This is a genomic window from Brevibacillus sp. FSL K6-0770 (genome assembly GCF_038000275.1).
Taxonomy (GTDB): Bacteria; Bacillota; Bacilli; order Brevibacillales; family Brevibacillaceae; genus Brevibacillus; species Brevibacillus parabrevis.
The window spans coordinates 795686-853356 of record NZ_JBBOBQ010000001.1; the positions used below are offsets into that span (position 1 = coordinate 795686).

53 protein-coding genes and 1 pseudogene (2 of these 54 running past the window's edge) are annotated in these 57671 nt (G+C 51.0%); 42 read left to right on the forward strand and 12 right to left on the reverse strand.

The features are described 5' to 3' along the window. From NST23_RS04060 to NST23_RS04145, 18 genes are all read left to right on the forward strand, one after another. Positions 1-1195, forward strand: the 3' portion of a protein-coding gene (locus tag NST23_RS04060; RefSeq protein WP_445662485.1) for a helix-turn-helix domain-containing protein. Its footprint begins 452 nt before the window's first position; 1195 of the gene's 1647 nt are visible here — the last part of the coding sequence; the start codon falls outside the window, past its left edge; it ends in the stop codon at positions 1193-1195. A gap of 104 nt (positions 1196-1299) precedes the next feature. Then, positions 1300-2334, forward strand: coding sequence for an ABC transporter substrate-binding protein (locus tag NST23_RS04065; RefSeq protein ID WP_340963166.1), 1035 nt, complete (start codon positions 1300-1302; stop codon positions 2332-2334). A gap of 183 nt (positions 2335-2517) precedes the next feature. Next, the gene (locus NST23_RS04070; RefSeq protein ID WP_340963169.1) at positions 2518-3342 is read left to right on the forward strand and encodes a hypothetical protein; all 825 of its coding nucleotides are present in this window, start codon (positions 2518-2520) and stop codon (positions 3340-3342) included. 42 nt (positions 3343-3384) lie between these two features. Continuing rightward, the gene (locus tag NST23_RS04075; protein WP_173598691.1) at positions 3385-4119 is read left to right on the forward strand and encodes a hypothetical protein; all 735 of its coding nucleotides are present in this window, start codon (positions 3385-3387) and stop codon (positions 4117-4119) included. A gap of 171 nt (positions 4120-4290) precedes the next feature. Beyond that, on the forward strand, positions 4291-5346 hold the full coding sequence (locus NST23_RS04080) for a fatty acid desaturase (RefSeq protein WP_122966318.1): 1056 nt from the start codon (positions 4291-4293) through the stop codon (positions 5344-5346). Positions 5347-5411: 65 nt separating this feature from the next. Further along, complete coding sequence (locus NST23_RS04085) at positions 5412-6542, forward strand: sensor histidine kinase (protein ID WP_122966317.1); 1131 nt, start codon at positions 5412-5414, stop codon at positions 6540-6542. 2 nt (positions 6543-6544) lie between these two features. Continuing rightward, a complete protein-coding gene (locus tag NST23_RS04090; protein WP_063230618.1) occupies positions 6545-7144 on the forward strand; it encodes a response regulator transcription factor in 600 nt (199 codons plus the stop codon). A gap of 207 nt (positions 7145-7351) precedes the next feature. Continuing rightward, positions 7352-8341 (forward strand): ROK family protein, encoded by a 990-nt coding sequence (locus tag NST23_RS04095; protein ID WP_173597149.1) that lies wholly within the window; start codon positions 7352-7354, stop codon positions 8339-8341. 105 nt (positions 8342-8446) lie between these two features. After that, positions 8447-9511 carry a Gfo/Idh/MocA family protein gene (locus tag NST23_RS04100; RefSeq protein WP_340963171.1) on the forward strand — a complete coding sequence of 355 codons (1065 nt, stop codon included), beginning with the start codon at positions 8447-8449 and terminating at the stop codon, positions 9509-9511. A gap of 85 nt (positions 9512-9596) precedes the next feature. Then, positions 9597-11183, forward strand: a complete 1587-nt coding sequence (locus NST23_RS04105) for a glutathione ABC transporter substrate-binding protein (protein WP_281869602.1) — start codon at positions 9597-9599, stop codon at positions 11181-11183. Positions 11184-11328: 145 nt separating this feature from the next. Further along, the gene (gene nikB / locus NST23_RS04110) at positions 11329-12252 is read left to right on the forward strand and encodes a nickel ABC transporter permease (protein ID WP_281869601.1); all 924 of its coding nucleotides are present in this window, start codon (positions 11329-11331) and stop codon (positions 12250-12252) included. An 18-nt stretch (positions 12253-12270) separates the two neighbouring features. Beyond that, positions 12271-13164: an ABC transporter permease subunit gene (locus NST23_RS04115; protein WP_063230612.1), complete on the forward strand. Its 894-nt coding sequence runs from the start codon at positions 12271-12273 to the stop codon at positions 13162-13164. 18 nt (positions 13165-13182) lie between these two features. Next, entirely contained in the window at positions 13183-14175 is a 993-nt protein-coding gene (locus NST23_RS04120) for an ABC transporter ATP-binding protein (RefSeq protein WP_281869600.1), read from the forward strand. Continuing rightward, positions 14168-15130 (forward strand): ABC transporter ATP-binding protein, encoded by a 963-nt coding sequence (locus NST23_RS04125; protein WP_340963174.1) that lies wholly within the window; start codon positions 14168-14170, stop codon positions 15128-15130. The genes NST23_RS04120 and NST23_RS04125 overlap by 8 nt, the downstream gene beginning before the upstream one ends. A gap of 27 nt (positions 15131-15157) precedes the next feature. Next, entirely contained in the window at positions 15158-16381 is a 1224-nt protein-coding gene (locus NST23_RS04130) for an ROK family transcriptional regulator (RefSeq protein ID WP_340963176.1), read from the forward strand. Between the two features lie 29 nt (positions 16382-16410). Further along, the gene (locus NST23_RS04135) at positions 16411-17337 is read left to right on the forward strand and encodes a Gfo/Idh/MocA family protein (protein ID WP_340963179.1); all 927 of its coding nucleotides are present in this window, start codon (positions 16411-16413) and stop codon (positions 17335-17337) included. Further along, complete coding sequence (locus NST23_RS04140; RefSeq protein ID WP_340963181.1) at positions 17334-18326, forward strand: Gfo/Idh/MocA family protein; 993 nt, start codon at positions 17334-17336, stop codon at positions 18324-18326. Before NST23_RS04135 ends, NST23_RS04140 begins: the two co-directional genes overlap by 4 nt. Before the next feature lie 52 nt (positions 18327-18378). Further along, a complete protein-coding gene (locus tag NST23_RS04145) occupies positions 18379-19251 on the forward strand; it encodes a sugar phosphate isomerase/epimerase family protein (RefSeq protein ID WP_340963183.1) in 873 nt (290 codons plus the stop codon). A 55-nt stretch (positions 19252-19306) separates the two neighbouring features. Here NST23_RS04145 and NST23_RS04150 read toward each other — a convergent pair whose 3' ends face one another. Next, positions 19307-19666, reverse strand: coding sequence for a DUF805 domain-containing protein (locus NST23_RS04150; protein WP_122966369.1), 360 nt, complete (start codon positions 19664-19666; stop codon positions 19307-19309). Between the two features lie 218 nt (positions 19667-19884). Between NST23_RS04150 and speD the strand changes: the two genes are divergently transcribed. The 4 genes from speD (at position 19885) to NST23_RS04170 (ending at position 24378) form a co-directional block, all read left to right on the forward strand. After that, a complete protein-coding gene (gene speD, locus NST23_RS04155; RefSeq protein ID WP_370641094.1) occupies positions 19885-20736 on the forward strand; it encodes an adenosylmethionine decarboxylase in 852 nt (283 codons plus the stop codon). A gap of 132 nt (positions 20737-20868) precedes the next feature. Next, positions 20869-22518 (forward strand): AraC family transcriptional regulator, encoded by a 1650-nt coding sequence (locus tag NST23_RS04160; RefSeq protein ID WP_340963186.1) that lies wholly within the window; start codon positions 20869-20871, stop codon positions 22516-22518. Between the two features lie 94 nt (positions 22519-22612). Beyond that, entirely contained in the window at positions 22613-23560 is a 948-nt protein-coding gene (locus NST23_RS04165; RefSeq protein WP_122966304.1) for an ABC transporter substrate-binding protein, read from the forward strand. Beyond that, positions 23557-24378 (forward strand): alpha/beta hydrolase, encoded by an 822-nt coding sequence (locus NST23_RS04170; protein WP_122966303.1) that lies wholly within the window; start codon positions 23557-23559, stop codon positions 24376-24378. Before NST23_RS04165 ends, NST23_RS04170 begins: the two co-directional genes overlap by 4 nt. A gap of 93 nt (positions 24379-24471) precedes the next feature. Here the strand turns inward: NST23_RS04170 and NST23_RS04175 are convergent, their stop codons facing one another. The 5 genes from NST23_RS04175 to NST23_RS04195 form a co-directional block, all read right to left on the reverse strand. After that, the gene (locus NST23_RS04175; RefSeq protein ID WP_122966302.1) at positions 24472-26220 is read right to left on the reverse strand and encodes a hypothetical protein; all 1749 of its coding nucleotides are present in this window, start codon (positions 26218-26220) and stop codon (positions 24472-24474) included. Positions 26221-26444: 224 nt separating this feature from the next. Then, positions 26445-27161, reverse strand: a complete 717-nt coding sequence (locus NST23_RS04180) for an ankyrin repeat domain-containing protein (protein WP_370641102.1) — start codon at positions 27159-27161, stop codon at positions 26445-26447. Positions 27162-27210: 49 nt separating this feature from the next. After that, a complete protein-coding gene (locus tag NST23_RS04185; RefSeq protein WP_173597145.1) occupies positions 27211-28692 on the reverse strand; it encodes an S-layer homology domain-containing protein in 1482 nt (493 codons plus the stop codon). Between the two features lie 147 nt (positions 28693-28839). Continuing rightward, complete coding sequence (locus tag NST23_RS04190; protein WP_122966300.1) at positions 28840-29535, reverse strand: response regulator transcription factor; 696 nt, start codon at positions 29533-29535, stop codon at positions 28840-28842. Next, entirely contained in the window at positions 29510-31012 is a 1503-nt protein-coding gene (locus NST23_RS04195; RefSeq protein WP_173597143.1) for a sensor histidine kinase, read from the reverse strand. Before NST23_RS04195 ends, NST23_RS04190 begins: the two co-directional genes overlap by 26 nt. Positions 31013-31167: 155 nt before the next feature. Here NST23_RS04195 and NST23_RS04200 point away from each other — a divergent pair, with 155 nt between their 5' ends. The 3 genes from NST23_RS04200 (at position 31168) to NST23_RS04210 (ending at position 33999) form a co-directional block, all read left to right on the forward strand. Continuing rightward, a complete protein-coding gene (locus NST23_RS04200) occupies positions 31168-31965 on the forward strand; it encodes a carbon-nitrogen hydrolase family protein (RefSeq protein ID WP_122966298.1) in 798 nt (265 codons plus the stop codon). A gap of 192 nt (positions 31966-32157) precedes the next feature. After that, positions 32158-32406: a hypothetical protein gene (locus tag NST23_RS04205; protein WP_122966297.1), complete on the forward strand. Its 249-nt coding sequence runs from the start codon at positions 32158-32160 to the stop codon at positions 32404-32406. Positions 32407-32607: 201 nt separating this feature from the next. Beyond that, positions 32608-33999 carry an L-cystine transporter gene (locus tag NST23_RS04210; protein WP_122966296.1) on the forward strand — a complete coding sequence of 464 codons (1392 nt, stop codon included), beginning with the start codon at positions 32608-32610 and terminating at the stop codon, positions 33997-33999. Positions 34000-34071: 72 nt separating this feature from the next. Here NST23_RS04210 and NST23_RS04215 read toward each other — a convergent pair whose 3' ends face one another. Further along, a complete protein-coding gene (locus NST23_RS04215) occupies positions 34072-35718 on the reverse strand; it encodes a peptide ABC transporter substrate-binding protein (protein WP_340963187.1) in 1647 nt (548 codons plus the stop codon). A 289-nt stretch (positions 35719-36007) separates the two neighbouring features. On the opposite strand from NST23_RS04215, the gene NST23_RS04220 reads away from it, so the two are divergent. The 11 genes from NST23_RS04220 to NST23_RS04270 all read left to right on the forward strand — a co-directional run bounded on the left by NST23_RS04220 (position 36008) and on the right by NST23_RS04270 (position 48586). Further along, a complete protein-coding gene (locus NST23_RS04220; protein ID WP_122966293.1) occupies positions 36008-37312 on the forward strand; it encodes a hypothetical protein in 1305 nt (434 codons plus the stop codon). 237 nt (positions 37313-37549) lie between these two features. Further along, positions 37550-39136, forward strand: a complete 1587-nt coding sequence (locus tag NST23_RS04225) for a M4 family metallopeptidase (RefSeq protein WP_122966292.1) — start codon at positions 37550-37552, stop codon at positions 39134-39136. Between the two features lie 503 nt (positions 39137-39639). After that, on the forward strand, positions 39640-41187 hold the full coding sequence (locus tag NST23_RS04230; RefSeq protein ID WP_173597139.1) for an AbgT family transporter: 1548 nt from the start codon (positions 39640-39642) through the stop codon (positions 41185-41187). A gap of 32 nt (positions 41188-41219) precedes the next feature. Continuing rightward, entirely contained in the window at positions 41220-42479 is a 1260-nt protein-coding gene (locus NST23_RS04235) for an amidohydrolase (RefSeq protein WP_122966290.1), read from the forward strand. 60 nt (positions 42480-42539) lie between these two features. Continuing rightward, positions 42540-43943 (forward strand): M20 family metallopeptidase, encoded by a 1404-nt coding sequence (locus NST23_RS04240; RefSeq protein WP_122966289.1) that lies wholly within the window; start codon positions 42540-42542, stop codon positions 43941-43943. A gap of 290 nt (positions 43944-44233) precedes the next feature. Next, positions 44234-44620: a hypothetical protein gene (locus NST23_RS04245; protein WP_026558213.1), complete on the forward strand. Its 387-nt coding sequence runs from the start codon at positions 44234-44236 to the stop codon at positions 44618-44620. A 122-nt stretch (positions 44621-44742) separates the two neighbouring features. Further along, a complete protein-coding gene (locus tag NST23_RS04250; RefSeq protein ID WP_173597137.1) occupies positions 44743-45861 on the forward strand; it encodes an ABC transporter permease in 1119 nt (372 codons plus the stop codon). Positions 45862-45872: 11 nt separating this feature from the next. Then, positions 45873-47156: an ABC transporter permease gene (locus NST23_RS04255; RefSeq protein WP_340963191.1), complete on the forward strand. Its 1284-nt coding sequence runs from the start codon at positions 45873-45875 to the stop codon at positions 47154-47156. After that, on the forward strand, positions 47157-47843 hold the full coding sequence (locus NST23_RS04260) for an ABC transporter ATP-binding protein (protein ID WP_122966286.1): 687 nt from the start codon (positions 47157-47159) through the stop codon (positions 47841-47843). 4 nt (positions 47844-47847) lie between these two features. Then, positions 47848-48258 (forward strand): hypothetical protein, encoded by a 411-nt coding sequence (locus NST23_RS04265; RefSeq protein ID WP_173597134.1) that lies wholly within the window; start codon positions 47848-47850, stop codon positions 48256-48258. Between the two features lie 46 nt (positions 48259-48304). Further along, positions 48305-48586, forward strand: coding sequence for a hypothetical protein (locus NST23_RS04270; RefSeq protein ID WP_340963193.1), 282 nt, complete (start codon positions 48305-48307; stop codon positions 48584-48586). Between the two features lie 379 nt (positions 48587-48965). On the opposite strand, the pseudogene NST23_RS04275 reads toward NST23_RS04270, so the two are convergent. Further along, a pseudogene (locus NST23_RS04275) lies at positions 48966-50026 on the reverse strand (IS256 family transposase). 31 nt (positions 50027-50057) lie between these two features. Here NST23_RS04275 and NST23_RS28400 point away from each other — a divergent pair. After that, positions 50058-50306 (forward strand): IS3 family transposase, encoded by a 249-nt coding sequence (locus NST23_RS28400; RefSeq protein ID WP_445662499.1) that lies wholly within the window; start codon positions 50058-50060, stop codon positions 50304-50306. A 78-nt stretch (positions 50307-50384) separates the two neighbouring features. On the opposite strand, the gene NST23_RS04280 is transcribed toward NST23_RS28400, so the two are convergent. Together NST23_RS04280 and NST23_RS04285 are read right to left on the reverse strand one after the other, a co-directional pair. Continuing rightward, positions 50385-50894: an SMI1/KNR4 family protein gene (locus NST23_RS04280; RefSeq protein ID WP_280649180.1), complete on the reverse strand. Its 510-nt coding sequence runs from the start codon at positions 50892-50894 to the stop codon at positions 50385-50387. Between the two features lie 18 nt (positions 50895-50912). Beyond that, positions 50913-51926: an HNH endonuclease signature motif containing protein gene (locus NST23_RS04285; protein WP_340963195.1), complete on the reverse strand. Its 1014-nt coding sequence runs from the start codon at positions 51924-51926 to the stop codon at positions 50913-50915. A gap of 796 nt (positions 51927-52722) precedes the next feature. Here NST23_RS04285 and NST23_RS04290 point away from each other — a divergent pair. Further along, on the forward strand, positions 52723-53136 hold the full coding sequence (locus NST23_RS04290; protein WP_340963198.1) for a hypothetical protein: 414 nt from the start codon (positions 52723-52725) through the stop codon (positions 53134-53136). Between the two features lie 41 nt (positions 53137-53177). Here the strand turns inward: NST23_RS04290 and NST23_RS04295 are convergent, their stop codons facing one another. After that, complete coding sequence (locus NST23_RS04295; RefSeq protein ID WP_122966283.1) at positions 53178-53822, reverse strand: YczE/YyaS/YitT family protein; 645 nt, start codon at positions 53820-53822, stop codon at positions 53178-53180. Positions 53823-54018: 196 nt separating this feature from the next. Between NST23_RS04295 and NST23_RS04300 the strand changes: the two genes are divergently transcribed. The 4 genes from NST23_RS04300 to NST23_RS04315 all read left to right on the forward strand — a co-directional run bounded on the left by NST23_RS04300 (position 54019) and on the right by NST23_RS04315 (position 56599). Then, the gene (locus NST23_RS04300) at positions 54019-54996 is read left to right on the forward strand and encodes a LacI family DNA-binding transcriptional regulator (RefSeq protein WP_122966282.1); all 978 of its coding nucleotides are present in this window, start codon (positions 54019-54021) and stop codon (positions 54994-54996) included. Positions 54997-55136: 140 nt separating this feature from the next. Then, positions 55137-55643 carry a GNAT family N-acetyltransferase gene (locus tag NST23_RS04305; RefSeq protein WP_122966281.1) on the forward strand — a complete coding sequence of 169 codons (507 nt, stop codon included), beginning with the start codon at positions 55137-55139 and terminating at the stop codon, positions 55641-55643. Between the two features lie 169 nt (positions 55644-55812). Further along, complete coding sequence (locus NST23_RS04310) at positions 55813-56271, forward strand: DUF6884 domain-containing protein (RefSeq protein WP_173597132.1); 459 nt, start codon at positions 55813-55815, stop codon at positions 56269-56271. A 4-nt stretch (positions 56272-56275) separates the two neighbouring features. Next, entirely contained in the window at positions 56276-56599 is a 324-nt protein-coding gene (locus tag NST23_RS04315) for a YciI family protein (protein WP_122966279.1), read from the forward strand. A gap of 66 nt (positions 56600-56665) precedes the next feature. Here NST23_RS04315 and NST23_RS04320 read toward each other — a convergent pair whose 3' ends face one another. Beyond that, positions 56666-57671, reverse strand: the 3' portion of a protein-coding gene (locus tag NST23_RS04320; RefSeq protein WP_122966278.1) for a TrkH family potassium uptake protein. 353 nt of this gene lie beyond the right edge of the window; 1006 of the gene's 1359 nt are visible here — the last part of the coding sequence; its start codon lies beyond the right edge, outside the window; it ends in the stop codon at positions 56666-56668.

Below are 57671 nucleotides of genomic sequence, written 5' to 3' on the forward strand. Positions count from 1 at the left end.
TTTGCGTGCGCAGGCGCTGTTCTGCGATTTGCTTGCAACCGCCTGCGAGGAGCAAAAAGCTCGCCAGCAGGGAGGCGACACCTCTGTTGCCGCGACGATTGACTATATGAAAAAGCATTTTCGCGAAGCACTGGATCTTGGCGCTTTGCCAAAGCTGGCTGGTCTTACGCCAAGCTCGTACTGCCGCGCGTTCAAGCGGGCGGTGGGAATGACGCCGGGAGAGTATTTGACGCAGCTGAGAATGGACGAGGCGAAAGCGATGCTCTGCGAATCTTCCTCCGCCAATCGGGTCAAAGATGTAGCGCGCAGCGTCGGCTTCTCGGATGAGCTGTATTTCAGCCGCCTGTTCAAAAAGCGCGAAGGCTTGTCGCCGCAAATCTACATGAAGCAGGCAGGACAGCGAGTCGCTGTGGCGAGCAAGCTGTTTTTGCAGGATCATTTTCTCGCGATTGGCATCCAGCCGATTGCGGCTCCTTCTTTTCCAAATTATTTTTCGACGAGAACCGGATTCCCGATTTATTTGCAGCAGCGTCTGCGCGGCACGAAGGCGCTCAATGCGGAGCAGAACATTACGCCGCAAGATATTTTGTCCTTGTCGCCGGATGTGATCGTGCAGATTGACACGGGCGCGGAGAAGGAGCAGCGGCAGTGGGCGAAGCTGGGCGAGGCAGTCATTTTCAACGGCTATTTGAAATGGTACGAGTACCAGCTTCAGCTTGCGACCGTCTTCAACAAGGAGAGCCAGGCCGAACGGGTGATCCACCATGTAGACAAAGTGGAAAAACAGGCAAAAGACGCGCTGCTCCCGGTTACGCGAAAAGGTCATTGGACGATCGTGAGAGTGCTGGAAGACGAGGTGCGGCTGTACGGAACGGAAGGCCATGCGTTGACTGACCTGTTTTACTACAAGCTCGGCTTCCAGCCCGATCCTCGCGTGACGCACGCTTCGTACAAACCCGATGCCCTGCTGACGCTGCTTGAGCTGGACCCGGAGAGAATCATCCTGTTCTGGAGCGAAAAAGAACACGTGGAGCGTCTCTGGCACAATCCGTTGTGGAGAAGCTTGCGCGCCGTGCGCGAGAAACAGGTCTACTATCCGGAAACAAGAGATTGGGACCCGTGGGGACCGCTCGGCAGGGAGTACATGATCCACAATTGCATGTCGTATTTTTTGAAGGCAATCCCGTCCATATAAAACGGACAATGGCGTGCATGGAAAAGCGCGAGCAGTCTCTATATACTATCAATTGATAATTGTTATCAATCAAGTGAACGATAGAAGTGGGGGCATATCTCGTTATGAAAAGACAGACTAGCGCACGTTCCATGCGCCATATTATGACCAGCTTGTTCGCGTTTTGCATGTTGGTTGTTCTGGCAGGTTGCGGAGGCGGAGCCAACCAGGCGCAACAAACGCAAACCCAGCCAGCGGCGGCGACAGAAACAAGCACAGCGCCAGCTCAAACCGCTCCGGCAGCAGATGTCAACGCTGAACGCGAAGTCAAGCACGCCATGGGTACTACCAAAATCAAAGGGACACCGCAACGCGTTGTCATCCTGACCAACGAAGGTACAGAAGCTTTGCTGGCGCTGGGAGTGAAACCAGTTGCTGCTGTGCAATCGTGGGATGGCGAGCCTTGGTACGATCACATCAAGGATGAGATGGCAGGAGTAGAGGCTTTGGGCTTTGAAAATGAACCGAACCTCGAAGCCATCGTCGGACTGAACCCTGATCTGATCATCGGTAACAAAGTTCGTCACGAGAAAGTGTACGATCAACTGTCCAAAATTGCGCCAACCGTGTTCTCCGAAGAGCTGTCCGGCAGATGGAAAACCAACTTCAAGCTGTACGCAGAAGCGTTGAACAAGCAAGCAGAAGGCGAGAAAGTGCTCAAAGAGTTCGACGATCGCGTAGCAGCTGCGAAAGAGAAGCTCGGTTCCAAGATCGGAACGAAAGTATCTGTAGTGAAATACTCGAAAAAAGGCGTGCAAATTTATCAAAAAGATACGTTCAGCGGCGTTTTGCTCGACCAGTTGGGTGTAGCGCGTCCAGACTCGCAAAATGTAGACAACTTCGCGGAATTTGTTTCCGAAGAAGGCATGTCTGTAATGGACGGGGATGTCCTGTTCTACTGGGTATCGGAAGCGAAAGGCGACACAGCGATCACCGAAATGTCGAAAAAATGGATGGACAGCCCGGTATTCAAATCGTTGAACGTGGCGAAAAACAATCAAGTATTCCAAGTAAGCGAAACGATCTGGAACACAGCAGGCGGCGTCAAAGCAGCCAACTTGTTGCTCGACGACATCATGAAGCGCCTCGACGTAAAATAATAGCGGCTTAAAGCCAAAACAAAAACACAAGACCTCATCCGTCAGTTGGATGGGGTCTTGTGTTTTTTTGGGGATGGCAGTTCCAGACGATAAATTTTGGAAAATGAGGCTTATAGTCTGATAGTCAGGAACAAATTATGCGCTAAAATATGGAAGGGAAAAAGAAATCGGAGGAAACCTTCTATGGATAAAAAAGCGAAGCAAATTTTGCTGAAGACATTCTGGAGCAGCCAAGGCTGGAAAGACCGTCCTTATGTATACGAGGGGGAAGATTTTGTTTATGCAAAAAGCAAAGGGATGATGTTCGATCCGCTCACGATTCATCACGATGAGGCGGTGCGGCAAATCGTGGAATTGCACGAACAAGTGACGAAGGAGAAGGTGGCGAAAGCCTTTTTGCACAGCTTGTACACCCGAAAAATTCACTTGCGCAGCGCACTCGCAAGCTGGGTATTGACCCGTCAGTTTGTGCAGCATTCGTTTGAAAGCAATGCAGGCCGCTACACCGCTCCAGCAAACGGGGTTGCCTACGCCATGTACGGAGATTGCTATGTATGCGACAGCTATCATATCGCAGGTCTGGAATCGTACACGGACGAAGATATGAACGTGCTGAATTTTGAAAGACACAAGTGGGGCGGCGTTCGTTTGAATTACCTTCCGTATGTGTTGCAAGATTTGCAGCTCATGAGCAAGGAGCCGGAGTTGGAGCTGGAAGTCACAGTGGCAGACGTGGCGATCTGGCGCCAGATGCTTGCCGCGATTGAAAGCTGCGAGCCTACAGATGCTGCACGTCAACTGGAGAAGCGGCTTGCCGGGCTTTTTCCGTCCAGCAAAAATGAGCGGGACGCATTCATGGAAATTCTCGCGTCGGCAGGCATTTTGGCGACGACCAAAGACAGGCCGGGCCGCGGCGGAAAAAACGACTTTTTCGCGGTAGTCAACTGGCGGGGCGAGGATGGCTATTCCAGGCAGGCAGTACAAGACCTTTTCGGTACGTGGATGTAGATAGAGACAAAAATGCCAAAGAGAGAAGTGGAGGAGAGAAACATGGAGAAAAATCAGCAGGAACAAAAAGTGATCATGTATCCGAAAGCGAGCGAGGTTTTTGTGGATGAGCGGCTCGCTTGCTATTTCCGGCCGTTGCTCACGTTTTCTCATCTGCACGAGGGAAGTGTCTACCAGCTTCATCTGCTCGGCACAGATGGCCTTTACTGCGAGAAAGAGTACAAACACGCCGAGAACAACTTTTTCGGCTTCCGTTACGTGGCGGGCAAGTACGAATTTCTCGGCGACCTGGACGTCTTCGGCGGAGGAAATGTGGAGGAAGTCCACGCCTATTTGCAGGCTGATTTTGCCCAAAACAAGCAGGAATATTTGAAGGATAAAGTAACGCTCAAGGCGTATAAGGAACGAATCATGGACGGGCTGGCCGAGCTGGCTGATTTTGACGTGGACTATTATGTCGAAGGCTTCTACAGCTATGAGTTTACGAAGTACCATTACGAGCTGACTGGCGAGTTTCGGCACATCACGGAGCTGACGGAGGACTGGGGGCACGACGATTCCGACGTCCTGATCGATCAGGAGACAGCCCGGGAGATGAGCGGAGAGTTTTTCATGAACTTGCAGTGGAATGTCACCCACGATTACGGGATCGAGGAGAGCATGGTATGCGGCGCGACAGAGCGCTTCCGCTTCATGTCGGTCATCGGCGGCGGAACGGTGTTTGCTTTGCTCAAGCCGGAAGAGCAGACGGTTTATTTGTTGGAGTATTTTTCGTGAGTGTTCACATATCCTAAAATTTCCAGTTGATTTGTTCAACCATGACATTTGTCATACCCTCGACTTGACGTTTATGACTACAGCGAACCGAGCGCATTTTCTACAATAAAGATAGAAAATTGCGTCTGGTCATCCAGTCATACGCGCTTCATATCGAGGAGGAACCAATTGATGCATCAATCGAACATCGCCCAGTTGAAAAAGAATGTGGCTCCCTTTGAAAAAACGGATACGAAATCGAGTATTCGCCAAATGATCAACACGATTGTTCCCTTGCTTTTTCTTTGGTACGGTGCCTATCTCAGCCTGTCAGTCTCGTACTGGCTGACGTTGCCGCTGGTCATCATCACAGCTGGTTTTGTCATTCGCACCTTCATCATTTTTCACGATTGCTGCCATCAGTCTTTTTTTAAAAGCCGGCGGGCCAATGACATTCTCGGCACGATTACGGGCGTGATTACTTGCGTGCCGTACGAACAGTGGAAGCAAAGCCATTCGATTCACCACGCCACGAGCAGCAACCTCGACAAGCGCGGTGTCGGCGACATCTGGATTTTGACCGTGGACGAATACCTCGCGGCTCCGCTCTGGCGCAAAATCGCGTACCGCATCTACCGCAATCCGCTCGTCATGTTCGGGATCGGCCCGTTCTTTGTCTTCGCGCTGCAATATCGCTTCAATCGCAAAGGGGCACGCCGCAAAGAGCGGCTGAACACGTACTTGACCAACGTGCTCTTGGTCGGCTTGTATGCGCTTCTCGCTTGGGCGATCGGTTGGCAAGCGTTTTTGCTCATACAGGTTCCTGTCTTTTTTATCTCGGGGTTGCTCGGAATCTGGCTGTTCTATGTGCAGCACCAGTTCGAGGATTCGTATTTTGAAAACGAAGAAGAGTGGAGCTACGTCAAAGCTGCTGTGGAAGGCAGCTCGTACTACAAACTGCCGCGCGTCTTGCAGTGGATTACGGGGAACATCGGCTTTCACCATGTGCATCACTTGAGTCCAAAGGTGCCAAACTACAATTTGGAAAAGGCACATAACGGGACGCCGCCGCTGCAAATGGCGACGACGATTACATTGTCTTCCAGCCTGAAATCGTTGAGCTTCCGCCTGTGGGACGAAGAGAGAAAGCAGTTTGTGAGCTTCAAGGAAATCAAGCAGATTCAAGCTTCGACCGGGGCGATTATGGACGCGTTGCACAGCCAAAAAACGAGTCTGGAAGGAAAATAAGCCTGCCCGAAACTCCTTCATTCCGATACACTGATAAGTAGTGGCGAAGAAAAAGGTGGGCATACATGCAAAAGTGGTATCACATTCTGCAAAAAAACACGGGCCTTAGCCCTTATGTGTGGGTTGTCTTCTACATCCTGCCGTTTTACTTCATTTTCCGCTCGTCGTCTACGTACGAGGTCGCAAGCGGAATCGTGATGATTCTTTTGTTTTTCGTCTGCTACGTCCTGTCGTTTCTCTCCAAAGGGTGGCTGATCTACTTTTGGACCAGTTTGCAGATCGTGATCTCGATCGCGATGACCGTCATGTTCGGCTACGTCTACTTCGCGCTGTTCCTGGCCTTTTTCATCGGGAACATCCAGAACAAGATCGGGTTCATCACGCTGTATACGATCCATCTGATCAGCACCTTTGCGACGATCAACATGGGCTTCCTTTCGAAAAATGCGCAGCTTTTCAACCAGCTTCCGTTTGTGCTCGTCAGCCTGATCGCTGTCATTTTGCTGCCAGTGACCACGTACAACTGGAACAAGCGGGAGAAGCTGCAAGGCGAGCTGAATCACGCCAACAAGCGGATTTCCGAACTGGTCAAGCTGGAGGAACGCCAGCGGATTGCCCGCGACTTGCACGATACGCTGGGACAAAAGCTGTCTTTGATCGGGCTGAAAAGCGATCTCGCCAGCAAGCTGATCTACAAAAATCCGGCTCGGGCACAGACTGAGCTGGAGGAAATCAGGCAGACGGCGCGAATTGCGTTGAAAGAAGTGCGGGAAATGGTTACGCAAATGCGCGGGACGCGGCTGACCGAGGAAATGTTTCGGATCAGGCAAATTCTCAAGGCAGCTGAAATCGAGTTTGCGCTGGAAGGCGACCCGGATTTGAACAATACGTCCTTGATGACGGAAACGGTGCTCAGTATGTGTTTGAAGGAAGCTGTGACAAATGTTATCAAGCACAGCAACGCCAGCCGGTGTTCCATCACCATCGAGCCGTCTCGTACGGATCTGATTGTGCGTGTGGCGGACAACGGCAGCGGGATGGTGGAGCAAGCGGCTTGCCGCGGAAACGGACTGCGCGGGATGCGTGAGCGGCTGGAATTTGTGAACGGCAGCATGGACATTTTATCATCGGAGGCCGGGACACAAGTCGTACTGCGGGTGCCCAACAGCTTCAAACAACCGGAAAAGGAGGCGTGAGCATGATTCGCATCGTCATTGCAGAGGATCAGCGCATGCTGCTTGGTGCTCTGGCTTCTCTGCTCGATCTGGAAGAGGATATGCAGGTCGTCGGCAGGGCGAGCAACGGTGAGGATGCCGTCAAGCTCGTCCACCTGCATAAGCCGGATATTTGCATCATGGATATCGAAATGCCTGTGAAAAGCGGTTTGGACGCTGCTGAGGAGCTGAAGGGCAGCGGCTGCAAAGTGATGATTTTGACGACCTTTGCCCGTCCGGGATACTTCGAGCGCGCCTTGAAGGCGGGAGCGAACGGCTATTTGCTCAAGGACAGCCCCAGCGAAGAGCTGGCAAGCTCGATCCGCAGCGTCATGGCGGGCAGACGAATTTATGCCCCGGAACTGGTCGATGAAGCGTATGGGCAGGAAAACCCGCTGACAGAGCGGGAAAAGGAAGTGCTTTTGCTGATTGCGGACGGCAAAAACACGAAGGAAATCGCCAGCCAGCTGTTCATTACGACGGGAACGGTGCGCAACTACATTTCCGTGATTCTCGACAAGCTCGGCGTGAGCAACCGGATTGAAGCGATCATGCACTTCAAGGAAAAAGGCTGGTTCAAGTAAACAGCAACGAAGGAAGCCCTTTCTGCGGTCTGGCAGGAAGGGTTTTTTTGCGCACAAAAAAATATTTTAAAAAGTGCGAATCCTTTATTTTCTTTTTCGCTTGTGATACAACTAGAGGTGAGTAACTTTATAAAGCCAATGGAGAAAATAATAAAGTGCCAGCAATCATCTTGCAACAGACGCAGCAACAAAAAGGAGTGGACTCGCGTGGAACAGGACGAGTATGCGGTTGGGCTTGATTTGGGCGGGACGAAAATATTGGCGGGCTTGGTGCACAAGAGCGGGCAAATGATCAACAGCACAGTGCTGCCCACTTCCTCGCAAGACGGCGAGCGGGCCGTGATCGACAGAGTGTTGGCGGCGATCGACGGCGTGCTTGGAACAGCGAATGTCGAGAGGCAAAAGGTGCGCGGAGTCGGCGTAGCTTCCGCGGGAGTCATCGACAGCAAGGCTGCGGAGGTCATTTTCGCCGGCAATCTCGGTTGGGAGCACGTTCCGATCGGCAAGCTGATCGAAGACAAATTCGCTCTTCCGGCGCAGCTTATCAATGACGCCAACGCCGCGGCAGTAGCGGAGTGGATGTGGGGAGCGGGCCGGGGCGCGCAAAACATGATTTACGTCACAGTCAGCACAGGCGTTGGTGCAGGGATCATCAGTGACGGCCAACTGGTGCAGGGGAAAGACGGCAGCGCCGGGGAGTTCGGACACATCTCGATCGATTGGAACGGTCCGTTGTGCAGCTGCGGCAATCGGGGCTGTCTCGAACTGTATGCCTCCGGTACGGCGCTCGAACATCTGGTCAAACACCAACTGGAGCAGGAGCAACGCGAGTGGACAGGCGGTTCACTTGCGGCGGGCGCTTTTCCGACGGCAAAAGAAATCGGGGAAGCGGCGCTGGCGGGAGATCGCTACAGCGTGGAGATTATCGAGCGTGCCGGGTATTGTCTGGGGATCGGCACGACCAGTCTGATTCATTTGTTCAATCCGGAAGTGGTTGTTTTTGGCGGCGGCGTGATGAACGCTTCGGATATTTTGCTCCGGGAGGTCAAGCGCAGCGTCAGGGAGCGGAGCATCCAGTCCATGGCGCGGCAGGTGCGAATCGAGCGGCAGCAAGTCGGGATTCAGGCTGGAGCAATCGGGGCAGCAGGTCTGTTGTTTGCAGAGAAACAGTCCGCGGGAAAACTTCCTGCTTACTAGCAGAATATGTATTGCCAAAATTAAGATTATTTCGTATCATTCAATTAATAACTCCACTGAAAAAATAAATTAGCAATTTGCTAACGCAAGGAGGCATACATCCGCATGGAAAAAGTAAAGGTTGCGGTGATCGGGGCAGGCTCCATTTCGGACATGCATTTGCAATCGTATCAGCAAAATGAACGCGTGCAGCTTCACGCGGTTGTCGACTTCAACGAAGCGCGCGCCAAGGAAAAAGCGGAAAAGTACCAGGCAGCGACTTACTACAGCAACATCGAGGCAGCGCTCGCCGATCCGCAAATCGACGCAGTAAGCATCTGCACCTGGAACAACACACACGCAGACCTCGCCATCTCTGCGCTGGACGCTGGCAAGCACGTACTGCTGGAAAAGCCGCTCAGCACCTCGGTTGAATCTGCTTTGCGAATTGAAGAAGCGGTCAAACGAAGCGGCAAGCTGCTCCAGGTGGGCTTCGTCAGAAGATACGATACGAACGCTCAACTGCTCAAACAGTTCATCGATGCAGGAGATTTGGGCGAGATTTATTACGCCAAAGCGTCTTGCCTGCGCCGATTGGGCAATCCCGGCGGCTGGTTCGCGGACAAGGAAAGATCGGGCGGCGGGCCGCTGATTGACCTCGGTGTCCACGTAATTGATCTGTGCTGGTACATGATGGGCTGCCCAAAAGTTGCGACCGTGAGCGGCAATACATACAACAAGCTCGGCAACCGGGCCAACGTCAAGCATTTGTCTTTTTACAAGGCGGCCGACTACGATCCCGGCAAAAACACGGTGGAAGACATGGCGAACGCCTTGATCCGCTTTGAAAACGGCGCGTCCCTGTTCGTCGATGTGAGCTACACGCTGCACGCCAAAAAAGAAGAGCTGTCCGTCAAGCTGTACGGCGACAAGGGCGGAGCAGAGGTAGAGCCGGAGCTGTCCATCATTGCGGAAAAACACAACACCATCCTCAATGTCACTCCGCAAATGGATAAGCTGTCTTTTGACTTCAAGCAAGGCTTTCAAAATGAAATCGATCATTTTATCGCATACATTTTGGGCGAAAAAGAGACGCTCAGCCCAGTTGCGCACGGCGTAGAGATGATGAAAATTCTCTGCGGCATTTACGAGTCGGCACAGACCGGCCGCGAAGTCGTTTTCACGCCGTAAATCGTGAAACCGCATCCATGCTGTACCCAATGACGGACATCCAGATTGCTACCATAAGGAGAACCTTGTAAGGGGGAAAAGGGAAATGAAAAAAGCAGCGTATTTGCGAGCAGCATCTGTCTTACTTTTTTCAGTGGCATTACTTTTTGGATGTTCCAGTTCAGGAGGGGGAGGGACTCCGGCAGCATCGTCGCCCGACTCAGGGGCGAGTACGGGAGCACCGCAGAAAGATCAGATGGTGATCGCCGTAAACGAAAACTTCATCACGATGGACCCGCAAAACACCGGAGACGCCTTGTCCAGCGGTGTGCAGTCGGCCATGTTTGAAGGACTCCTGATTTACGACAAAGACTTGAAGCTTATACCGGGTTTGTCGACTGAATATTCGGTGAACGAAGATTCCACCGAGTATACGTTCAAGCTTCGTCAAAACGTCAAGTTCCATGACGGGACGCCGTTCAATGCGCAAGCTGTCAAAATCAACTTTGACCGCATGAGCAACCAAGACAACAACCTGCGGGCTTACCGCAACTACAAATACATCAAGAGCACAGAAGTGGTGGACGACTACACGGTAAAAGTGACGCTGAACCAGCCATTTTCCGCGATGATCAACAAGTTCACGACAGGGATCATCAGCCCGGCAGCGTTGGAGAAGTACGGCAAGGAAATTTCCAAAAATCCGGTCGGGACCGGCCCTTACAAATTTGTGGAATGGGTGCAGGGCGACCATCTGACCGTCGAACTGAACCAGGATCACTGGAACAAAGGTGCAGCCAAAGTAGGAAAAATCGTCTACAAGCCCGTACCGGAAAACGGCTCGCGCGTAGCGATGCTGAAAACGGGCGAAGCAGACGTCATCTATCCGTTGCCTGAACAGCAAGCGGAGACGCTGGGCGGAGCAGAGGGCGTCAAGGTAGAGCGCACGCCTTCCACGATCACCCGTTACGTTTCGATCAACATGCTGAAAAAGCCGTTCGATGATTTGCGTGTACGTCAAGCCATCAACTACGCCGTCGACAAGGACGCGTTCATCAAAGTCGTCAAAGCCGGGTACGGCACGCAGCTCGAATCGATCATGTCGCCGACGATTGCGCATTACGCCAAGCAGAATGTTTATGAGTACAACATCGAAAAGGCGAAGCAACTGCTCAAGGAAGCAGGCTACGAAAATGGCTTCACCACGGAAATCTGGGGCAACACGAACTCCGATACGATGAAAGGCATGCAATTCATTCAGCAACAGCTGCAAAAAATCGGCGTAACCGTCGAGGTGAAGTCGATGGAGGAAGCGACGCTCTCGGATGAAATCTACGGCATCAAGTCTCCGGAAGAAGCGAAGATGAACATGTGGTACGTAAGCTGGTCTTCCGCTGATCCGGACAACGCGATGCGCTCTCTGTTCAGCAGCGAAAACTTCCCGCCAGCAGGAGCGAACACCGCTTTTTACAAGAGTGACATCGTAGACAAGAGCATCAAGGAAGCGACCCAATCGTCTGACCAGAACAAGCAAAAAGAGCTGTACGGAGCCGTTCAGGAAAATGTATTCAAAGATGCGCCATGGATCTTCCTGGCTGTCGACGAGATTTTGTACGGCAAACGCGCCAACGTAAACGGCGTCTACATCACGCCAAGCGGCGGCATCTATGTGAGGGAAGCGGCATTCCAATAAGGTTTTTCTGGCAGCGTTGGGTCGCTGCTCACAGCCCAACGCTGCTTTCCTATTACGTCCTGGTTGCAAGAAAAGTCTTGGGGAGAAGGAATGCCATGACGCTGCATGCCGCGTGGCTTTCCCATCCATTAGGAGGAACCGCTCAATGTTCCGTTACATCGTAAAAAGGCTCATGGAGATCATCCCGATCATTTTCGTCGTGTCTCTCTTGATTTTCTTCTTCATCCATCTCGTGCCGGGCGACCCTGTGCGTCTGGCGGCTGGAAAAGACGCTACGCTGGAAGAGATCACCCGCGTCCGTCAGGAGCTTGGGCTGGACAAGCCGCTCCTTTCCCAGTACGCCACCTATATGCAGAACTTGCTCACGGGCAACCTGGGCCATTCCTTGAAAACAGGTCTGCCGATCAGCGACATGTTCGCCAACCGCTTTTCCATCACGATGAATTTGACATTTATGAGCCTGGGCTGGGCGCTCGTTCTGGGGCTGCTCATCGGAACCGTCTCCGCAGTCTTTCGCAACAAATGGCCGGACTACGTCGGAATGCTGACCGCGATTTCCGGCATTTCCTTGCCCGGCTTCTGGCTGGGGCTCATTCTCATACAAATTTTTTCCGTCACGCTCGGCTGGTTTCCGACCGGGGGAGTGGATGGCTGGAAAAGCTACGTTCTCCCTTCGCTTACGCTGGGGGCGGGAATCATGTCGATGCTGGCCCGGTTTACCCGCTCGTCTCTCCTTGAAACATTGAAAGAAGATTTTATCCGTACAGGTCGGGCGAAAGGCTTGAAGGAGTCGGTCGTCGTTCGCAAGCATGCGCTGAAAAACTCGATGATTCCCGTCGTGACGATTGCTGGCTTGCAATTCGGATTTTTGTTGGGCGGTTCGGTCGTGGTCGAGACGGTGTTCAGCATTCCGGGCATGGGGCGGCTACTGGTCGATTCCATCGCTTTTCGCGACTATCCGGTTGTGCAGGCTGTCATCTTGCTGTTCTCGCTGGAGTTTATCCTCGTGAACTTGCTGGTAGACATCCTGTACAAGGCGCTCAATCCGAAAATCCGTTATGAAAGCTAAGCGAAGGGAGCGAAGGAAATGGAGGTAGTAAATGAAGTCGGCCAGACGACTGTTGTCACGCTGGACAAGCAAAGCTCCAGGGCGCGCGAGTTTTGGAAAAAGTGGAAAAAGCAAAAGACGGCGTTCTGGGCCGGATTTTTTATCCTGTTTTTAGTGCTGGTCGCGATTTTCGGACCAGTGATCGCTCCTTACGATCCGTACGAGCCAAACTACGATGCAACGCTCCAGACGCCTTCCCTGGCGCACTGGGCGGGAACGGATGAGTACGGGCGCGATATTTTGAGCCGGATTATTGTCGGGGCGGGCCTTTCGCTCGGCGTCAGCTTTACCTCTGTGTTTGTCGGGGCTGTCATCGGGACGATTTTGGGCTTGTGCAGCGGCTACTATGGCGGCTGGATCGATCGGCTGATCATGCGCGGCAGCGATGTCATGTTCGCTTTTCCTGACTTGCTCCTGGCTATTGCCATCGTCGCGATTCTCGGCCCCGGTTTGACAAACGTCGTGGTGGCCGTGGCTGTGTTCAGCATACCGTCTTTTGCCCGGCTGATTCGCGGCAATACGCTGGCAGCCAAAGAAGCCGTCTTTGTGGAAGCGGCGCGCTCCATGGGGGCCAAAAGCAGCCGGATCATTTTTCGCCACATTTTTCCGGAGACGGTATCCAGCATGATCGTCTTCTTTTCGCTCAGGATCGGCACGTCTATCCTGGCAGCTTCCAGTCTCAGTTTTCTCGGTCTGGGCGCAAAGCCGGAAAGTCCCGACTGGGGAGCGATGCTCAGCATGGGCCGCGATTACCTCGCGACTTCTCCCCACGTGGTGATGATTCCCGGTCTGGCGATTTTCCTGTCTGTGCTGGCGTTCAACCTGGTAGGGGATGGCCTGCGTGACATTCTGGACCCGAAAACGAAGAACTAAACGAGGGAGTTGGGGCAGATGAGTGAAAACATCATCGAGGTTAAGCATCTGCAAACACAGTTCACGAGGGATGACCGCAAGACGGTCGTACTCGACAACGTCAGCTTTCATATAAAAAAGGGCGAAGTGCTCGGTCTGGTCGGAGAATCGGGCTGCGGCAAAAGCGTGACTTCGCTTTCGATCATGCGTTTGTTCAAGGATACGACGGGCGAAATCACCCAAGGCGAGATTGTTTATAACGGCACCAACCTGTTGTCCATGTCAGAGAACGACATGCGGCAAATTCGCGGAAAAGAAATCTCGATGATTTTTCAGGAGCCGATGACTTCGCTCAATCCGGTGATGAAAATCGGCGAGCAGCTGGCAGAAGCGATCCGGCTGCACCTCGGCTATTCGGATAAGCTGGCGCGGGAGCACGCAGTCAGCATGCTGACCAAAGTAGGGATTCCCCGCCCCAAAGAAATTTTGGCAGAGTATCCGCACCAGTTGTCAGGGGGGATGCGGCAGCGCATCATGATCGCGATGGCGATGTCCTGCCGTCCCAACCTGCTGATTGCCGACGAGCCGACGACGGCGCTCGACGTGACGATCCAGGCGCAAATTTTGGACGTCATGAAGCAGCTCCAGGCCGATGAGCATATGTCGATGCTGTTGATTACGCACGATCTGGGCGTGGTGGCGGAGATGTGCAATCGCGTCGTCGTCATGTACGCCGGACGGGTAGTGGAGGAAGCGTCCGTTTACGACCTGTTTGACGAGCCAAAGCATCCATACACAAAAGGGTTGATTGGCTCTGTGCCGAAAATCGGACAAAAGCGCGACAGGCTGGATTCCGTTCCAGGCAACGTACCGACTCCGAACAACATGCCCAAAGGCTGCAAATTTGCCCCGCGCTGCAAGGAGGCTATGTCGATCTGCTGGGAGCAGGAGCCTGCGATTGCCGGCGTGGGCGAGAACCGCTTTTGCCGCTGCTGGCTCTACGACGAGGAAGGGAGGGGGGCGAATGCGTAAGCCACTGGTTGTGGTAGACGGGATCAAAAAGACGTTTCCGATTGACAGCGGCCTGTTCTCCAGCAAGAAAAGCGTGAAGGCGGTCAACCGCGTTTCTTTTGAAATTCAGGAGGGCGAGACGTTCAGCCTCGTCGGCGAAAGCGGCTGCGGCAAGTCGACGACAGGGCGGCTGGTTACGCGGCTGTTGACCCCGGATGAGGGCAAAATCTGGATCAACGGCGAAGAGATTTCGCAAATGAACGAGACGAAGCTGCGCGAGGTGCGCAAGCAAGTGCAAATGGTGTTTCAAGACCCGTACGCGTCACTGAACCCACGGATGAAAATCCGCGATGTCGTGGCGGAGCCGCTGATCATTCATTCGAAGCTGTCTGTCAAGGAACGGGAGCGGACTGTCGCCGAGATGCTGGAAGTCGTCGGTTTGAACAGCTACCACGCGGAAAAGTTCGCCCATGAGTTCAGCGGGGGGCAGCGCCAGCGCATCGGGATTGCCCGCGCCCTCATCCTGAAACCGAAGCTGATCGTGGCGGATGAGCCTGTATCTGCGCTGGACGTGTCCATTCAGTCGCAAATCCTCAATCTGCTGAAAGATTTGCAGGAAGAGTTCCAACTGACGTATTTGTTCATTTCGCACGACCTGAGTGTCGTGGAGCATATTAGCGACAAAATCGGCGTGATGTATTTGGGCAGCCTCGTGGAGTCCGCGCCCAAAGAAACGCTTTTTGCCAACCCGCAGCACCCGTACACGAAAGCGTTGCTGTCTTCCGTGCCGATCCCCGATCCGCGTGCCAAGCGGGAGCGCATCATTTTGCAAGGGGATGTGCCAAGCCCGGTCAATCCGCCGTCCGGCTGTCTGTTTCATACGCGCTGTCCATACGCGATGGAGATTTGCCGGACAACTCCGCCAGATTTGCGAAAGGCGGCCGAAGACGATCATCTGGTCGCGTGCCATCTGTGAGCGGCATGCGCGGCAGGGGAGATAGCGATGAATAAAAGGGATGGAGTCAAGCGAAGGACGGGCGACTTGAAGCTGATCCAGGAGTTGAATCGATCGATTATTTTGGACACCATCCGTCAATACGGCCCCATTTCCCGAAGTGAAATCGCGAAGCGGAACAAGCTAAGCCCGACAACGGTCACTTCGGCTGTCAGCGAGCTGATCCGCGACGCTTTGGTGAGCGAGGGTGGAGTCGGTGAATCGAACGGGGGAAGAAAGCCGATTTTGGTTCAGTTTTCGCCGGACAGCCGCTTTTTGATCGGAATCTCGATTTCCGGCTCCAAGCTGACGATTGCCCAGATGAATTTGGAGGCGCGGATCAGGAAAAAGGAAGCTTATCCGATCAAGCTGAATCAAGGCGACAGCGTGCTGGCATTTTTAATGGACGTCATAGAGCGGTTTTTGTCCCAGGCAGGCAGCCTGGACAACTGCATGGGCATCTCGATTGTGACGCAAGGAATCGTGGACTCGGCAAAGGGCGTGATTCGCTACAATCCAAAGCTGCGATTGCGGGACGCTCCTGTGAAGGAAATGGTTGAGCAGCGGTTCGGGGTAGACACGTGGGTGGACAATGATACGAATGCTTATTTGCTCGCGGAAAAGACTCTCGGACATTTCCGGCACTATCAAAACATGCTGTACGTGACGATTGGCGACGGGCTGGGCGCGAGCTTGTTGATGGACGGAGCGATTTATCGCGGCTACAAAGGCGGCGCCGGAGAGTTTGGGCATACGACGATTGATCGGGCAGGCATGCGCTGCGATTGCGGCAACATCGGCTGCCTGGAAAATTACGTCAGCTGGCCCGCGATCTACTCGAAGCTGCTTTCCGCTCTCGCCAAAGGGAAAGCGAGCAGCATCATGGCGCTGGCCCACGATGACCTCAACGAAATCAACGCGAAAATGTTCCGGCAAGCATTGGCTGAAAAAGACGCGCTCGCTGTCAGCATCCTGGAGGAAACGGCATCTTATTTGGCTGCTGGCATGGTGAATCTGATTCATTTGTTCAATCCGGAGGTCATTATTTTGGGCGGCGAGATCGCTTTTGAAAACGGGCTGTTGATCGAAAAGGTGCGCGAATACGTGTGCGAGTACGCCCACGGCATATTGACAGAAGAGTTGGAAATCCGGCCAAATTCGCTTGGAGAGGATGTCGAGGTCGTAGGGGCAGCCGCCATTTTGTTGCAGGATGTGTTCCAATTTTCGCTTTAGCGGATCAGGGGAAAAGGAGGTCTGGCGTCATGGTGAAGGTAGCAGTGGCCGGTGCCGATGACTCTGCGAAAGAGCGGCAGGCAAGCTGGTCGCAAATTCACGGAGTAGAGGTGGCTGGCCATGCGCAAAGCTTGCAGGAGCTGCGTTGTTTATTGGCGGAGGAAACAGTGGAGCTTGTGGAATTTGCCGGAACAGTGGAAGGAGCATGGGTCACGCATGCCGCTCAGTCAGGCGTAAACATACTCCTGGACGAGCACGCCGGGATGTCCGATCAGCAGCTTGTGGCGGCAGCAGACTTGTGCGAGCAAAATGGCTGCGTGATGTACTTGACGGACTCTTTGCGTTTTTCGCCGGAGTACGCGCAGGCGCGTGAACAGGTTGTAAGCGGGGCAATTGGCAAGCCAGGCGTATTACGGCTGCGGCGAGGAACCCATGCAAGCGCGGATGGCTGCATCTTTTCCAGTCTGGGCATGCGCGAGTTTGACTGGCTGCGCTGGACGTTCGGCGAGGTGGAGCGCGTGCAGGCAAACAAGGTGGTGCGCGAGGTGGCAACAGGGAAGCTGCTCCAGTATGCGCTAATCATCCTGAGGATGCGTGATGGTGCGATCGCACAGGTGGAGCTGTCTCAGGCTGAATCGTCCGAGCACACGTTTTTCGAGCTGACGGGTGACGCCGGGATGCTGCTGCACGACAGCCGCGACAGTTTGCCGATCCGCTGGAGCAGGGGTGGCACGGACCGACAGGCGGTTGCAGGTCAGATGGAACAAGGAAGTCACGCCGGGATTGATCCTTTACAGAAGCAGCGGGAGCAGCTCGTCCGACCCCTTTTAGGCGAAGCGGCTGCTGGCATGACCGTACGCGATTGGTTGCTGGCAAAAGAAATCGCTCAGGCAGCCAGCGAGTCAGCGAAGGCCGGAAAGCCTGTCAGTCTGGCAAAAGGAGAGGTTGCCCAATGAAGGTAGGAATATTGAGCTTTGCTCATATGCACGCGCAAAGCTATGCCGCACACCTGCGAAATCATCCAGATGCGGAGCTGCACGCGATTTGGGACGACGATCCCGTTCGCGGTGAAGCGATGGCCGCTGCTTATGGAGCAAAATATTACCGCGATCTGACCGCGTTTTTGCAGTCTCCGATCGAAGCAGTCGTAGTCTGCTCGGAAAACGCGAGACACAAAGCGCACGTGCTCGCCTGCGCCAAAGCCAAAAAGCATGTGTTATGCGAGAAGCCGATCGCAACGACCGTCCCGGATGCCGAGGAAATGATTCGGGTGTGCGCAGCGGAAGCGGTGATTCTGCAAGTGGCGTATCCGGTTCGCTTTGCGCCCGCGATCGAGCGTGTAAAAGAGCTGGTGCAATCGGGAGCGCTCGGGGAAATTCTCGCTATCAACAGCACGAATCACGGGCAGATGCCGGGCGGCTGGTTTGTGGAAGAAGAGCAGTCAGGCGGCGGGGCGGCAACCGACCATATCGTCCACCTGATGGATCTCGTACGCTGGATGCTTGCGGATGAGGTGAAAAGCGTCTACGCCGAGCTGGATACGCGGTTCCATCAGTTGGCGGTAGAAGACTGCGGCATGGTTTCACTGGTATTGGAATCCGGCGTGATCGTCGGGATCGATCCAAGCTGGTCGCGTCCCAAAACATTCCCCACGTGGGGCGATGTGACGATGCGGATCGTGGGCACGCAAGGAACGGTCGAAGTAGACGTCTTCCGTCAGCACTTGCTCCACTACAACGACCAGGCAGGAAAGCTGAATCAGCTTCCGTGGGCTGTGGATATGGACGCGCGGCTGATTGCCGATTTTGTACAAGCGGTCAAGGAAAAACGGGCGCCGTCCATTTCAGGGCTGGATGGGCTGCGGACTTTGGAAGTGGTCAAAGCCGCTTACGAATCCAACCGATTGCAGCAAACCGTTTTCATCGACCGAGCATTGCTTGCCTAGCTTACTTTTCAAAAATGAGAGCACATACCAAAAATGATGAGGTGGAGAACAAATGAAAATCGGATTGAGCACGTACAGTTTGTTGACTGCGATTCGCGCTGGGGAAATGGATGTGCTGGATGTTGTGCAATGGATTGCCGACAACGGCGGCGAGCATATGGAGATCGTGCCGTACGGATTTACGCTGGTGGACAATTACGAGCTGGCGGATGCCGTACGAGACAAGGCGAAAGCACTGGAGATCGAGCTGTCCAACTATTCGATGCCAGCCAACTTCATTCACGACAGCCAGGAAGCGTTTGACGCAGAGGTCGCGCGTTTGAAAACGCACGTAGATTTGCTGGATCGCATGGGGATTCGCCACATGCGCCACGATGTCTCCACGTTTACCGTACCTGTTGAGCAGACGACGATTGCTTATTTTGAAAGCCATCTGGACGCGATGGTTGAAGGCAGCCGGCAAATCGCTGATTATGCGGCGCAATTCGGAATTACGACGACGATTGAAAATCACGGGTGGCTCGTACAGGCCAGCGATCGCGTACAACGCGTCGTGCAGGCGGTCAACCGTCCGAATTTCAAGACGACACTCGATGTCGGCAACTTCATGTGCGTCGACGAAGCTTCATTGGTGGGCGTGAAGAAAAATCTTCCGTATGCGTCACTGGTGCATTTCAAAGACTTTTACTTCCGTCCGTACTACCAGGACCCGGGAGCAGGCAAGTGGTTCAAGACGGTCAACGGCAATTTCTTGCGCGGTGCCATCGTCGGTCAAGGGGATATCAATATTCGCGAGGTGGTCAAGCTGGTGAAGCAGTCTGGCTACGACGGTTACATCACAGTGGAGTTCGAGGGCATGGAGGATTGTCGCGAAGGCTCGCGGATTGGCATGGACAATCTGCGGCGGTTCTGGGAAGAAGCGTGATCAGCAGAGGAAAAAAGAAGGGCCTCTCCCGCAAGTTGAGGAGAGGCTTTTTGCATTAAACCAATGCTCTTCCTTCTGCTTTCGGGTTTGGACCGTAATTGTTGTCGGATTCACTGTCTTGGCAGAAGAATACGAGCAAAATAATGGCTCCGATAAGCGGAATCAACCCGAGCAGGAGCCACCAGCCACTTTTGCCAACATCGTGCAGGCGACGAACGCTTACTCCCAAACTAGGGAGCAAAACAGCCAGTGAGTACAGCGAAGACAAAGATTGCGGCAAGCCGACGAGGTATTCGATGAGCATGAGTACCAAAGAAATGATTACACTGAACAAGGTAAACATCCAATACTCTGTGCGTCTTGCGCGCCCACTGAAGCCTACATAATTCTTTAAAACTTTAAGATACCAATCCATGGCCTTTTTCTCCATTTCTTTGAAAATTTTTACACACATCATTATTTTAGCATCATTTTCCAAGCGAAAGATAGGGAGTTAGTCAAAATTTTTCCAATTGGTTCGATGGTATCAGGTGAGGTTAGGCAGAAAGTAACGTTCCTTATTTATGAACAGCATATCGTGCTGCATCCGATGATTTTTATGGGAAGGAATGGGCAAGCTGAAAAAAGGAAATCATGGCGGAAATTCGCTCATCGCAGGGGAGGACACGACACTTGGAACAAACGAACGATCAGCATATTACGCTGCACGGCTTCAACAATTTGACGAAATCGCTCAGCTTCAACATGTACGACATCTGCTATACGAAAACGAAGGCCGAGCGGGAAGCGTATATCGAGTACATAGATGAACAGTACAATGCCGAGCGACTGACCAGCATCTTGAAAAATGTTTCGGAAATCATTGGCGCGCACGTCTTGAATGTGGCGCAGCAAGATTATGTGCCGCAAGGGGCGAGCGTGACGTTTTTGGTTTCCGAAGGCCCTGTGGTGGAGGTGCCGACGGAATCGTACGAGGAATCGCCAGGCCCGTTGCCTGAGAACGTTGTGTTGCAGCTGGATAAAAGCCATATCACCGTCCATACTTATCCGGAATACCATCCAGATGAGGAAATCAGCACATTTCGCGCAGACATCGACGTCTCCACCTGTGGCGAGATTTCACCACTAAAGGCGCTCAATTACTTGATTCGTTCTTTTGATACGGATTTGATGACGATCGATTATCGGGTGCGCGGCTTTACTCGGGACATTCACGGCTACAAGCTGTTCATCGATCACGACATCAGCTCGATTCAAAATTATATTCCCGAGGAAATCAAAGAACTGTTCCACATGATCGATGTCAACGTTTATCAGGACAATATTTTCCATACAAAATGCAAACGCAGGCAGTTCGATCTCAACAACTACTTGTTCGGCTATACGAAAGACAAGCTGACGCCAGCAGAACAGCTGGAAATAACCGAGCGGCTGCAATTGGAGATGGACGAGATTTACTACGGAAAAAATATTATTCGCCACTAAGGCTGTATTTTTTAGCAAGTCTTTTGCAGGAAGCCCGCGCTGAGCAGTGAGGGCTTTTTTCTTGCATTGACGGTGATAATCATTATCAAACATAATGGGAGCATAAGAGCTAAAGGACGGTGGCAGCCAGCTATGCAGAGCAAGCGAAGCAACGGGAACAGCAGGGGCGAGTCATTTCAAGGCTTGTGGATGAAGCTGCGGCATTGTGAAGAGATCAGAATCAAACAGGATATCCCTCACGCGGGTCAAGAACTGGACAACAAGCACCGACTGATCGTCGTCTTGGACGGCAAAGGCTCGATGGAGACAGACGACGAATGTCAGCCCGTCAAGGAAGGAGACGTGTGGGTGCTTCTCCCGGGGCAGCGGTGTTCTTTCTATATAGAATCTTTCCGGCAGTTAAGCCTGCATGTGTTCGCTTTTGATGCGTATCGCGAGCAGGAGGGCGAAGACGATGAGACGATCACGCTGCGGCGTGCGATCTGGCCGTTGGCTGGTCGCATGGCATGCACAGCTCCGTCATCCATGTTCACCCGCTGTCGTGCGATGGAGGATGTGTGGCAGCAGGCGGACGAGCGGAGTCGCTTTCGGGCGCAGGCGTGGTTTCAGGAGCTTATGTACGAGTTGGCAGTCCATGCAGACAGCGCACCCGTAGAGGATTCGCTGGAGACATTGGAGCAGACGCGGCTGTATTTGGACAACCACTACCAGGAAAGCTGGACGATTGAGAAATTGGCCGCCATGGCTGGTTTAAGCCCTTACTATTACATGCATCTTTTTAAAAAGACTTACGGAAAAAGCGCGATGGATTACGTGAACCAGTTGCGGATCAACAAGGCAAAGCAGTTGATGGGCGAAGGCAGGGAGCGGGTACGGGAAATCGCCAGACAGGTCGGCTTCAGCGACGAGTGTTATTTCAGCCGGAAATTCAAGCAGCAGCAAGGAGTGGCGCCTACTGTCTACATGAAAAGCAGGCGGCACAGAGTCGCGACGTACCATACGGCGATTACCGGACAGCTTTTGGCTTTGCAGACGATTCCCGGCGCCGCGCCGCTTGATCCCAAGTGGTCCGCGTACTATCGGCAAAAGTACGCCATCGATATCCCCGTTCATTTGCGCGATCCGTTTGTGGCAGAAAACTGGGCGGTCAATCGCGAGGCGATTCGCCATTTCAGCCCTGACCTGATCATTACGAGCGATTATCTCGATCAGACTGTGAAGCAAGAGCTGGGACATATGGCGAATGCCCTGTTTATCCCGTGGAAAGAAAAAGACTGGCGCGTGCACTTGCAAATGATCGGCGAGTATCTCGGCAGGGACAAGGAGGCCGAGCAGTGGCTTTTGGCTTACGACAAAAAATCGGCAGCCGCACGGGAGACGCTCCGGCGGGCGATTGGCGACGACTCCCTGCTTATGCTCTACGTGAACCAGTCTACGCTGTATGTATGCGGCAGCCAGCGCACCGGGTCGGTACTGTACAGCGATTTGCAGCTCCGGCCTGTTGCCCAAGTGGAGTCGCTTTTTGCCTACGAGCAAATCACCTTGGATGAATTATGTCACTATCATGCCGACCGCTTGATCGTGATCGTGAAAAAGGATCAGCCATCGCGGGATTTTTGGAGCGAGCTGCAAAAAACAGAGCAATGGTTTTCCTTGAAAGCCGTACAAAACAGGCACGTATACGAGGTGACGCCTGATCCGTGGCTGGAATATTCCGCGATCGGCCATGAACGGATCATGGAGGAGAGCTTGCGGCTGTTCGCGCAGTATCATCCAAATTAGATGGCAGGATTGTCTATGGTCGGGCGTGGAGCAAACCGTTTATAATCCTCCTAGTGAAAATCATTATCAACGATGAATTGCAGGGAGGATACAAATGAAACGGGCACTTATGCATACATTTATGCTCATCTTGCTCGCCACGACAGTTGTCGGATGCGGCCAGGCAGCAGCGCCAAAAGAGGAGCCTGTGCAAGCGGAAGCGAGCCAGACCAGAAAAGTCCAGGATGCAAAAGGGGAAGTGGAGATTCCGGCTCATCCCAAACGGATTGCGGATATTTCCGGCGCTTCCGAGGAATTGCTGATTTTGGGGCATACGCCTGTCGCTACTGCCAACACGGATTCATACGACCATGAGAAGCCGTCGCTCTATGTGCGGGACAAGCTGAAAGATTCCAAGATCGTCGGTTTTTACATGATGGACACGATCAATATCGAGGCAGTGATGTCGGCTGAGCCTGATTTGATCATCATGAATGCCAGACAGGAAAAAATTTACGAGCAGTTGAAAAAAATCGCGCCTGTCGTCGTGCTGAAAAACAGCCTGGAGCAGTGGCGGGAGCGGTTTACAGAAGTCGGCACGATTCTCGGACAAGAACAGGACGTCCAAAAATGGCTGGCTGACTACGATGCCAAAGCGAAAAAAATCGGCGAGCAAATCAAGGCGAAATCAGGTAATGAGTCGTTCTCCATCTTCCTGGCGCACAAAAAAGGGCCGTATTTGTTGGGGAGCGAAGGGGCAGGCTCGGTGCTTTACGATGATCTGGGACTGCCGAAGCCAGCGACGTCGCCTGACACGAAGGAAAAGACGATGGTGCTCCTGACGCTGGAAGGCATCACGACGATCAACCCGGACCGCATCGTGCTCCTGCACCCGGAAGGCGGCGAGCAAGCTTACAAAGATTCCGCTGTATGGCAAGGGCTGAAAGCATACAAAAACGGGAAAATTTACTACCTGCCAGCAAATCCGTACTACAACCAGGCTTACATGCCGATCGGCAAGGAGCTTCTGCTCGATACGCTTGAGCAGACGTTGAACCAATGAGTGAGCTGGAGTGGAAAACAGCGGGCATTCCCTGGACGAAGCAGTTGACGATGACAGCGACTGGCAGCGGGCAGGCATATCGCATCTATTTGGCAGTGCCGCCAGGAGAGGCGCCAGAAGCAGGGTTTCCGGTCATGTATGTGCTGGATGCCAATTCGGTGATCGGAACGGTAGTGGAGGCGGTTCGTCTGCAAGGCAGAAGCCGGAATGGCCAAGGCAGTCCAGCCGTCGTCGTAGGGCTCGGTTACGACGAGGAGATTCCTTTTGCCACTGCACGGTTTACCGATTACTCCTTGCCTATGCCGATTGACGAGCTTCCGCCTTTTTCCCGAGGGGGAGAGTGGCCGCGGCAGGGCGGAGCGGACGACTTTTTGCGCTTCGTATTGGAAGAGGTTCGGCCCGTGGTGGAGAGCATGGTCGCAATCAATCGCGAGCGCCAGGCCATATTCGGTCATTCGCTGGGAGGATTGTTCGCCCTGCATACTTTGTACACGCGCCCGGATGCATTTTTCGCCTACATAGCCGGAAGTCCATCGATTGATTGGTACAAGCGGCTGATTTTGGCGGAGGAGCAGGAGTTTGTCTCCCGCTTGCAGCGCGGCGGCCAGCCAAAACAATTGTTCATCGGAGTTGGCGAAGAGGAAGAGACTCACCCGACGCGAATCAACGAGCATGCGCGAGGTGTGGCCGAGCGACTGGGAGTGTTTGGCGATTGCGGGCTGAACGTGTCTTTTGAACAGTTTGCCCGGGAAAACCATATCTCTGTTTTGCCTGTACTGATCAGTCGTGCTGTGCGCTGGTTTTTGCAAAGCGTGTAACAAGCATGGGCAATAAGAAAAGATGAGCGTGACAACAGGTGCTGCACCGCCTGTATGTCTGCTCATCTTTTTTGTTTTGCTGCCCACTCCGTTTCAGGAGGTAGCCAACACTTGCTGGGCTTGCACGTATGCCGTGGAGCTTCGCACATGCTCCAGTTGGAAATGACCGAGATAATGCGCCCGGATCTCGTCCAGCGTCTTCTGGGCGGGCTGGATAAATTCCCGATCCCAGTCTTCGGGAGGGGATTCGAGCGATATGCCTTTTTCGTTGAGGATGTGGAACAAGTCTCTGTCTGCCTGAGTAGGAATCCACCACGTATAGACAGGATTGGTCTGGCCTTTGAGCAACGATTCCAGCATGAACTTCAAATACTCCGCTGTCGAAAGCTGGCCGTAGTTCACATCAAATTCCGGCCCGGGAGCCGGATATTGCTCTGGGTAACGGAACGGCCCGTAATGAATGGAGATGCCGAGAAAGCCGACAGGCGGAATGTTGTTCCCGTACCCGGTGAGCGAGAACGGCAAATCGGCTGCGAAATGCAGGCGCACGATGACGGAATTGATGAACTGCTGTTCAAAAAAGTCTTCTTTTTGCCAGATTCCCAAGTCGCGGGCAATCGTATCCCAGTAAATGATCGACGTGTTGTGCGCCAACCAGAACGAGGACGACATTTCCTCGAACGTCTTGAAAAAATCCTGATCGTGCTCGCTGAACGGGTCGATCAAGTCGTACCATTTGAAATAGCCGTGCTTTTGTCGCCAGCTTTGGGCAAGCAGCAAGAAGTCGATCAGCCGCTGGATGCGCGGCTCCGAGCTTTGCTGGTTGTTGGAAAAAAGATGTGTCGCTTCCAGCAGGTCAGCCGTAAAGTTGCCATTGACGAAGTCCCAGTAATTCACGTCTCCGGCCTGGGAGCGGTGCTCGTTGACCCGCTTCGTCTCCGTTTCCCAGTGGGCAAAAGTCGTGACGTCAATCCCGAAGTACAGCTCGAAAGGCAGCAGATCGCCAAGCAAATGGAAGCGGTAAGGGCTGGACTGCTGAAACCAGGTTTTGATGAAAGCGAGCCGGGAGGACGGGGGAACGACGATGGCTCTTTCCAGGTAGCTGGTTTTGGCGATGTCTGCCTGAAACTGCTCGATCGAGGTGGAACGGGCGACAAACGGCGAAGAGGAGGCGAGAAAATCGACGCCGTCTTCATCGTTGTCGTACTGCACAAGAATATGCGTGAAGCTGCTCTTGGCTTGGGAAGACAAGACGAGCTGGCCCCAGTGATGAGCCGTGCCGTTGTCGATGGCTCCGATGATGACGACAGGCGTATCTTTTTGTCCGTTGAACGCGATGGAGCCGTAATCCTCGACGATGATTTTGTGCTGGCAGCGGACATTGATGGAGGCGCCAGCTTCGAAGCTGACGCAGACGCCTGCGGGAATCGTAACGTCTGTCGGACCAATCATGTACGGCCCGCCAGCGGCAGTAAACTCGCGATCATCTTCCATAGTTCCGCACAGGCGGACGTACTTGTCCACGTGAAGCTGGCAGGAATGCTGCGGGTCAGGGTCTGGCCCAATGGTCAGCTTAATGTAATAAAAGCCGTCTTCCGGAGGAAAAAAAGGCAGGATGAGGCTGCCTCCCGGCGTGTAGCGGACTTCGCACAGTTTCGTTCCGTGCATATCGTACACTTCAATACCGGAGGACGGGTGCGTCACATTGCTGATATGGATTTCGATGGCCTCTTTGGAAGTGAGGAAAAGCTTGTACATTTCGATGTGAGGATCGATGTCTGGTGACGCTTTGCGAATGGGCTTGTCTGTTTCCAGCATGGATACGTTTGCGAGAGTATTCATGTTACGCCGACTCCTATTCGAAAGATTCAATCATATGTAGGGAATGCAAGGCCAGGGGCACTTGAATATTGGATATTATTAGTATAAGACGCGCGAGTGGGGAAAAAGTTTTGGGAGAAAGCAAGTCTTTTGGACTAGGGAAGCAGCAAGAAAAAAAGGACGGGAGCGCCAGCGTGACTGACGTTCCTGTCCTTTTTGGCTGGATGAAGCGCAGAGGAGGTCGCTTACTTTCCGCCCGCTTTTGCGAGCATGTCGACCATCTCGCGGAAGCCGCGTTTTTTCGCGTGCGACAGAGGGGTGACCCCGTCGGAATCCGCCAGATTCACGTTCGCGCCGTGCTCGATCAAAAGCTGGACGATTTCCTGATGCTTTTTGCCGCCATCTCCGAGGATGACTGCTTCCAGCAAGGCCGTCCACCCGAGGTTGTTGACGTGGTCGATGTTGACGTCAGAGGTGGTTAAAAGCTCGCGGACGATTTCTACATGACCGCGATCAGCCGCAGGGATGAGGGCGGTGCCGCCAAAGCGGTTGGTGATCGTCGTATCGGCCCCTGCGGCAATGCTTGCCCGCACGAAGTCCAGCTTGCCTTCTGCCCCGGCATACAGCAGCGGATTGTCGGAGCGGTCATCGCGAATGTTGATGTTGGCGCCATGTTCCACCAGTAGGTTGAATACTTCCAGTTGATCCGTGTGCACGGCGATCATGGCTGAAGTGCGGCCGCGCTCATCTGTTGCATTGATGTCAGCTCCGTCAGCAAGCAGCTTTTGGATCGTTTCCTTGTCTCCTTGCTTGACTGCTGCAAGCAGTGCCTGGTTTCGCTTGTCCATTTCTTCTTTCACCACCTGGGTCGCTTGCTGCTCGCCGCTCGCAAGCAGGGTGTCCATGTTGGCCGCACAGCCTGACAGGAACAGGGCGATAGTCAAAAAGCTTGCTTGCAGCATGGCGAACCCGCCCCTTTCTTTCGTTTTCATTGCCAGCATATCCAGCGGCTTATTCGACTGTCAGCTTGGCCTGGGATTTGCCAGCCCAATCGCCGACAGGTGTTACCGTATAGGTTGTGTCTGCTTTCAGTTTACCATCTTGCTGAAGGTCAAACACGCCTGTTGCCCCTTTGCGGCTGGAATATTTGTAGGTGGCGAGCAGCTTTTCGCCATCTGCCGAAGTCAGTTCTACACTGCGGCCGGAGAACAGCTCGTCTTTTGGATCGGCAGTCAAGGTAACGGAAATCGATGTGTCACTGAGCGCTTCTGCTTCGCTCAACGCAAGCGGAGCGACTTCCTGGGCGACAAAAGTCGGGTTGGCGATATTGGCCCAGTCAGATGTGACGGTGTACGTGACGCCCGGTTTCAATACTTGACCTTCCGGCAGACGGAATTTTGGCTCCTGGACTCCGTCAGTCGATTGTGTGAATGGCACGTATTTCGCGATAATCGGCTCGCCGCCAGCAGGAGTAATTGTCACTTGTCTTGCCTGCATGGACGAAATGACTTGATACGTTTTGCCGTCTGCGCTGTTGCTGTCGTCAAGCACAAAGGCGTTTGCGCCACGTCCTGCACTGTAAGCGGAGATGATGTATCCGTAGTCGACGACCCCGTTTGCTTTCAGTGCTTCGACTTCAAATGTGTCGTTTGTCACCTGTCTTGCCTGGGTCATGTCAAGCTTCGTTACGTTGCCAGCAAAAGTTCCTGCCTTGTTCCCTTTGTAGGTCAACGTGTAAACTGTCCCAGGCTTTTGTACGGAAGTCGGCACGATATAGGTTGCGACAGAGCCAGTTTTCAGACGCGGCATGTTGGTCAAGGTCAGACCGTCGTTGAAAGCAAAGTCTTCCTTGGCTTTTGCGAATACTTCATCTTGCGCCGTCAGTGGCGCGTCAAAGGTGACGATCAGGGTGATGGCATTCAGCGCGCGTACGCTGGTCACTTTCGCATTGGCGGAAGGGATCGCTTTGTGAGCGGTTTGCAAAAGGAAGGCAACTTCGCCGCGGGTGACGCTTCCGTTGGTGGAGGAGAGGCGTTCTGCCCAATGTTGAACGGATTTCGTATCGCGTCCGAGCGCCTTGGAGACGATCTCGACCAGTTCGGCGCTTGTCACCGTTCCTTGTGGGTCAAAACGTCCGTCTTTCGCCTGCATGATTTCTTTGCCAACCAGTGCGGCAGCGTAGTTGTAATACCATGCGCCCGGGTTCACATCGGAAAAGCTGACGGTTTGCTCTGCCTTGCCTTGCAAGCCGAATGTGAGTGCGATCATTTTCGCCAGCTCGGCGCGGGTGACTTGCTGGTGGATGCCCATCGAGCGGTCTTGATAGCCTTGCATGACGCGAAGCTGGGTCATTTTGCTGACGGCTTGCTGGATTTCCCCGGCGCTGAGCGGAGCGGCTGCTGCCTGTGCATGCAAAGCGGCGAAGGGAAGGGATGTCGCTCCGAGAGTAGTAGCGAGCAGCACAGCTGCCAGTTTATTGGATACCTTTTTCATGTATAGTCCTCCTCGGTCAAGATCAGGTTAGGTGTTTCTGTTTGGCTTACCTGTATGATAGACGAGGGGTCTAAACTCCCGAGAAACGCGAGATTAACAGTTTCTAAAAAGGTTCTTAAAAAAAGATAAAAAAACCGCCTGAAATGCTCAGACGGTAAAACGGTACCCGGCACCCCAGACGGTTTCGATATATTGCGGATTGGACGGATCGACCTCGATTTTTTCCCGCAGCTTGCGAATATGCACGGTGACGGTTGCGATATCTCCGCTGGAATCCATCCCCCATATGCGTTCAAACAGCTCGTTTTTGCTGAACACCCGGTTCGGATGCGTAGTCAAAAATTCAAGCAAATTAAACTCTCGTGTAGTAAAAATGACTTCTTCGTTGCGCACGAACACCCGGCGCGAAGCTTTGTCGATGACCAGCCCGCGGATGTGAATCTCGGACTTGGCTGCAGGCTCCTTGTGGGATGTCAGCCGTTCGTAGCGCGTCAGGTGAGCTTTGGCGCGGGCCACCAGCTCGCTTGGACTGAATGGCTTGGTGATGTAATCGTCGGCTCCGAGGTTGAAAGCGCGGATTTTATCGATTTCTTCTTTTTTGGCAGAGACGATCAAAATCGGCACTTCTTTCGCCTGTCTGATTCGGCTGCACAGTTCGAAGCCGTCCATGCCGGGCAACTGCAAATCGACGATAATCAGGCTGTAGTCGTCGTGCAAGGCGAGCTGCAAGCCTTCGTTTCCGGTGTGGCACAAGTCGACCTGAAACCCGTTCAGTTCAAAATAATCGCGTTCCAACTGGGCGATTGTCGTCTCATCTTCAATGATGAGGATGCGCGTCGTCATATGTGTCGGCTCCTCCTTGCTGATTCATTCGCGGCAAGCTGAAAAACAGGCTCGTGCCGCTGCCTTGCTTGCTTTTCACCCAAATCTCGCCGCCGTGTCCTTCGATGATCTGGCGCGCGATGGAAAGACCGAGGCCGCTGCCGCCCGTCGAGGAATTGCGCGATTGCTCGGCTCGGTAAAACCGTTCGAAAAGGTGAGGAATGGCTTCTTCGGGAATGCCGATTCCGTTGTCTTTGATTTCAACGGTCGCCCAGTTCGGGTCAGCCATTACCGAAACGAGAATGTGTTTATCCGGTTTGTCCATGAACTTCTGGGCGTTTTCGATGATGTTGAGCACGGTTCGCTTGATTTTTTCCAGATCGGCGATAACCGCGACGCTTTCCTGCGGGCGTTGTTCCCATTGCAGGCGGATGCCTTTCTCCTCCAGGTCGTAGTGCAGCTCGTCGATGCAGTCGTCCAGGAAGCTGGTAATATCAACAGGCTCAAACGTAAACGGCACCTGTTTCAGATCGAGCTTGGAGTAGAGGAACAGCTCGTCTACGAGCTTGTCGAGATCGACTGCTTTGGCGTAAATGATGTTGACGTACTTATCCATTTTTTCCGGTGTATCTGCGACGCCGTCCCGAATGCCCTCGATGTAGCCTTTGATGTTTGTAATCGGCGTTCGCAGGTCGTGCGAGATGTTGGAGATCAGCTCTTTGCGGCTCTCCTCATCCTGCAAGCGAAGCTGTACGGACTCTTGCAACCGTCTGCGCATGTTCTCGAACGCTTCGTTCAACTGACCGATTTCGTCCTTGCTGCTCTCCGGGAGGGCGAAGTCGAGGTTGCCTTCCTTGATGTTCTCCGCAGAGTGGCGCAGTCTGTCCAGCGGCTTGACGACGCTGCGGGTAATCCAGCGGTACAGCAGCACGTTGGCGACGATGAGCACTCCGAGCAGCAGACAGACGAGAATCGGCAGCAGCCTGCGGGTTACTTCGCTGAACGGACTGCGCTCGCGAATGACGAACACGCTGCCTTTTGCCCCGTCCGAGTAGAGAAAATCGAACTTGGCGTAGGCGTAAAAGCGCTCCCCGATGTTGAACGTGTTGCGAATCTGGCTGTTGTTCAGGTCGTAGGGAGGCAGGCTTTTTTCCAGCTCCGGCTGGTTGAACGTGAGCGATTCGAACACTTGGTTGCTCTCCCTGCGCACATACAGGCCAGCGCGTACCGTTTTGAGCTTGAAGTCGTAGTCTTGCAGCAACGACTTGTCGAGCAGCTTATCCGGCTCGTTTTTGGCGAAGTATTTCAGTTCGAGAAAAATCGACTCCTCTTGTTCGGTGAGCGGGTTGAGCTGATAGTGCACTTTATAAAAATCGCGAAAGCTGTGAATGTCGCCTGTCGCTGCAATCGTAAACAGGCTGGCTGCGAGAAAAAACATGAGCAAACTGATGACCAGCATCCCCGTGTAGGAGAGCAGCAGCTTGACGCGGATGGACATAAGACTCACCTCTCCTGGTGGCTGGGGTGTACAAAAGATGACAAGTCCATTATATACAAGGAAGACAGTCGGTAAAGCATTATTGCTTGGAACTGGGCGAATATCCGTTATACTAGCAGTAGAAGAACGGGATGAGACAGGGGGATACGATACCGATGAAAGTAGCCATAGCACAGCTTACCGCGACGATGGACAAAGCGGCCAATCTGCAAAAAGCACAAGAGTATATCGAGAAGGCCAAAAAAGCGGGGGCTGACTTTGTCATTTTGCCTGAGATGTACAGCGCTCCAGCGACGCCCAAGTCGGGTGTGACGCCAGCCGAGGTGGCGGAGAAGCTGGACGGACCGTTCGTTTCTGGACTTTCAGCAGCAGCGAGACAGCACGGGATTTACGTCGTGTGCGGTGTGTTCGAATCGATCGAGGGCGACGAAAATCGCGCTTACAACACGACAGTCTTCCTCAATCGCGAGGGCGAGCTGATTCACGCGTATCGCAAGACGCATCTGTACGACGCATTTTCCTATATCGAATCCGATTTTATCGCGCCGGGCGACAATCCGTATCAGGTGGTGGAGACGGAGTTTGGCAAAATCGGGCTGATGGTATGCTACGAGGTGCGCTTTCCGGAGATCGCCCGCCAGTTTGCCTTGCAGGGAGCCGATATTTTGTTTGTGCCGGCTGGCTGGGTAGCGGGTGCGATGAAGGAGGATCATTGGGAGACGCTGGTGCGTGCGCGGGCGATCGAAAACACGATGTTCATATGCGCAGCCGACCAGGTAGGCAACATCTTCGCGGGACGCAGCATGTTCGTCGATCCGATGGGAGTGGTCATCGCCAGCGCCGGAGAAGAAGAAACTTTGTTGATCACAGAATTGGATCTGGATCGGATTCAACGCGTGCGAGGGAAGCTGCCGAGTGTAGCAAACCGCCGCGCAGAGCTGTACACCAATTAAATACATGGGATTTCTGTAAAAGAACAGTCAGTCGCACCACAGGGCAACGTGGGGGCTGATTGTTTTTTTGTTTGGGAAAAGAAAAGTGGTCAGGCACATTTTCGTTTTTCCTTCATAGGATTATAGTAGATATTCTTCATTTTTAGAGCCCTTATGCAAGCGTTACCATCATGCGAAAGGAAGTGTGTGCGAATGTTCTGGTTCGTATGGGCTGTCGTCGGTGTCGTTGTCTGGTGGGCAATGAACAGTATCATGACAGGTAAAGCGGCAGGAACAAGCTGGTGGGCTTCGCTCATCGCTGCGCTTCTGGGCAGCTGGCTTGGGGATTTGGTGTTGGGAGATTGGCTGTGGCTGTGGGCTGGCTTCAACGTCATTGCCGGGGTCATCGGGGCGGTCGTCCTCACCTGGCTGTGGAACTTGCTCAGCAAACAGGCGAAGTAGCATAAAAGCAGGAAGGAATCGTCCCTGTGGCGGTTCCTTTTTTTCGTGGGCACAATCAAAATCAGCGGCACGAACGAAAGTGTACATTTGGGCAGTTTTTGCGAAAATCTTACTTGACCAGTAGGGATTGTTGGTAATATAACTATATCTAGGCCGATACTTATGACAGAGAGAGTATTTGATGCAACAGGAGGGGAAAACATGTCAACGATACTTACGATTGTCAACATTGTCCTTATGCTTTTATTCATTGGCGGTTTGTACGCTTTGCAAAAGAAACATATTTCTTTTTCCAAAAGGGTATTTGTCGGTCTGGGGCTCGGGATTGTCTTCGGTCTTGTGCTGCAATTTGCTTACGGAGTCAAATCGGACATTTTGAAAGACTCGATTGACTGGTTCAATATCGTAGGAAAAGGCTACGTGAAGCTGCTGCAAATGATCGTCATGCCGCTGGTGTTCATCTCGATCCTGGCTGCGTTTACGAAAATGAAATTGTCCAACAACATCGGCAAAATCAGCTCGCTGATCATCGGGCTGCTGGTAGGCACTACCGCGATTGCCGCAGCGATCGGGATTGCCTCCACTTTTGCCTTCAATCTGGACGGAGCGCAGTTCCAGCAAGGAGATGCGGAATCCGCCCGCATCGAGCAAGTAGAGCAACGCCTTGGCGACATCCAGAACATGACGTTGCCCGCGAAAATTTTGGAGCTGCTCCCGGCCAATCCGTTTCTGGACTTGACAGGTGACAGAGCGACTTCGACGATTGCCGTCGTTATTTTCGCCGCGATTATCGGCATCGCCTATTTGGGTGTGAAAAAGAAAAATCCGGAGCAGGCCGAACTGTTCTCCAAAATCGTCGATGCGATTCACGCGATCATCATGCGCGTCGTGACGCTGATTTTGCGCCTGACCCCATACGGTGTGCTGGCGATCATGACGCGGGTGACTGCGACGAGCGACTACAATGCCATCTGGCAGCTTGGAAAATTCGTCATCGCTTCGTACGCGGCGCTGATTCTCATGTTTATCGTGCACTTGCTGATGCTGGCGTTCGCCGGGCTGAATCCGGTCACTTACGTGAAAAAAGCGTTCCCTGTCCTGACCTTTGCCTTTACGTCCCGCACGAGTGCAGGGGCATTGCCGCTGAACGTGAAAACGCAAACGCAAGACCTGGGCGTACCTGAAGGAATCGCCAACTTTGCCGGCTCGTTCGGTCTGTCGATCGGGCAAAACGGCTGCGCAGGAACATACCCAGCCATGCTGGCGATCATGGTTGCGCCTATCGCGGGTATCGATCCGCTGACGCCTTCTTTCATCCTGACCTTGATCGTGGTCGTGGCTCTCAGCTCCTTCGGGGTTGCCGGAGTAGGGGGCGGAGCTACTTTTGCCGCACTGCTTGTTCTGTCTACGCTGAACCTGCCTGTAGCGATTGTGGGCTTGCTCATTTCTGTCGAGCCTTTGATCGACATGGGACGCACAGCGCTCAACGTGAGCGGAAGCATGACAGCAGGTCTTTTGACGAGCAGGGCGACCAAAGAGCTGGATACAAAAGTATACAACGGCACAGAGCAACAATCGTCTGTGACCGTCTAAAAGCCAAAGCAAACAGGCTGTGCCATGTCGAAGAGACAGGTACAGCCTGTTTGTTTACGCAAGAGCAATCGGCTAGCGGGTGACGGATGTGTACTTGAAGTACGCCCCGCCGAGCGGGAAGATGATGAAATCTTTCACCTTGTCGTTCTTCACATACGGGCTTCCCCGGAAGTTGAGCGGAGCGAGCGGCATTTCGTCCATCAAAATCGTTTCGGCGTCCAGCAAAATTTGCTTGCGCTTGTCGAGGTCAGGCTCGTTGTAGCTCTTGTCGATCAGCTCCTTGAACTTGGCGTTTTCCCAGTCTGGATGGTTGTTGCCGCCTGTTTTGTCGCGGAACATCTCCAGGAAGTTGATCGGATCGTTGAAATCGGCGCCCCATTGGAAGCGGATCAGGTCGAAGTTGGCTTGCGAGCGCATGTCCCGGTACACTTTCAACTCTGCGTTGTACAGCTTGACGTTTACGCCGAGCACTTTTTTCCACTGGTCTTGCAAAGCTTCTGCCACTTTCTTGTTCGTGTCGGTAGTGTCGTACGTGTAAGTCACGGTCGGGAAGGCTGTCAGGCCAAGCTCTTTCATTCCTTCGGCCAGAAGCTGCTTCGCTTTTTCGTTGTCTTCTTTGAAGTAGCCGTCCGGTTTCAGGCCCATCGAGGTCGGCACCCATCCGTAGGCGGCAGGAACGCCGGTTTGTAGGATGTTGTCGATGATTTCCTGACGGTTGATGGCGTAAGCGAAGGCTTGTCTGATTTTTTTGTTGTTGAAAGGCGGCTTGGTCGTATTGAAGACGACAGACTGTGTGCCAGGGTTGTCAGCGACCATCAGCTTGCCCGCGTCCTTCAGGGAAGGGATCGCGTCTGTCGGCAGCGTGGAAGCAGGATAGCCGCCCCAGTCGATATCGCCATTTTCAAACATGGAGAAAGCTGTATTGTTGTCTTCGATCATGGAGATTTCCAGGCGATCCAGCTTCACGTTTGCTTTGTCCCAGTAGTTCGGGTTTTTGGTGAAGACGATTTTGCTTTTGTGTTCCCATGTATCCATGATGAATGGGCCGTTGCCCACGATCGTCTTCGCTTCTGCCGCCCAGTTCGGGCTGCTCTCGACTGTTTTTTGATGGAGCGGGAAGAGCGTCGGGAAGAAGGTCAACTCACGGAAAAATGGAGTAGGCGATTTCAGGTTGAACTCAACGGTGTAATCGTCGATCGCTTTTACACCTACGTCGTCGGCTTTTCCTTTACCCGTATTGTATTCCTCTCCTCCTTTAATGTAGTAAAGCTGATAGGCGTACTCGGATGCCGTCTTGGGATCGAGATTGCGTTTGATCGCGTACACGAAATCGTGGGCAGTGACCGGATCGCCGTTGCTCCATTTGGCGTCCTTGCGAATCTTGAAGGTGTAGTTCATATAGTCCGGTGTATTGGTAAAGCTCTCCGCCGTAGCATTGGTCAGCTGTCCGTTCAGGTCGTAGCTGGTCAAGCCTTCAAAAGCGGCGTAAATCATGTCGAAAGAGTCGGCGTCGACGGCGATGCCAGGGTCCATGGAAGGCGGCTCGCTGTTGATGCTCCACCGCAGCACCATCGGCTCTGTCTTTGTAGCCTCAGTCGGTGTGGCGGAGGGTTGCGAGGTTTGGCCCGCAGGCTGGGAAGGCGTCGAAGAGTTGGAACAGCCTGTGATTACCCCGAAAAGCAAGGTAAGACAGGTTGCAAGCGCAATGCCCTTTTTCATGTAAATCCCCCTTGAAAATGATAGAAACATATATTCAGAATATTTGTTGGCGTTTTTTTTAGCAAAGGTAATTTTTATATTTCCCGGTAAAAAATTTTTTCGTTTAGCTGATTAACAAAGTATTTGCTGCTAATAGTAGAAGACACTTATGTTCGTGAAAGCAATGAGGCAGTTAACTAATTTAGCGGGCAGAATGATGACAGCAGTAGACAAAGCACACGGCAAATGATAAGAATGAGGTAATTAATCATTTTAGCAGCTATCAAACCAGGTAGGAGTAAACGCCCTTATGTATAAAATCGGTGTGGTGGGTCCGCCCCCTTCAGTAGAGCGGATACTGGCTGTTGCCAATGAGTTTGAGCACGAAATCGAGTTTGTTCCTTTTACCTATGAAGATGCGAGAGAAGTGAGCCAGATTGTGCAGGAGCATAATCCGGAGTTTAACGGATGGTTTTTTTCTGGCCCGATTCCTTTTACGATCGCCAAAAATGTGCTGAGCCCGGATGCGAATATCGTCTACTGCCCGCCAACCGGCTCCAATCTGTACCGTTGCTTCATTCAGATGTCGATCGACCATGACGAGGTTGTGAAGCGTGTCTCCGTCGATATGATCGATTCGGAAGGGACGTATTTGCGCGAGGCCATGTCGGAGCTGGATATTCCCGCGGAAGAAATGCACGTCATGACCTACGACGAGCATTACGACCCGGAGGCCATTACGCAGTTCCACCTCTCGCTGTGGCGGGAGGGGAAGACGCAGGGAGCTTTCACGACCTTGTTTTCCGTTGAACGGGCATTGCGCGATGCAGGCATCCCGGTCTATCGCGTGTTGATGACGAAGATGGAAATTCGCCAGGCGATGAAGATCGTCATCGAAAAAGCGAAAAGTTCGTATTTCAAGCATACCCAAATCGGCGTGGAAATCATTGAGCTGGAGCAGTTTGACAAAATTGCCGAGCGGGCGAAGACGCGGTTCCATCTCCAGCATCTGGAGCTGAAAATCAGGGAAATCTTGCTGCTGCTTTGCGAACGGCTCGATGGCTCCCTGATGGCAAACGGCAACGGGCGCTATCAAATTTTCAGTTCGCGCGGCGCGATCCAGCGGGAAATTGAGATGCTTCGGCATACGGTAGAGCAGCTTTCGCTGGAAGCGGATGTGCCCGTGGCAGTCGGCGTAGGCTTCGGAGACACGGCCTTTTCAGCGGAGAACAATGCGCGAAAAGCGGTCCAGCATGCCAAAGAACGGCCGCAGTTTGGGATTGTGGTCGTGCAGGATAACGGCGTGATGATGGAATCGGTGGGCGAAGCGGAGGAGCTGGAGTACGCCTACCGTTCGAACGACCGCGAGCTTTTGGAAAAACTGAACAAGGCCAACGTCAGCGTCAAAACGTATTACAAGCTGAGGGCGCTTGTCCAGCGCATGGGCTGGAAATCATTCACGACAACAGACATCGCGGCGTATTTGTCCATGACGGTGCGAAATGCCCAGCGAATCATGGGCAGTCTGTGCGAAGTGGATCTCGCGGAATACAAAGGCGAGGAGCAACAGGCTATGCGCGGCAGGCCGAAGAAAATATATACGCTGAAAAAGTAGACAACACCCGACATTTCGGGTGTTTTTTTGTCGATGGGAAGCGACTTTCGTGTCATTTCGTGGCGAGAGTTCGGAGGACAAGGTTTTTGGCTGCGAGGTTTCGTCAAATCATGTAGAAGCAAGTAAGAAGTTGTCGAGAAAAAAGAAAAGAGAAAAAAAGGGATTTTTTCCAGAAAAAGCAAATAAGATAAAATGTTTCATACATTCATAATATTTTGATTGGGGGAGTTTTTTAGAATGAAAAAGTCTTATGTTGCAACCAGCTTGACTCTTAGTATTGCCGTGGGCGTGTCTGGCTTCGCATCGGTTCCGGCGCTGGCCAAATCCAAAGACATCGACTACAGCAAGGAGTGGGAAACACCGCAGTACATCGGGGAGAAGTGGGAACCGGATGGAGAAAAAGGCGACGATATCGTCTGGTCCTACCTCGAAAATTACAAAGATCAATTCCAGATTCAAGGAGATGTCGCCGATCATTTTCAAATTGTGAATGAGGTTCGCAACAAGGAAACGGACACAAAGCACTACCGTTTGCAGGAGGTCTATAACGGGATTCCGATTTACGGTTTCCAGCAAACCGTTCACATAGACGCTGATGGCTCTGTCACGTCTTACCTGGGGCAGTTCATTCCCAATCTCGATAACAATGATGATCTGACAAAGAAACCGAAGCTTAACGCACAAAAAGCGTTGAAGAAAGCGATCAGTGATGTGGAAGACGAAGTGGGCGAAAAGCCGGACTTCGTAAATGATCCGGAGGCAGAGCTGTATATTTACGTACATGAAAACGAAGCTTACCTGGCGTATGCGGTTGAGCTGAGCTTCCTGGACCCGGAACCAGGTCGTTGGATGTATTTCATCGATGCGCATAGCGGAGACGTGATCAACAAGTACAATACGATCGACCACGCAACAGGAATCGGAACAGGCGTGCTCGGCGACAGCAAGCAGTTCGAGACTTCGCTGCAAAGCGGCAAATATGTGATGAAAGACACGACGCGCGGAAAAGGTATCGAGACGTATACTGCCAAAAACCGCTCCACGCTTCCTGGCACGCTTATGTCAGACAGCGACAACAATTGGACGGACGGAGCGGCAGTCGATGCGCACGCCTATGCGCAGCAAGTGTACGACTACTACAAAGACGTCCACAATCGCAACAGCTATGACAACAAAGGCGCCTTGATCCGCTCTACTGTCCACTACGGCAACAATTACAACAATGCATTCTGGAACGGCTCGCAAATGGTGTATGGAGATGGCGACGGCAGCACATTCATATCGTTGTCCGGAGGTCTGGATGTAGTCGCTCACGAATTGACCCACGCTGTAACCGAAAAGACAGCGGGGCTGGTGTACCAATACGAATCGGGAGCTTTGAACGAGTCCCTCTCCGATATTTTCGGTGCGATGATCGACGACGACGATTGGCTGATGGGAGAAGACATCTACACCCCAGGAACAAATGGAGATGCGCTGCGTTCCCTGGAAGACCCAACAGAGTATGGCGACCCGGATCACTACAGCAACCGCTATACCGGCTCCCAGGATAACGGCGGTGTTCATATCAACAGCGGAATCAACAACAAAGCTGCGTATTTGCTGGCAGAAGGGGGCACGCATCACGGGGTAACCGTGAACGGGATCGGTCGCCAAGACACAGCGAAAATCTACTACCACGCGCTGACTCATTACCTGACGCCGTACTCCAACTTCTCTGCGATGCGCCAAGCTGCTGTTCATTCGGCCACTGACTTGTTCGGTGCAAATTCTCCGCAAGTAGCTGCTGTGAATGCAGCGTATAGCGCGGTAGGCGTGAACTAAACAATATAGCATGGCAAAGAGGCAACCACTCAACGGGTGGTTGCTTTTTTGTATGTAAAAAAGCAGACGAAATCATTTTCTTATGGCAAAAAACCAGTGGGAAGTGCCGTTGGAAGGAAAAACAACTTAGGTCTAAAGTGCTGATGTGGTCAGGTCTGGAGTCCTGGATAAATCATGGAAGCTTTTCTATTTTTCAAGAAGTCAAACAACTCTATTGAAAAAAAGTTACTCAGGTTATATAATTCAATTAAACGAAATTGTCTTTTTGTATTCGCATATTGTGAATGGTGACTGAAACAAAGACCAGGAAAGGAGTATCGGCACGACGACAAGCTTTACTGCGTTTTTGAATGAATGGATTGCGTTGAGATTAAAATGAAAGGGCTTTCACTTTAATGCCAGCATCCAGACTGATCACTCATTCAGAACGTCGTTGTTTCGCCAACGAAACAAACGAGAATGATGGTTACCAACAGAAAGAAACGGCCTAGGGGGAATGCTCAATGAGTGCAAACAACGTACAAATCGATCGGAATGAGCAATATTCGCAAGGAATCGGCCTGGTGAAATGGGTAGAGCGAGTGGGAAACAAGCTGCCGAACCCGTTCATGCTGTTCCTTTATTTGATTGCTGCTTTGATGATCATCACTGCTGTTTTGTCTATTTTCCACGTCACAGCAATCGACCCGATCAAAAATGAGCAAGTCCAGGTAAAAAATCTGCTCAGCCAGGAAGGCTTGCAGTGGCTTTTGCCCAACATCATTAAAAACTTCTCCGGGTTCTTGCCGCTCGGTTCGATCTTGACGCTGATGCTTGGCGTAGGGCTGGCAGAGAAGGTCGGTCTGCTGGAAGCAGTCATTCGCAAAATGTCGCTGCGCGTCAGTGCGCGCTATGCCAGCTATCTCGTTGCTTTCATCGCGTTTTTCAGCCACGTGTCTTCTGACGCTGCGTTCGTGATTATGCCGCCGCTTGGCGCGTTGATCTTTTTGGCTGTCGGACGTCATCCGGTGGCAGGGTTGCTCGCCGCGATTGCAGGTGTTGGATCAGGCTTTTCCGCCAATATCCTGATCGTGACGACAGACGTATTGTTGTCCGGGATCAGCTCGGAAATTTCCAAGTCGGTCGATCCGAACATCACTGTGAGTGTGCTCGACAACTGGTTCTTCATGTCCGCGTCCGTCCTGCTGCTTTCCGCTGCGATTGGTTTTATCACGGACAAATTTGTGGAACCGCGCCTGGGTGTTTACAAAAGCGAAGGCAAAAACGAAAGAAAACTGGAAGATTTGTCCGATATCCAAAAGAAAGGCTTGCGTGCCGCTGGTATCGCAGCGCTGGCGTTCATTGCCGTCATGGCTGTGCTGGTCGTGCCGGAAAATGCGCTCTTGCGTGATCCGAAGCTGGGAACAGTCGTACCTTCTCCATTCATTTCAGGGATTGTTCCGATCATCTTGCTCTTTTTCTTCACCGTAGCGATTACGTACGGAATCAAAGTCGGAGTGATCAAAAAGCAAAATGACATCCCGGCTCTCTTGACTGACCCGATCAAAGGCATGGCAGGATTCATCATCATGATTTTCCCGCTGTCCCAATTCGTGGCGATGTTCAACTGGAGCAACATGGGCAGCTTCCTGGCGCTCTCGATTACCGATTTGCTGGAGCAAATGAACATGAGCGGAGCACCTGTGTTTATCGGCTTGATGTTTTTGTCCGCGTTTCTCTGCATGTTTATCGCCAGCGGTTCCGCCATCTGGTCGTTGCTTGCCCCGGTGTTTGTACCGATGTTCATGGCGCTTGGCTTCCATCCGGCATTCGCGCAGGTGGCGTTCCGGGTTGCCGACTCTTCGGTCATTCCGTTTGCGATCGTCTCACCGTTTATCCCGCTGTTCCTCGGCTTTTTGCAGGAATATAAAAAGGATGCGAAGCTGGGCACCTATTACGCCTTGATCATGCCGTATCCGATCGCGATCTTTATTTTGTGGACATTGCTCTTAGTTGTTTGGTATTTCTTGGGTCTGCCAATCGGCCCTGGAGTTTATCCGATCATGAAGTAGAGATGACTCCAGAATGAACAGGAGGAATTGATATGTTGGATCTGGTTTCCCTTCGAAGAGATTTTCATATGCATCCGGAAGTGGGCTTCACAGAGTTTCGCACCGCTTCCAAAGTGGTAGAGTTGTTGACTTCCATGGGTTATGACGTCATTTACGGACAAGACGCGATGGATGGCGATTCCCGCAGGGGATTGCCGTCCGAGGAAGTGCTGGAAGCCGCATACGAAAGAGCGTTGCGGGACGGCGCCAACCCGGAGATCGTTGCGAAAATGCGCGGCGGCTACACGGCGGTGATCGGCGTCAAAAAGGGCAGCAAGCCCGGGCCGACGGTGGCTTTTCGCTTCGACATGGATGCTTTGCCAGTTTTGGAGAGCACCGATGCAGACCATTTTCCGCAAGCGCACGATTTCCGCTCCCGCTATGAAGGCAACATGCACGCATGTGCCCATGACGGGCATACGACGATTGGGCTTGGCGTAGCATCCGCGCTGGCAGCAGGGGATTTCGCCGGGACGTTGAAGCTGATTTTCCAACCTGCGGAGGAAGGCGTCCGTGGCGCGTACTCCATCGTGCAAAAAGGGATGCTGGACGACGTGGACTACATTTTCTGCCACCATCTGGGGGTTAACGTCCCGCTTGGCGAAGTGCACGGCGGCTCTTACGGGTTTTTGGCTACGACCAAAATGCTCGCTCATTTTTACGGCGTTTCTTCCCATGCGGGCGCATCGCCGGAGCAGGGGAAAAATGCGCTGCTCGGCGCGGCTACAGCTTTGCTCAACATTCATGCGATTCCGCGTTTTAGCACAGGGGCGACTCGCGTGAATGTGGGCGTGCTGGAAGGGGGAACAGCGGCAAATATCATTCCGGCTTATGCGAAGATGATTGTCGAAACCCGTTCGGTGTCTGAGGAGGTCAACGCCGAGGTGGAACAGCGCGTTCGCACGATTATCGCGCACAGTGCAGCCATGCATGAGCTGGAGCACAAAATCGAAGTAGTGGGGGGAGCGATCCCGATCAACTACGACGAGGAAATGGCTGTGTTGGCTTTGGAGGAAGCCAAGCAAGTCGAGGGCTTTACTTCTTTTAAAATGGGCGAGTACAACTCGATGGGCAGCGAGGACGCGAGCTTCATGATCAAGCGCGTTCAGGATCGCGGCGGAAAAGGAACGTACATGGCGATCGGAACCGACATTCCGGCTCCACACCATCATCCGAAATTCGATATTCAGGAAGAAATTTTGCCGCGCAGCGTCGAGCTGCTGAATCGGATTGCAAGACGGCTTCTTACGTAAAAGAAACCCTCTATCGCTCTCATGCTTTGATCAACTACGACCTGGAGAGGATGTTTCTTGATGGATACCAAACGAATTGCAGAAATGATCGAAAGTAAACGGGATTCTTTTATCAAAGTGAGCGACCGCATCTGGGAGTTCGCGGAGACGCGCTTTCAGGAGTACCAATCGGCTGAGCTGTTGGCGCAGACGCTTGAGTCAGAAGGCTTCCAGGTGGAGCGCGGAGTGGGCGGGATTCAGACGGCCTTCATCGGCAGCTTCGGCAGCGGAACTCCGGTTGTGGCGATCCTGGGCGAGTTTGACGCGCTGTCGGGAATGAGCCAGAAAAAAGGCCAGGCCAAGGAAGAGCCGGAGGTGCCGGGGGCAAACGGACACGGCTGCGGACACAATCTGCTGGGAACCGCTTCGCTTGCGGCCGCAGTAGCCGTGAAGCAGTATATGGAAGAAAACAATTTGCCAGGTACGGTTCGTTACTACGGGTGCCCAGGGGAAGAGGGCGGCTCAGGGAAGTCGTTCATGGCGAGAGCCGGGCTGTTTGACGACGTGGACTTCGCCCTTTGCTGGCATCCGATGGGCTACAACAGCATCATGGCAGTCGAGTCGCTGGCGAACTACCAGGTGTATTTCAAGTTCAAAGGCAAAAGCGCTCACGCGGCAGCGAGTCCGCATCTGGGCCGCAGCGCGCTGGACGCAGTCGAGCTGATGAACGTCGGCGTAAACTACTTGCGCGAACACATCATCACGGATGCGCGTGTGCACTATGCGATCACCAATTCTGGCGGGTTGTCGCCAAACGTCGTGCAGCCATACGCAGAGGTGCTCTACCTCGTTCGTGCGCCAAAAGTCGATCAGGTGCAAGAAATTTACGAGCGCGTGTGCAAAATCGCCAAAGGCGCGGCGATGATGACCGAAACGGAAGTCGAGATCGTGTTTGACAAGGCTTGCTCCAATCTGGTGCAAAACCGGACGCTGGAAGAGGTCATGTACAAAAACTACCAGGAGCTGGGTGTTCCCGTGCATGACGAGGCGGAGTTGCAACTGGCCAAAGCGATGCGTGCCACGCTGTCTGAACAGGAAAAGGCAACAGCGGAGAGACAGTCGCCGGGTACGCCTGACCCGGACATGGTGACATGGCTGAACCCGTACAACGGCGGGACGATTCCGCTGAACGGCTCGACAGACGTTGGCGATGTAAGCTGGATCACTCCGACCGCCCAGTGTACGACTGCTTGCTTTATCAACGGTTCGACTTTGCACTCGTGGCAATGGGTGGCGCTGGGAGCTACTTCGATGGCACACAAAGGCATGCTGCACGCCGGAAAGGTCATGGCTGCTACGGCGGTGGACATGCTGCAAAACCCTGAGCTGATCGCGAAGGCAAAAGCGGAGCTGAAGGAGCGTCTGGGCGGCAAAGAGTATGTGTGCCCGATTCCTGACGGGGTTATGCCTTCGGTGAAAAAGTAAAGGTTTTACGTGACAAGACCGACGATAGACCGCTTGAATGCGGCTGTCGTCGGTTTTTTTCATGGAACAAGGCAAGAAGATGGAAGCGTGCCTCATGCATGCGATTTACAAAAAAATACAAAAAATTAATAAAATATAAATTTCTATATTTTACATATTTCTACAAAAAATGACAAAAATGATAAGTATAATAAAAGTCGATAAGGAAAAACCACTAAATTTGTTGTTGTTTTCTCCTTATTACCCTTGGCCAAGGTATATAGACAAAGTAAGTTTGGGAGGAAAGGAACTTGGGAAAAAAATTTCTTGGTATTGCTGCAACACTCGCTTTGTTGACGGCAGCTAATTCTGCTTATGCGGAGACACAAACCGACACTCTTCAATATAAAGATTTGCGGGCTGATATCAAACTGGATGTCGATTGGAATCTTTTAGATGAAGATAAGGCAGAAGCCGAAACAGACTTCATTAATCCAAACAATAGTAACTATGTTGCAGTCAGACTTGAAATGTGGAAAGACGACTCTGGAGTTTCTGGCAGCAAATATGATCGAGATAAAAGCCTTGCTGAATGCCGCTATACTTATGCGGGAGCTGAGTATTTCAAAAGTAGACACTCGATTGACAGCTCTGATCGGAAAAAAGAACTTGTCGTTGATACTTTCTCCGATGACTAGGATTCCGTAACATTCAAACAGAAAATAAACCGGTTGAATAGCCGGTTTATTTTCTGTTTGGCTACGACGGTAGCTTGCCGCAAACCATATTCAATGCTGAAAAACTCAGGAGACGGTTATACATGACGATAAGCTCGATAAAAAATCAGTTTAAAGCCCATCCTGTCACAACCGCTTTGATTATCTTGGGTCTGACCATATCCATTGTACTCATTTCAATAGGTATATCGAGTGTGAGGAATACGCATTTACTCATCCAGCAACAGGTTCATTACGCACCCCAGAATGCTACTAAAATAGAATTGGAGCTTCCGGACAAACAAGATGTACACGCTTTGTTCAAGGTTTTTGACGGGATATCAGATCAAACTGGAGTTATTCTGGACCGAGCAAAAATGTTTCACAATGGTCTCATGGCTCCAGTAACGCCTGAATATTGGACAAAACAGGTTGTTCAAAGATTTCCGTTAGAAACAGGAAGATATCTGAATGTAACGGATATCATCCATGGAGAAAAAGTAGCCCTGATTGGCAAAGCGAGAGAGAAAGACGTACGCAGCAAAAACGGAAAACCGTACATTTTGCTGGATAACGAAGAATACGAAGTGATCGGAATAATCGGCGTGAAAGGAAAAACAACAAAAGCGATTGATTACAAAATTGTTATTCCGGCCACGTCGCTTTCCTCAACGCTTTTGAGCAAATTGCAAAGCACGAAAACGATTCCTTTCTTGATCCACAATATTTATACAAATACATACGCAGACGAAAAACAGATTAAACAAAATGCCAAGCGTCTATTTCCGGAAGTGACATGTACAGCCTCCCCGTACGGAGAAACAGAGGGGATTATTGCACCCAACAGGGGAGGCGAAATCTACATATCCATAATGGTCTACGCTCTGGCGATCATCAACGCGATTAACCTTACAGCCTTTTGGATTCATGAAAGAAAGTACGAAATTGGTATCAGGAAAGCTTTTGGCTACAGCAATGCGGATATCGTCTCCATGCTTTTTTGGGAGATGTGCGTCATCAACCTGATAGCGGTTGTCATAGGTTTTTCTATTCAATGGATGATAAGAAGCTTGCTCTCCAAATGGCTCGATTATCCGGTTGAGATTACCTCCACCACTATCTTTGCCGCGATTTTGTTTGTTTTTGCAACAGCATTTTTCACTACTGCCATCCCTTCCGGCAAGGCGGTAAAAATACAGCCAGTTGAGGCTATCAGGGGATAAGGAGAAGAGAAATGGAGCACCTTTCCATTGCTATTTCATCCATGTGGAAAAGAAAGCTGTCTGTTTTTCTGATGATGACACAGCTTGTGCTTTCCTTTTGGGTGATGAACCATGCGTTTATTTCCATGGACGTCGTGCACTATCAAGAGAAAAAGCTATTTGCGGTAATGCAGATGGATAAAGATACAACGTTGCGGTTGTCTTTTGCGGATGTGGATGACACAGAATGGTTTGCAGAACGATTTAGTCACTTGGAGAATTTTATCAAACAAACGCCTGGAGTGCAGAGGTACGGCTCCTTTGATACGACCTCCATCACACCGGAAAATTTGCCGAACCAACGTGCTTTTCTTGAACAAAACAAAAAACAGTATGCCGGAACAAGGTTGGAGAATGCGATTGAAAATAGCAAGATCGTTTTTTTAGATAAAGGCATCTATTCATATGCAAAATTCAAGATCATTAACGGAAGGCCACTGGGTGAAGCGGATTTCACCAAAAAGGACGGTGACGTTATCCCGGTTTTGATCGGATATAACTACCGGGATGTCATCAATCTTGGTGATCGGTTTGAGACCATCATCCATGAAAAGAAAATCGTGTACGAAGTTGTTGGAGTTCTTGAGCAGAGGAGTGAATGGTTATCTGGAAATGATTACATTGCTGATCCGGTCGATAACCTGGACAACTTTTTTCTTGCTCCGTTTTTTCCGATTGTCAGGGAAAGCGAGCCGATGGATGTAGCGGTGAGAATGCATAACACCTTCATCCAACTGGATTCCGCAGAAAAGTTCAATCAAGTCTCGGCGGCCATTTTAGAAAAGGGGAGAGAATTAGGCATAAATCCAACGCTGGCAACAGTTGGTGACGAGTTGCAGGCTTACAGGGAAAACAGGAAGCAAGTCAGCAATTTCTCCCTGTTCATGGGGATGTTCTTTTTAGTGATCTCCATCATTGGAATCGTTTCGGTGACGCTTTCGTCGATTCACGCCCGAAAGCATGAACTGGGAGTCAGGATGGTGGCAGGTGCAACCAAAAGGGATATTTCCATGATTATTCTCATGGAACTTGTATGGATAGTAACGGTTTCAGCAGTTTCCGGGGTTATGCTGAATTACGTGATGGAAGCTTTCGAAGATTCATCGGTAGCGAATATAAAGCTGGAGATGTTTGCTTTCCCTTTATACGGTAAAGTCATGCTTGTATCCATCCTGGTTATTCTTTCTTCCGTGTTCATCCCGTTGCTTCGGATAAAAAAACTCCAACTTCGAGAGTTAGTAGGGGGGAGAGACTGAATGGCATTCATCGAACTTGATAATGTTTCGAAAGTATTCGGGCAAGCAGAGTATGCAACTGTAGCCTTAAAACAAGTGACTATTCGCATGGATAAAGGCGAATTTGTCTCTATCATGGGTCCATCTGGCTCAGGTAAATCGACCCTTTTGAACATTATGGGTTGCATGGATATACCGAGTGAAGGAGAATACAGGCTAAATGGCACTTTGATCCAAAAATTAAACGATAGAGAATTAAGCCAGATCAGAAACAAAACGGTCAGCTTTGTCTTTCAAAACTTCGCCTTAATGCACAATTTTAGCGTATATGAAAATGTGGCACTGCCCTTGTTTAAACGAAAAATGAGCCTCAAGGAAAAGAAGGAAAAAGTAGACTATTATTTGCACAAACTCGGGATTGCTGACTTGAGCGATAAAAATGTATCCAAGCTGTCGGGTGGCCAAAAACAAAGAGTTGCCATTGCACGTGCTATGACTGCTGAAGCAGAGCTGATCCTGGCTGATGAACCAACAGGTGCGTTGGACCAAAAAAATGGAGCGCAGTTAATGGAGCTTCTTTGTCAAATGAATGAAGAAGGCAAAAGTATTGTTGTCATTACCCATGATGAAAAAATCGCCGGATATACAAAACGAATCATCAACATTGTAGATGGAGTCATTACAGAAGATCGAAAGAAGGAGAGATAACGGTATGAAAAGGAAATGGAGGATCGTTTTAATTGCCGTCTTTATCGCTTTGGCGGTGGGAATCAGCTACTATTCCTTTTTTTATCAAGAACATTTTATGCGGTCAGCAGAAGGTGTCTTTTTGTCCAATGAATATGAGGAAAAATATAAACAGGTGATTAGGGAAATTACCGTTAACAAAACTAAATACGATACACTGCTTGTCAAACATGAGATTAATTTGGATGGTGGAAGCCTTACTTTTGAACTGTTCGATCCAAACAACAGATTGGTTCAGTCTGGAGAGGTGACCAAAGACCAGATTTATGCTGAAAAACTCGAGGTAACGCCTATAAAGGGAAAATGGCGAGTGCAATATCATACCAACAAGGATACAAATGGAAAATATATAATATCATTGGAAAGTGTAGAGTAGCTTTTTCAGAATAAGCGTGTACAAACACGGAGACAGGAGGGACAACATGACTGGGGAGAGCCTGCCCGGATGGTTTTGGGCGATCTATTACCTATTTTTCCTCATACCAGCAGGGACAGCCGTCTTTTGCCTCGCGCGCAAGAAAAACAAGCGGATGTCCGTTGCCGCGATGCTCTTGGCGTTGTTGCTTCCGGTCGTCAGTCTGTGGAAAAGCATCGGCAGGGCAGAAGAAATGGACGAGTTCGAGCATTTTGTCATGGAACTGCTGCAAGGCTCCCTCTGGGCTGTTTTCGTTCTCGCTGGCTACGTGTTTTTATTTGCATGGTAGGGCATGTTTTTGAAGAAAAAAGCGTTCGGTGGGCAGGGATAGATTGATGACAAGCCTGATAGTACGAGGTCGTTGCCTGAGCAGTGCAAGCAGTAGCGAGCGGCACAAATAAAAAATCACGCCCGCGCGATTGATAGTCCTGCGTAGGCGCGAGAAAGCCGTCATTTGGCTGACGGCTTTTTTGGATGTCTTTTTATCATTCAGAGTCTGTCAAGAAATTTATGTAACCTAGTAAAACCAAAACTAGCAACTCGTCGCACCGCAGCTTGACTTGGAGCCTCTGTGGGCATGACTGTCCTTGCGATACGGCGAGTTGGTGAATTCCTTCTCGCATTGGCAGACAGCCCCCACCATGCCCACCCTCCAAGTAAAGCCGCTCTTAGCGTATCTGGACACGCTCTGGATCATACACGGTCAACTGCAACAAAATTTGTCCCCAGTTCTGTACACGTCCTGTCCACTTTCGAAGTACATCCATCGTAGCAAGATAGAGCATCTTGAGCAGGGACTCGTCTTTCGGAAAGATGCTTTTGCCCTTTGTCACCTTGCGTAGTTGCCTGTGGTAGCTTTCGATCATGTTCGTCGTATAAATCAATTTTCGCAGTTCGGGCGGGTACTTGAATAACGTCGCTAATTCTTCCCAATTTTGCTGCCATGAACGTACGATAAGCGGATATTTGTCGCCCCATCATTCTTCAAAACGGTCAAGCTCTAGCTGTGCAGCTTGTTCGGTTGCTGCCTTGTAAGAATATCCTGTACACCGCGATTTTTCAGCTCATTGAATACAGTAAGCCAGAATTTGGCCGACTCATTTTCACCAATCCATATGCCCAAAACATCTTTGTTCCCATCCAGATCAATACCAATGACCATATAGGCAGCCTTGTTGACAATATGTCCTTCTTGTTTGACTTTGAAGTGAATCGCGTCAAGAAAAACGACTGCATAGACACTTTGCAAGGGTCTGTTTTGCCAGTCCTTAATGAGGGGAACAATTTTATTCGTGACATTGGAAATGAGCGTAGGTGATACTTCGATACCGTACAAGTTTTCCAGGTGATCCTGGATATCCCGTGTGCTTACTCCTTTGGCATACAGGGCGATGATCTGCTCCTCGATTCCTGTCACATTCGTCTGATGCTTTTTGACGACAACAGGGTTGAATTCGCCAAGTCGATCGCGCGGCACCTGAATCTCCACATCGCCATATTCGGAGCTTACGGTTTTCTTCGTGTAGCCGTTACGGCTGTTCTTTGTTTGCTTGTTTTTCACATCGTGTCGGTCATAGCCCAATTGGGTATCCAGTTCGGCTTCCAACGCTTCTTGCAACACATCTTTAAAGAGTTCCTTTAACGTCGCTTGGATCTGCTCCGGGGATGTAAAATTGTGCTCCTTTACAAACTGACGCAGCACTTGTTTGGTCCAGAAATTATTCTTCATATATTTGTCCTCCAACCAGATCGATTCTATGATGTTAGTATTTCTATCTTTCACTGGTTTAAGAGGTTACACATTTTATTGTACAGACCCAGATAATGCCTGTATCGAGTCATTCTTTTCTCATCTGAAGGCAGAAATGATGTATCGATGCTCGGCAAAATCACTTGAGGAATTAAATCACTCTTTTGAAAAATACACTGTCTTCTACAATCAGAATCGTTTTCAGAAAAAACTAGGCGACCGTTCCCCGATTGAGTATCGGGAAGCGATCGCCGCGTAACTATATGTTTTTAGGCAGTCTACTTGACAGGGTTATGACCAATTTGCAGGGTTTCTCGATATTCAGAGAAACAATCTTTTACCAGGTCCAAAACTCTGCACCTTGTGTAATAATTAATTTATCTAGCCACGTTTCAAAGGTCATTTTTAAATAATGACCTTCAGTAGTTGAGACATCATCATGATTAAAACACACCAAATAGTTGGTTTGACCATTTTTAGCTTTATCAGAGTCAATAAAAATGTAATCACCATTGTTGATTGAAATAGGATACCAATTTTTCGGCATATAATCTAGATGGTTGTCTGGAATTTCATACAGACTGAGTAACTCATACCCGCCACCAGTTTTTGTATTTTCGAATAATCTAGCACCATTATGGAGAAGCAGAAAATTTTTAAAGTCGGGTGGTAAGTGCCAGTGAGTTTCTCTTGAGAATTTTATAACAAGTTCCTCTGTGGCAGGTGGATTAAATGTAAATTGAGCAGTATAAATTTTCCCGCCCTTTTTTTGAACGGTTATTTGATTATTGTTATCTAGTCTCTTTTTTAATCCATCCAATACCAATTGAGCTAAATTGGTTGCCAAGGAAAATCACCCTTAAAATTAATAGTCATCACCAGAAGGTACATATTTGCCGTAACTAGCCCACCAAGGAGTAACCTCTTTGCGGTGAAAGTTCTTAGGCAATGGTATTAAATTATCATAACCATTGTCTCCTCCATATGCAAGAGGGATAATATGATGGATATCTACGTTACTCCAACTAAAACTTGGTCTGCCATACTCATTCTCATACCAATCAACAAAATTATCTCTCACATCAGGATCTCTAGGCTCACGTTGATTAGCAGGTACCCAAGGGAGGTCTGCACGATCCGGTTCAAACATTACAAGATCACTATCTTCGTCCTCATAGGCAGGATATACTATAGCTTTTTTGTTAAGCAAGGCTGCCTGACTTACGTCATAATATGATTTGGTAACACCATCAGACCACGTACCAACGCTTGCCCCAACTACTCTCCAAAAATGTGTAGTATCAACACTTACTGGATCACTGTAAATTTTACTACCCTCATATAAATTCTTACCAGCTGTGAAAGTGAATTTAGATGAGTCTTCTGTACGAAAACTTTTTGTGCGCTTATCAGCGTATTCAAGTTTTGCAGTGCCGGTAACAATAGCGGGGGGAATTCCGTCGATATCAGTTATTTCGGTAATCACAACTAGTTCGTGGTTTGCTTCATCGGCCGCTAAACTAGCAACCACTTCAACCCCATATGCTTTTCTTGCTAGAAGTTTATTGTCTGTAAGCTTATTCACACCTTTATAAGGATTTTTCCCGGCTTGAATTGCCTCCATCCATTCTTCAAGACGTTCATTATATAGTTTGTCTACATTTTCTTCTAGTTCATTCATTACTGCGTCCAAAGCTTCATTACTTTTCGAAAGAAGTTCTTCTTCAGTGAGCAATTGCTCGTTAGTTTTAGATGAACGAAGTGCATTAACTTCATCAGATGATATTGTAAATACAGTAGAAGCAACTATTTTTGCAGTACCACTACTTAATTTTTCTTCAATTGTTGCTGGGCTACTTTTTTTTTGGGTGTGCTGCATCAGAGCCCATGGGACTTAATGCAAGTAAAGAAAACGCCATTAATGATAAAAAAGTCTTTTTCATCCATTTCATTCCTTAATTTACTTTTTTTATAATTCAATTTTTATAGTATTTGATAGTGGCATATAATGTAAATATGTGCATTATAATGTTCGATTTTGTCAAGCTTGAATAATAAGGTGACCGACAAAGGGACAGATTGGTTGGAACTACGGTATAAACATTTCTCTAAGTGCTGTGGAAGTAAAGATTTGAGGCAAGAAGGCTTTTGACCGATGTGATCCATAAAAAGAGGGCATCTCCGGATTTCGGATAGTGCCCATATTTTGCCCATTTCTATACGATAAAGAACGAAATGGCATAAAAGGTTAATCGTTAAAAATCGCATAAAATCAACGTTTCTTTCATATAACGAAACGATGTGAAAACAAAAAATAATCAAGTTTGAATGGTAGGGGAGATTGATTGGTGCTACAACGCAGGACGGAAACAGATGAAACCTTGGACTTCTAGGAATGGTTGACTCAGTCTCAGTACGAGTCGCAATGCCTCTCTAGCTTGTTTTCTCAGTTTCATTGGTCAAAAGGATGGCCTTTATCCTGTTCCAACAAAAAATGACAATGTCAGATTGAACATTGTCATTTGTGACTGCTTTGAGGAGGAAGCTTTGTTTGCGAGAAACTATCATCGCTTTATTAAGTGCAACACATAGCGTATTTATATTGGTCTTCTTCATGTATCCAAACTGAACCATCTTTTTCAATTATATAGCGAAATTTGTGTTGGGATAGTTCATTGATTACAGTTGGATCGTTTGACTCGAAAATTTTCACATACTTTTCTTTCGAAGAAGTATTGATTGAAATGATTAAGATAACTACAAGCAATACAGGGACTAAGAAAAGGATAAGTTTGAACGGGCTTATTGTTTTCATCATGATAGACCCCCGAGCAAAGTTAGATCACAATAACCTAGGTGTCAGCTTCCATCTTATTATGACAGAATTGACGCCGAAAATGGAATTTTATTCAAAATCCGATTCTCGGCCTGTGAAATTGATTGATCCCAAGGGCACCTTTGGGCTGTTCTATCATTGGCTGGCTACTTATTTTTATTCGCATGATGGGACAGTAGGTTGCGTTAAAAAGCAAAACAAACCTGCACATGAACAGCCCTGCGCAGGCGCTAGAAAGCCGTCAGCTGACTGACGGCTTTTTGATGTCATTTTGTCGTTCTCTAGCTGGCTCAGTCACTCCATTCCTTGCTGCACCTGCCCTTCTTTCCCGCGATTGACGAAAGACAGAAGCTTGTTTCCGGCATTGATTGCTGCCTGGATGATGTAGCCGGTGGTAAACGACAGCACGATCGTTCCGTAATAAATCGGCCCATCCAGCAAAAAGCTGAGCGTCAAAAACAGGCAGGCGAGCGAGATTTCTGTCCGTCTGAACGTCCACTTCATTCGCTGCGAGACGACGAGCACGAAAGCTTCTTGCGGCGCGGTGCATACTTGTGTGCACACATACAGCCCGATGCCGCTGCCGATGCACAGATTGCCCAGGATCAGGGTCAGAAGCGGCGGAAGCGAGCGGATGCCGTCCATCAGCGCATCGATCGAGCCGATCATGTCTACGAAGACAGAAATCAAAACCATGACGACGACGGCCCCGATCGTAATATAACGCCGATCCATAAAAAAGACGATGCATACAAACGTAAAGTTAATCACAAACATCCAGAAGCCAATCGACACTCCGAAGTTTTGGAACAGGGCAATAAACAGGGAATCATAAGGGCTGAGACCGAACGAAGTAATGGTCGTCATCATATTGATGCCGAGGGCAAGAATCAGCAAGCCTGCGACAAACAGCAGATACTCAAATTTGAAGCGAAACACGAGGGCATGGCTCCTTTCAAGATCGTTGGAAGTAGAATACGGTGTGGAACGCTTTTCAGAGCAAGCAAAAAATTTGCCCGGAAAAGTTGGCTGCACTTTCACAGCGATCCGGCAAGCTTTTCAACTGGTGCAAAGGAGGGGATTCTCGTTATGATGGAGAGAAGAACGGTTCGAATGAACAGAGGGGTAATTGGGAGTGGCTAACATTCGAGAAATAGCAAGGCTGGCGGGAGTATCGGTCTCCACGGTGTCGCGCGTCTTGAACAACCATCCGTACGTCAATGAACAAAAACGCGCGGAAATCATGCGGATTATCGCGGAATTGAATTATGTGCAAAACAGCAATGCCGTCCATTTGTCGACCGGAAAAACGAAAGTGATCGGCGTCACGCTGCCGCTCGTCAACAATCAATACTACAGCTCGATCATCGAAGGCATTGCCGCAGAGGCAGCCCGTCATCAGTACAATCTGATGGTTTGCCAAACAAACAATGTACCTGAACAGGAACACAACATTTTGCGTCTGTTGAAAAACAAGAAAATGGACGGGCTGATCATGTGCTCGCGGTCCACTTCTTGCGAGCTGCTTGACGAGTACGCCGAATACGGGCCGATCATCACGTGTGAAGCCAACCAGACAGCCAGCGTGTCCAGCGTCCACATCGACCACTATTTGACCTTCCAAATCGGCATGGAGTATTTGATCAGCAAAGGACATCGGAAAATCGGCTACTGCATCGGCAGAAAAAACAGCTTCAACAGCGCTCATCGCAAGCGCGCTTACCACGACATGCTTCGCTCAGTAGATGTGAAGCCATCGGCTGACTGGGCTTTTGAAGATTGTCTGATCGTGCAGGACGGAAAAGACGTCGCTCGCCATATCCAGCAAATGAAAGAGCCGCCGTCTGCCCTGCTGGTGTCTTGCAACCATATTGCCGCAGGGATTGTGAAAGAGGCTGGCAGTCTTGGGATCAGCATCCCGTCTGACCTCGCCATCGTAGGCTGCGACGACCAGCCTGTCGGCGAGCTGTTGGAAATCACGACGGTTTCCAGTCCGAGTACCTTGATGGGAAACTACGCTTTTGAAATGCTGTACGAAAGAATTTTGCATCCGTCGAGCAAAAAAGAGTCAAGAGAGCTGGCCCCGATTCTCGTGGAGAGAAGAACGACCTAATGCCCTCTCCTTTTAAAAAAACAGCACAGACGATCAACTTACACGAATTTACATTTCATTCACACGCTATCCATCCCTGCTTTATATCCGCTTGCTAGAGTGGAATAGACGAAGGCAACTGGACAGGGGGCGAAGAATGGATGGAAGTACGGATTGAATGCGCCAAAAAAGAAGATTTTGCCGAGATGATTACGCTGGCCGACCTGACATTGCCAGATCGCATGAATTTGCATGAGCTGAAAAAATATATGGAGCTGTTTCCCGAGCTGATCTTCAAAGCGACAAGCGGTGGCGAGCTGATCGGTTTCAGCTGTGCAGGCATCGACATGTACCAGACGACAGGCTGGCTGTTGTTCAGCAATGTTCGCAAAGATTTTCAAGGACAAGGCATCGGCAAACGTCTGATTGAAGCCAGATTGCAAGCATTGCGCCGCTTCCCGACGCTGCGGACGGTGCTGGTTACGGTGAGCGAGACGAACCATTCTTCCGTTCGCGCTTTGTCTGCCCACGGTTTTCGCCTGGCGCGCGCCGAACAAGATTACTATGGTCCGGGCAAGCATCGTCACGTATTGGAACTGCCTGTTTGGCCCATGGCGCATCCGGCAACGGAAAGCCCGCGCTGGGAAGATGACGTTCAAGCCATTTAAAAAAGTTCATAGACAGACGGCTTCGCCAGCATGTTTTGGCAAAGCCTTTTTTTATTTGGATACAATAGCCAACAGCCGCAGCATGGGCGGTTTCTTGCTATACTAAGTAAAGAAAGCACGCTGCACGGCGGACGAGCGCCAGGCGGGAGGAAAGGACAGAACATCAACAGTGAGACGGTTGTGCATCATCGCCTGCGGAGCGAAAAAAATCTGGGATGTGCTGCCCGAGGCGAAAGCGACAGAGGCGCAGCACGTCTACCAAAGCGCGTTTCACAAAGCAAGCCAGGCATACGCCCGGACGTTTTTTCAGGAATGGGCCATCCTGTCGGCCAAGCACGGTTTTTTATTGCCGAGCGATATCGTCCCGGAAAACTACGACGTGGCTTTCGGAACGAAGAGCGAGGAGATCGTGACGATTGACGAGCTGATCCGGCAAGCGCAGGACAAGCAGCTAGACGATGTGGACGAGGTCGTCATGCTCGGCGGGAAAAAGTTCACCGGGATTATGCATGCCGTGTTTGGCGAAGAGCGGAGCCATTTTCCGCTTGCGGATTGCAAAGGCATCGGCTTCATGCTGCAAAAGCTGAACAAGGCCGTAGCTGACAAAGAAGAAATAGGAAAGGGATGAGAGGATGGATTCACTGCAACAGTTTTTGTACAAGCTAAAGCTCGTGCCCCGGCTGCTGGAGCCTGCGAACTGGACGGACAGAGAGCATGAAATTGTCGGAGAGCATTTCCGCTATTTGCAACAGTTGCTCGCAGAAAATCGGCTGATCCTCGCCGGGCGCACGCAAAACATGGACGAGACGACATTTGGCATCGCGATTTTTCTGGCTGAATCGGAGGAAGCGGCTGCTTCTGTCATGGCAAACGATCCCGCTGTCAAACAGGAAGTGATGACAGCCGAGCTGTATCCGTATCGGGTTGCCCTGTACAACAGCCAGTGGGAAAAGTAGAAAAAAGCCGAAGAGCCTGTGCGCCAAAAAACGCGCCAGGCTCTTGCTGGTTGAAGCGAGAGTTGCTTACTGCCCGATGATGATCCGTTCTTTTGGATGGTGATAGCGTGCGATGCGGTCATCGCGCTTTAAGAACAGCAGCAGGTTGATAATGCCGACCCGCCCGATCATCATGATGATAATCAGAATCAGCTTGCCCGGCGCTCCCAGTTGGGTCGTGATTCCGGTAGACAGCCCGGTCGTACCAAACGCCGAGCAGACCTCGAACAAAATGTGCTGGAACGGCAAGTCTTCCAGCCAGACAAGCATGATGACGGCCATAAACACCAGGACGATGGCGATGAAAAAGACGACGAACGACCGCATGATGTCTTCATCGACCAGTTCCCGTCCGAATACTTTCACGTCCTTGTAGCCGCGCATGTTTGCGAAAACGGTTGCGATCAGCACGAAAAACGTCGTCGTCCGAATCCCGCCGCCCACGCTGCTCGGCGAGGCACCGATGAACATCATCGCAGACAGCATGATGAGCGTCGGCGTGGAAAACAGGCTGATTTCCGTAGTAGACAAGCCGCCGCTTCGCGAGGAAACCGAGTGGAACAAGGAGTAGAACAACGATTCATCCCACGATTTGTCGGCGAGAAAATGCTGCCGTTCAAAAACGTAGATGAGCACAGCGCCGATGACAATCAAGGAAAAGAAGGTCAGCGTAGTAATTTTCGTAAACAGGGAAAAGGTGAAGCGTGCTTTGGCACGGCGATAAGAAAAATACGTGCGCAGCTCGACGAGTACCGGGAAGCCGATCGCCCCGCAAATAATCAGCAGCATGACGATGGTCTGAACGATGTAGTCGTGCGTAAAGCCGAGCAGGGAATTGCCGTGCAGATCGAAGCCCGCGTTGGTAAAAGCGCTGACGGAGGCAAAGTAGCCGTGGTAAAACGCGTCGTACCAATCGGTGTAATAACCGGCGATCATAAAGTGGCTCCCCAAAAGGATCGTGCCGATCAACTCGATGATCAGTGCCATGACGAGAATGTTGCGCATCAGGTCGACAAGCCCGGACAACGTGGAG

What these genes read in the sequence shown, in the direction of transcription:
- NST23_RS04115 (WP_063230612.1), top strand. Translation starts at nt 12,271, where the DNA reads ATGGAGGTAGTAAATGAAGTCGGCCAGACGACTGTTGTCACGCTGGAC.
- NST23_RS04260 (WP_122966286.1), top strand. Translation starts at nt 47,157, where the DNA reads ATGGCATTCATCGAACTTGATAATGTTTCGAAAGTATTCGGGCAAGCA.
- NST23_RS04125 (WP_340963174.1), top strand. Translation starts at nt 14,168, where the DNA reads ATGCGTAAGCCACTGGTTGTGGTAGACGGGATCAAAAAGACGTTTCCG.
- NST23_RS04200 (WP_122966298.1), top strand. Translation starts at nt 31,168, where the DNA reads ATGAAAGTAGCCATAGCACAGCTTACCGCGACGATGGACAAAGCGGCC.
- NST23_RS04270 (WP_340963193.1), top strand. Translation starts at nt 48,305, where the DNA reads ATGACTGGGGAGAGCCTGCCCGGATGGTTTTGGGCGATCTATTACCTA.
- NST23_RS04170 (WP_122966303.1), top strand. Translation starts at nt 23,557, where the DNA reads ATGAGTGAGCTGGAGTGGAAAACAGCGGGCATTCCCTGGACGAAGCAG.
- NST23_RS04175 (WP_122966302.1), bottom strand. Translation starts at nt 26,220, where the DNA reads ATGAATACTCTCGCAAACGTATCCATGCTGGAAACAGACAAGCCCATT.
- NST23_RS04160 (WP_340963186.1), top strand. Translation starts at nt 20,869, where the DNA reads ATGCAGAGCAAGCGAAGCAACGGGAACAGCAGGGGCGAGTCATTTCAA.
- NST23_RS04130 (WP_340963176.1), top strand. Translation starts at nt 15,158, where the DNA reads ATGAATAAAAGGGATGGAGTCAAGCGAAGGACGGGCGACTTGAAGCTG.
- NST23_RS04225 (WP_122966292.1), top strand. Translation starts at nt 37,550, where the DNA reads ATGAAAAAGTCTTATGTTGCAACCAGCTTGACTCTTAGTATTGCCGTG.
- NST23_RS04145 (WP_340963183.1), top strand. Translation starts at nt 18,379, where the DNA reads ATGAAAATCGGATTGAGCACGTACAGTTTGTTGACTGCGATTCGCGCT.
- NST23_RS04120 (WP_281869600.1), top strand. Translation starts at nt 13,183, where the DNA reads ATGAGTGAAAACATCATCGAGGTTAAGCATCTGCAAACACAGTTCACG.
- NST23_RS04215 (WP_340963187.1), bottom strand. Translation starts at nt 35,718, where the DNA reads ATGAAAAAGGGCATTGCGCTTGCAACCTGTCTTACCTTGCTTTTCGGG.
- NST23_RS04185 (WP_173597145.1), bottom strand. Translation starts at nt 28,692, where the DNA reads ATGAAAAAGGTATCCAATAAACTGGCAGCTGTGCTGCTCGCTACTACT.
- NST23_RS04080 (WP_122966318.1), top strand. Translation starts at nt 4,291, where the DNA reads ATGCATCAATCGAACATCGCCCAGTTGAAAAAGAATGTGGCTCCCTTT.
- NST23_RS04190 (WP_122966300.1), bottom strand. Translation starts at nt 29,535, where the DNA reads ATGACGACGCGCATCCTCATCATTGAAGATGAGACGACAATCGCCCAG.
- NST23_RS04220 (WP_122966293.1), top strand. Translation starts at nt 36,008, where the DNA reads ATGTATAAAATCGGTGTGGTGGGTCCGCCCCCTTCAGTAGAGCGGATA.
- NST23_RS04135 (WP_340963179.1), top strand. Translation starts at nt 16,411, where the DNA reads ATGGTGAAGGTAGCAGTGGCCGGTGCCGATGACTCTGCGAAAGAGCGG.
- NST23_RS04230 (WP_173597139.1), top strand. Translation starts at nt 39,640, where the DNA reads ATGAGTGCAAACAACGTACAAATCGATCGGAATGAGCAATATTCGCAA.
- NST23_RS04100 (WP_340963171.1), top strand. Translation starts at nt 8,447, where the DNA reads ATGGAAAAAGTAAAGGTTGCGGTGATCGGGGCAGGCTCCATTTCGGAC.
- NST23_RS04070 (WP_340963169.1), top strand. Translation starts at nt 2,518, where the DNA reads ATGGATAAAAAAGCGAAGCAAATTTTGCTGAAGACATTCTGGAGCAGC.
- NST23_RS04065 (WP_340963166.1), top strand. Translation starts at nt 1,300, where the DNA reads ATGAAAAGACAGACTAGCGCACGTTCCATGCGCCATATTATGACCAGC.
- NST23_RS04090 (WP_063230618.1), top strand. Translation starts at nt 6,545, where the DNA reads ATGATTCGCATCGTCATTGCAGAGGATCAGCGCATGCTGCTTGGTGCT.
- NST23_RS04150 (WP_122966369.1), bottom strand. Translation starts at nt 19,666, where the DNA reads ATGGATTGGTATCTTAAAGTTTTAAAGAATTATGTAGGCTTCAGTGGG.
- NST23_RS04085 (WP_122966317.1), top strand. Translation starts at nt 5,412, where the DNA reads ATGCAAAAGTGGTATCACATTCTGCAAAAAAACACGGGCCTTAGCCCT.
- NST23_RS28400 (WP_445662499.1), top strand. Translation starts at nt 50,058, where the DNA reads ATGTTAGTATTTCTATCTTTCACTGGTTTAAGAGGTTACACATTTTAT.
- NST23_RS04165 (WP_122966304.1), top strand. Translation starts at nt 22,613, where the DNA reads ATGAAACGGGCACTTATGCATACATTTATGCTCATCTTGCTCGCCACG.
- NST23_RS04180 (WP_370641102.1), bottom strand. Translation starts at nt 27,161, where the DNA reads ATGCTGCAAGCAAGCTTTTTGACTATCGCCCTGTTCCTGTCAGGCTGT.
- NST23_RS04210 (WP_122966296.1), top strand. Translation starts at nt 32,608, where the DNA reads ATGTCAACGATACTTACGATTGTCAACATTGTCCTTATGCTTTTATTC.
- NST23_RS04250 (WP_173597137.1), top strand. Translation starts at nt 44,743, where the DNA reads ATGACGATAAGCTCGATAAAAAATCAGTTTAAAGCCCATCCTGTCACA.
- NST23_RS04075 (WP_173598691.1), top strand. Translation starts at nt 3,385, where the DNA reads ATGGAGAAAAATCAGCAGGAACAAAAAGTGATCATGTATCCGAAAGCG.
- NST23_RS04285 (WP_340963195.1), bottom strand. Translation starts at nt 51,926, where the DNA reads ATGCAGCACACCCAAAAAAAAAGTAGCCCAGCAACAATTGAAGAAAAA.
- speD (WP_370641094.1), top strand. Translation starts at nt 19,885, where the DNA reads ATGGCGGAAATTCGCTCATCGCAGGGGAGGACACGACACTTGGAACAA.
- NST23_RS04105 (WP_281869602.1), top strand. Translation starts at nt 9,597, where the DNA reads ATGAAAAAAGCAGCGTATTTGCGAGCAGCATCTGTCTTACTTTTTTCA.
- NST23_RS04315 (WP_122966279.1), top strand. Translation starts at nt 56,276, where the DNA reads ATGGATTCACTGCAACAGTTTTTGTACAAGCTAAAGCTCGTGCCCCGG.
- NST23_RS04255 (WP_340963191.1), top strand. Translation starts at nt 45,873, where the DNA reads ATGGAGCACCTTTCCATTGCTATTTCATCCATGTGGAAAAGAAAGCTG.
- nikB (WP_281869601.1), top strand. Translation starts at nt 11,329, where the DNA reads ATGTTCCGTTACATCGTAAAAAGGCTCATGGAGATCATCCCGATCATT.
- NST23_RS04140 (WP_340963181.1), top strand. Translation starts at nt 17,334, where the DNA reads ATGAAGGTAGGAATATTGAGCTTTGCTCATATGCACGCGCAAAGCTAT.
- NST23_RS04305 (WP_122966281.1), top strand. Translation starts at nt 55,137, where the DNA reads ATGGAAGTACGGATTGAATGCGCCAAAAAAGAAGATTTTGCCGAGATG.
- NST23_RS04240 (WP_122966289.1), top strand. Translation starts at nt 42,540, where the DNA reads ATGGATACCAAACGAATTGCAGAAATGATCGAAAGTAAACGGGATTCT.
- NST23_RS04205 (WP_122966297.1), top strand. Translation starts at nt 32,158, where the DNA reads ATGTTCTGGTTCGTATGGGCTGTCGTCGGTGTCGTTGTCTGGTGGGCA.
- NST23_RS04265 (WP_173597134.1), top strand. Translation starts at nt 47,848, where the DNA reads ATGAAAAGGAAATGGAGGATCGTTTTAATTGCCGTCTTTATCGCTTTG.
- NST23_RS04195 (WP_173597143.1), bottom strand. Translation starts at nt 31,012, where the DNA reads ATGTCCATCCGCGTCAAGCTGCTGCTCTCCTACACGGGGATGCTGGTC.
- NST23_RS04235 (WP_122966290.1), top strand. Translation starts at nt 41,220, where the DNA reads ATGTTGGATCTGGTTTCCCTTCGAAGAGATTTTCATATGCATCCGGAA.